39 protein-coding genes are annotated in these 43,714 nt (G+C 69.2%); 19 read left to right on the forward strand and 20 right to left on the reverse strand.

Annotated features, from left to right (window positions below):
- Positions 1–288 precede the first annotated feature (288 nt).
- Together guaA and D9V41_RS15385 are read left to right on the forward strand one after the other, a co-directional pair.
- Entirely contained in the window at positions 289–1,854 is a 1,566-nt protein-coding gene (guaA, locus tag D9V41_RS15380; RefSeq protein ID WP_121795474.1) for a glutamine-hydrolyzing GMP synthase, read from the forward strand.
- Positions 1,851–3,329, forward strand: a complete 1,479-nt coding sequence (locus D9V41_RS15385) for a gamma-glutamyltransferase (protein ID WP_121795475.1) — start codon at positions 1,851–1,853, stop codon at positions 3,327–3,329. Before guaA ends, D9V41_RS15385 begins: the two co-directional genes overlap by 4 nt.
- Here the strand turns inward: D9V41_RS15385 and D9V41_RS15390 are convergent.
- Genes D9V41_RS15390 through D9V41_RS15400 form a run of 3 tightly spaced genes read right to left on the reverse strand, consistent with a single transcriptional unit; the run spans position 3,323 to position 4,967 of the window.
- The gene (locus D9V41_RS15390; RefSeq protein ID WP_121795476.1) at positions 3,323–3,526 is read right to left on the reverse strand and encodes a PspC domain-containing protein; all 204 of its coding nucleotides are present in this window, start codon (positions 3,524–3,526) and stop codon (positions 3,323–3,325) included. The two genes, D9V41_RS15385 and D9V41_RS15390, sit on opposite strands and share 7 nt — an antisense overlap.
- Positions 3,523–3,708: a hypothetical protein gene (locus tag D9V41_RS15395; RefSeq protein ID WP_121795477.1), complete on the reverse strand. Its 186-nt coding sequence runs from the start codon at positions 3,706–3,708 to the stop codon at positions 3,523–3,525. The genes D9V41_RS15390 and D9V41_RS15395 overlap by 4 nt, the downstream gene beginning before the upstream one ends.
- The gene (locus D9V41_RS15400) at positions 3,705–4,967 is read right to left on the reverse strand and encodes a PspC domain-containing protein (RefSeq protein WP_166376069.1); all 1,263 of its coding nucleotides are present in this window, start codon (positions 4,965–4,967) and stop codon (positions 3,705–3,707) included. The genes D9V41_RS15395 and D9V41_RS15400 overlap by 4 nt, the downstream gene beginning before the upstream one ends.
- Positions 4,968–5,099: 132 nt before the next feature.
- Here D9V41_RS15400 and D9V41_RS15405 point away from each other — a divergent pair, with 132 nt between their 5' ends.
- Both D9V41_RS15405 and D9V41_RS15410 read left to right on the forward strand, forming a co-directional pair.
- Entirely contained in the window at positions 5,100–6,341 is a 1,242-nt protein-coding gene (locus D9V41_RS15405) for an ATP-binding protein (protein WP_121795511.1), read from the forward strand.
- Positions 6,338–6,979 (forward strand): LuxR C-terminal-related transcriptional regulator, encoded by a 642-nt coding sequence (locus tag D9V41_RS15410; RefSeq protein ID WP_121795479.1) that lies wholly within the window; start codon positions 6,338–6,340, stop codon positions 6,977–6,979. The genes D9V41_RS15405 and D9V41_RS15410 overlap by 4 nt, the downstream gene beginning before the upstream one ends.
- Positions 6,980–6,989: 10 nt before the next feature.
- Here the strand turns inward: D9V41_RS15410 and D9V41_RS15415 are convergent, their stop codons facing one another.
- Positions 6,990–7,340: a GntR family transcriptional regulator gene (locus D9V41_RS15415; protein WP_121795480.1), complete on the reverse strand. Its 351-nt coding sequence runs from the start codon at positions 7,338–7,340 to the stop codon at positions 6,990–6,992.
- A 63-nt stretch (positions 7,341–7,403) separates the two neighbouring features.
- On the opposite strand from D9V41_RS15415, the gene pcrA reads away from it, so the two are divergent.
- Both pcrA and D9V41_RS15425 read left to right on the forward strand, forming a co-directional pair.
- The gene (gene pcrA / locus D9V41_RS15420; RefSeq protein WP_121795481.1) at positions 7,404–9,740 is read left to right on the forward strand and encodes a DNA helicase PcrA; all 2,337 of its coding nucleotides are present in this window, start codon (positions 7,404–7,406) and stop codon (positions 9,738–9,740) included.
- A 75-nt stretch (positions 9,741–9,815) separates the two neighbouring features.
- Positions 9,816–11,036 carry an MFS transporter gene (locus D9V41_RS15425; protein WP_243697304.1) on the forward strand — a complete coding sequence of 407 codons (1,221 nt, stop codon included), beginning with the start codon at positions 9,816–9,818 and terminating at the stop codon, positions 11,034–11,036.
- Here D9V41_RS15425 and D9V41_RS15430 read toward each other — a convergent pair.
- The 5 genes from D9V41_RS15430 to D9V41_RS15450 form a co-directional block, all read right to left on the reverse strand.
- Positions 11,026–12,024, reverse strand: a complete 999-nt coding sequence (locus D9V41_RS15430) for an esterase/lipase family protein (protein WP_121795482.1) — start codon at positions 12,022–12,024, stop codon at positions 11,026–11,028. The two genes, D9V41_RS15425 and D9V41_RS15430, sit on opposite strands and share 11 nt — an antisense overlap.
- A gap of 90 nt (positions 12,025–12,114) precedes the next feature.
- On the reverse strand, positions 12,115–13,083 hold the full coding sequence (locus D9V41_RS15435; protein ID WP_121795483.1) for a sulfate/molybdate ABC transporter ATP-binding protein: 969 nt from the start codon (positions 13,081–13,083) through the stop codon (positions 12,115–12,117).
- Positions 13,083–13,913, reverse strand: coding sequence for a sulfate ABC transporter permease (locus D9V41_RS15440; protein ID WP_121795484.1), 831 nt, complete (start codon positions 13,911–13,913; stop codon positions 13,083–13,085). The genes D9V41_RS15435 and D9V41_RS15440 overlap by 1 nt, the downstream gene beginning before the upstream one ends.
- Positions 13,906–14,754 (reverse strand): sulfate ABC transporter permease subunit CysT, encoded by an 849-nt coding sequence (gene cysT, locus D9V41_RS15445; RefSeq protein WP_243697305.1) that lies wholly within the window; start codon positions 14,752–14,754, stop codon positions 13,906–13,908. The genes D9V41_RS15440 and cysT overlap by 8 nt, the downstream gene beginning before the upstream one ends.
- On the reverse strand, positions 14,751–15,767 hold the full coding sequence (locus D9V41_RS15450; protein WP_243697306.1) for a sulfate ABC transporter substrate-binding protein: 1,017 nt from the start codon (positions 15,765–15,767) through the stop codon (positions 14,751–14,753). Before D9V41_RS15450 ends, cysT begins: the two co-directional genes overlap by 4 nt.
- Before the next feature lie 188 nt (positions 15,768–15,955).
- On the opposite strand from D9V41_RS15450, the gene D9V41_RS15455 reads away from it, so the two are divergent.
- On the forward strand, positions 15,956–18,172 hold the full coding sequence (locus D9V41_RS15455; RefSeq protein ID WP_121795487.1) for an NADP-dependent isocitrate dehydrogenase: 2,217 nt from the start codon (positions 15,956–15,958) through the stop codon (positions 18,170–18,172).
- Positions 18,173–18,258: 86 nt separating this feature from the next.
- Here D9V41_RS15455 and D9V41_RS15460 read toward each other — a convergent pair whose 3' ends face one another.
- From D9V41_RS15460 to galK, 5 genes are all read right to left on the reverse strand, one after another.
- The gene (locus tag D9V41_RS15460) at positions 18,259–18,474 is read right to left on the reverse strand and encodes a hypothetical protein (RefSeq protein WP_133434212.1); all 216 of its coding nucleotides are present in this window, start codon (positions 18,472–18,474) and stop codon (positions 18,259–18,261) included.
- Positions 18,475–18,632: 158 nt separating this feature from the next.
- Complete coding sequence (locus D9V41_RS15465) at positions 18,633–20,120, reverse strand: DHA2 family efflux MFS transporter permease subunit (protein WP_341770333.1); 1,488 nt, start codon at positions 20,118–20,120, stop codon at positions 18,633–18,635.
- 45 nt (positions 20,121–20,165) lie between these two features.
- Positions 20,166–21,272, reverse strand: a complete 1,107-nt coding sequence (locus tag D9V41_RS15470; RefSeq protein ID WP_121795490.1) for a GNAT family N-acetyltransferase — start codon at positions 21,270–21,272, stop codon at positions 20,166–20,168.
- A complete protein-coding gene (locus tag D9V41_RS15475) occupies positions 21,269–22,114 on the reverse strand; it encodes a prephenate dehydratase (RefSeq protein WP_121795491.1) in 846 nt (281 codons plus the stop codon). The genes D9V41_RS15470 and D9V41_RS15475 overlap by 4 nt, the downstream gene beginning before the upstream one ends.
- 4 nt (positions 22,115–22,118) lie before the next feature.
- The gene (gene galK / locus D9V41_RS15480; RefSeq protein ID WP_121795492.1) at positions 22,119–23,210 is read right to left on the reverse strand and encodes a galactokinase; all 1,092 of its coding nucleotides are present in this window, start codon (positions 23,208–23,210) and stop codon (positions 22,119–22,121) included.
- Positions 23,211–23,259: 49 nt separating this feature from the next.
- On the opposite strand from galK, the gene trpS reads away from it, so the two are divergent.
- Both trpS and D9V41_RS15490 read left to right on the forward strand, forming a co-directional pair.
- Positions 23,260–24,273 carry a tryptophan--tRNA ligase gene (gene trpS, locus D9V41_RS15485; RefSeq protein WP_121795493.1) on the forward strand — a complete coding sequence of 338 codons (1,014 nt, stop codon included), beginning with the start codon at positions 23,260–23,262 and terminating at the stop codon, positions 24,271–24,273.
- Complete coding sequence (locus D9V41_RS15490; RefSeq protein ID WP_121795494.1) at positions 24,273–24,782, forward strand: 2'-5' RNA ligase family protein; 510 nt, start codon at positions 24,273–24,275, stop codon at positions 24,780–24,782. The genes trpS and D9V41_RS15490 overlap by 1 nt, the downstream gene beginning before the upstream one ends.
- Positions 24,783–24,785: 3 nt before the next feature.
- Here D9V41_RS15490 and D9V41_RS15495 read toward each other — a convergent pair whose 3' ends face one another.
- A complete protein-coding gene (locus tag D9V41_RS15495; protein WP_243697307.1) occupies positions 24,786–25,691 on the reverse strand; it encodes a LysR family transcriptional regulator in 906 nt (301 codons plus the stop codon).
- 65 nt (positions 25,692–25,756) lie between these two features.
- Between D9V41_RS15495 and D9V41_RS15500 the strand changes: the two genes are divergently transcribed.
- The 4 genes from D9V41_RS15500 to D9V41_RS15515 all read left to right on the forward strand — a co-directional run bounded on the left by D9V41_RS15500 (position 25,757) and on the right by D9V41_RS15515 (position 30,266).
- Entirely contained in the window at positions 25,757–26,479 is a 723-nt protein-coding gene (locus D9V41_RS15500) for a succinate dehydrogenase cytochrome b subunit (protein WP_121795496.1), read from the forward strand.
- Between the two features lie 11 nt (positions 26,480–26,490).
- Positions 26,491–28,440 carry a fumarate reductase/succinate dehydrogenase flavoprotein subunit gene (locus tag D9V41_RS15505; protein WP_121795497.1) on the forward strand — a complete coding sequence of 650 codons (1,950 nt, stop codon included), beginning with the start codon at positions 26,491–26,493 and terminating at the stop codon, positions 28,438–28,440.
- The gene (locus D9V41_RS15510; protein ID WP_121795498.1) at positions 28,437–29,177 is read left to right on the forward strand and encodes a succinate dehydrogenase/fumarate reductase iron-sulfur subunit; all 741 of its coding nucleotides are present in this window, start codon (positions 28,437–28,439) and stop codon (positions 29,175–29,177) included. The genes D9V41_RS15505 and D9V41_RS15510 overlap by 4 nt, the downstream gene beginning before the upstream one ends.
- A gap of 105 nt (positions 29,178–29,282) precedes the next feature.
- Positions 29,283–30,266: a hypothetical protein gene (locus D9V41_RS15515; protein WP_121795499.1), complete on the forward strand. Its 984-nt coding sequence runs from the start codon at positions 29,283–29,285 to the stop codon at positions 30,264–30,266.
- Positions 30,267–30,373: 107 nt separating this feature from the next.
- On the opposite strand, the gene mqo is transcribed toward D9V41_RS15515, so the two are convergent.
- Positions 30,374–31,915 carry a malate dehydrogenase (quinone) gene (gene mqo, locus D9V41_RS15520; RefSeq protein ID WP_121795500.1) on the reverse strand — a complete coding sequence of 514 codons (1,542 nt, stop codon included), beginning with the start codon at positions 31,913–31,915 and terminating at the stop codon, positions 30,374–30,376.
- Positions 31,916–32,075: 160 nt separating this feature from the next.
- On the opposite strand from mqo, the gene D9V41_RS15525 reads away from it, so the two are divergent.
- Positions 32,076–33,239: an acyl-CoA dehydrogenase family protein gene (locus D9V41_RS15525; protein ID WP_121795501.1), complete on the forward strand. Its 1,164-nt coding sequence runs from the start codon at positions 32,076–32,078 to the stop codon at positions 33,237–33,239.
- A gap of 21 nt (positions 33,240–33,260) precedes the next feature.
- On the opposite strand, the gene D9V41_RS15530 is transcribed toward D9V41_RS15525, so the two are convergent.
- On the reverse strand, positions 33,261–34,328 hold the full coding sequence (locus tag D9V41_RS15530; RefSeq protein ID WP_121795502.1) for an LCP family protein: 1,068 nt from the start codon (positions 34,326–34,328) through the stop codon (positions 33,261–33,263).
- A gap of 132 nt (positions 34,329–34,460) precedes the next feature.
- Between D9V41_RS15530 and D9V41_RS15535 the strand changes: the two genes are divergently transcribed.
- Positions 34,461–35,894, forward strand: coding sequence for an LCP family protein (locus D9V41_RS15535; protein ID WP_121795503.1), 1,434 nt, complete (start codon positions 34,461–34,463; stop codon positions 35,892–35,894).
- 22 nt (positions 35,895–35,916) lie between these two features.
- Positions 35,917–37,404, forward strand: a complete 1,488-nt coding sequence (locus D9V41_RS15540; protein WP_121795504.1) for an LCP family protein — start codon at positions 35,917–35,919, stop codon at positions 37,402–37,404.
- 15 nt (positions 37,405–37,419) lie between these two features.
- Here D9V41_RS15540 and D9V41_RS15545 read toward each other — a convergent pair whose 3' ends face one another.
- Complete coding sequence (locus D9V41_RS15545) at positions 37,420–38,070, reverse strand: TIGR03089 family protein (protein WP_208006895.1); 651 nt, start codon at positions 38,068–38,070, stop codon at positions 37,420–37,422.
- Between the two features lie 107 nt (positions 38,071–38,177).
- Here D9V41_RS15545 and D9V41_RS15550 point away from each other — a divergent pair, with 107 nt between their 5' ends.
- The 3 genes from D9V41_RS15550 to D9V41_RS15560 are packed head-to-tail and all read left to right on the forward strand — an operon-like array spanning position 38,178 to position 42,571.
- Positions 38,178–38,429: a WhiB family transcriptional regulator gene (locus D9V41_RS15550; protein ID WP_121795506.1), complete on the forward strand. Its 252-nt coding sequence runs from the start codon at positions 38,178–38,180 to the stop codon at positions 38,427–38,429.
- A gap of 42 nt (positions 38,430–38,471) precedes the next feature.
- On the forward strand, positions 38,472–41,237 hold the full coding sequence (locus tag D9V41_RS15555) for a glycosyltransferase family 2 protein (protein WP_121795507.1): 2,766 nt from the start codon (positions 38,472–38,474) through the stop codon (positions 41,235–41,237).
- Positions 41,237–42,571, forward strand: coding sequence for a DUF5719 family protein (locus tag D9V41_RS15560; RefSeq protein ID WP_121795508.1), 1,335 nt, complete (start codon positions 41,237–41,239; stop codon positions 42,569–42,571). The genes D9V41_RS15555 and D9V41_RS15560 overlap by 1 nt, the downstream gene beginning before the upstream one ends.
- A 242-nt stretch (positions 42,572–42,813) precedes the next feature.
- On the opposite strand, the gene D9V41_RS15565 is transcribed toward D9V41_RS15560, so the two are convergent.
- Together D9V41_RS15565 and D9V41_RS18685 are read right to left on the reverse strand one after the other, a co-directional pair.
- On the reverse strand, positions 42,814–43,215 hold the full coding sequence (locus D9V41_RS15565; RefSeq protein WP_133434213.1) for an HNH endonuclease signature motif containing protein: 402 nt from the start codon (positions 43,213–43,215) through the stop codon (positions 42,814–42,816).
- Positions 43,140–43,628, reverse strand: a complete 489-nt coding sequence (locus D9V41_RS18685; RefSeq protein WP_121795510.1) for a DUF222 domain-containing protein — start codon at positions 43,626–43,628, stop codon at positions 43,140–43,142. The genes D9V41_RS15565 and D9V41_RS18685 overlap by 76 nt, the downstream gene beginning before the upstream one ends.
- Positions 43,629–43,714 lie beyond the last annotated feature (86 nt).

Raw genomic sequence — 43,714 nt, forward strand, 5'->3', positions numbered from 1 at the left:
GAGACCACGCCAGGTGCGATGGTCTCGATACGCGGCTCGCAGAGCTCGCCGCTACTCGACCACCTACAACTTGGTGGTCGAGGGAGGTCGCTCAGCGTACGCCCTGAGTGCACAACTCCATCGCGGCTCGTCCCGGTTCCTGAGTAGCCGCGAGGAACGAGCGGCGTATCGAAGGGCGCCGCAACTCGACCACCTACGGGCCCGCTCGTTGCTTCGCTCGCTTCGCGACTACCCACATCTCGGTGGTCCGGGAACGGGGGAGGAGGACGGCGACTCTAGAATCGAACAGTGAGCCTCGACCATGACCTCGTCCTCGTCGTCGACTTCGGTGCCCAGTACGCCCAGCTGATCGCGCGACGCGTGCGTGAGGCGAACGTGTACTCCGAGATCGTGCCGCACACGATGCCACTGGAGGAGATGCTCGCCAAGCAGCCGAAGGCGATCATCCTGTCCGGCGGCCCCTCATCGGTGTACGAGCCGGGCGCCCCGCAGCTCGACCCGCAGATCGTCGAATCCGACGTGCCCTTGTTCGGCATCTGCTACGGGTTCATGGCCATGGCCCAGGCGCTCGGTGGCCAGGTCGCCCGCACGGGCCAGCGCGAGTACGGCCGCACGCGCGTCAGCGTGCTCGACCGCGGCACCCTCCTGCAGGGCCTCCCCGAGGAGCTCGTCTCCTGGATGTCGCATGGCGACGAGGTCGTGGCAGCCCCTGAGGGCTTCCGCGTCAACGCCAAGTCGCCGCGCGCCACGGTCGCCGCGTTCGAAGACACCGGCCGCCGCCTCGCCGGTGTGCAGTGGCACCCCGAGGTGCTGCACTCCGAACACGGCCAGCAGATCCTCGAGCGCTTCCTGGTCGACATCGCGGGATGCCGCCAGACCTGGACGAGCGTCAACATCGTCGACGAGCAGGTCGAGAAGATCCGCGCCGAGGTCGGCGACGCGCGCGTCATCTGCGGGCTGTCCGGCGGCGTCGACTCCGCCGTCGCTGCTGCCCTCGTGCAGCGTGCCATCGGCGACCAGCTCACCTGCGTATTCGTCGACCACGGGCTGCTCCGCGAAGGCGAGGCGGAGCAGGTCGAACAGGACTTCGTCGCCGCCACCGGCGTCGACCTCAAGGTCGTGGACGCCGCGGAGCGCTTCCTCGGTCACCTCGCCGGGGTCGCGGATCCGGAGGAGAAGCGCAAGATCATCGGCCGCGAGTTCATCCGCGTGTTCGAGCAGGCCGAGCGGGAGGTCGTCGAGGCTGCGCCGGAGGGTCAACCGGTGCGCTTCCTCGTTCAGGGCACGCTGTACCCCGACGTCGTCGAGTCCGGCGGCGGTGAGGGCGCGGCGAACATCAAGAGTCACCACAACGTGGGCGGGCTTCCCGAGGATCTCGAGTTCGGCCTGATCGAGCCGCTGCGGACCCTGTTCAAGGACGAGGTCCGCGAGGTCGGCCGCCAACTCGGCCTGCCGGCGGGCATCGTCAACCGTCACCCGTTCCCCGGTCCGGGCCTCGCGATCCGCATCGTCGGCGCCGTGGACGCCGACCGCCTGCGCATCCTTCGTGCTGCCGACGCGATCGTGCGCGAGGAGACGACCGCCGCCGGTCTCGACGCCGAGATCTGGCAGTTCCCGGTCGTGCTGCTCGCCGACGTCCGATCCGTGGGCGTGCAGGGCGACGGCCGAACGTACGGTCACCCGATCGTGCTCCGGCCCGTCACCAGCGAAGACGCCATGACCGCCGACTGGGGCCGTCTGCCTTACGACGTCCTCGAGCAGATCTCGACGCGCATCACCAACGAGGTCGACGAGGTCAACCGCGTCGTCCTCGACGTCACGAGCAAGCCGCCGGGAACCATCGAGTGGGAGTGACCCGCCGGGTCGCTGTCGCCGCCCCCAACGCCGCCGCGGCCGATGCCGCCGCCGCGATCGCCGGAGCGGGCGGCAACGCCGTCGACGCTGCGATCGCCGCGAGCCTCGTGACGATGGTCAACGAGGTCGGCATCGTGTCGCTCAGCTCGGGCGGGTTCGCCACCGTGCAGCCGGCGGGCGGTTCCGCTCCGGTCACCGTCGACGGCTGGATGGACATGCCCGGCCGGAGAACGGCGGACCAGCCTCGCATTCAGCCAGGTCAAGGCACGTGGGACGTCGAGACCGAGTACGGTGGCGGCGTCACGATCACGGTCGGCCCCGGATCCGTCGCCACGCACGGTGCGATCGCGGCCTTCGAGGAGACGCATCGGCGCTGGGGGAGCGTGCCGTGGCGCGAACTCGTCGGTCCGGCGATCGACGTGGCACGAGGGGGCTTCGTGCTCGGCTCGGCCTCGCGGTACTACCTCCAGTACGTGCGGGACAGCATCTTCGGGTGGGACGAGGGCAGCCGCACCGCGCTCCACGACCCCGAGACCGGCCTGCGGGACGGCTCACTGGTCGTTCCCGATCTCGCCGACACCCTCGAGCACGTGGCCGAGGCCGGCCCTCGCACCATGTACGAGGGCGATCTCGCTCGCGCGATCAGTGACGATGTGCTCGTCCGCGGGGGTCTGCTGAGTCGCGCCGACCTCGCTGGCTACGAGCCCGTGGTCCGACCGTCGTTGCGGGTCGAGGTGGGGCCGTGGACCTTGGGTACGAATCCGCCACCGGCAGTCGGCGGAGCTGTGGTCGCGGCGATGTTGCGCCTGATGAACGGTCGCGGGCTCGATGACCGCGGTCATCTCGTCGCCGTGCAGCGCCGGGTGCTCGGTGAGCGGTTGCGGGTCTTCGATCACAGCGACGATCTCGCCCGCGACGCCGCGGCGTTCCTCGACCTGATCGACCGCGACGGGCTGGCCGTCCTGGAATCCGGGTCCACCGCGCACGTCTCGGCCACCGACACCGACGGCAACGCGTGCGCGATCACCGTCTCGTCCGGATACGGCTCCGGCATGATCGCGGCGGGAACCGGCATCTGGCTCAACAACTGCCTCGGGGAGCCGGAACTCAACCCGCGCGGCCTCCACGGTCTCGAGCCAGGGACGCGATTGCTGTCCAACATGGCTCCGACCGTGGGTCACGACCGCGACGGCGCCTCGCTCGCGATCGGCTCACCGGGTGCTGACCGGATCACGACGGCGATCGCCCAGGTGATCGCCGGATTCCTCTCGGGGCTCGATCTGCAAGCGGCGACCGATCATCCGCGCCTTCATCTCCACCGGGCCGGCTGTCCGGACGAGGAACTGAAAGTCGAGCACGAGCCGACGATGTACTTCGGGGGCGTGGGGGCGACCCTGCGTGACCGCGAGGGACGGCTCCACGCAGCCGCCGATCCGCGTCGCGAAGGCGCGACGCGGATCGTGACGGCTCAGTAGGAGATCGTCTCCTCCGGCAGGAGGATCCAGGCGGCGATGTACGCGATGATCGCGGTGCCGGTGCTGAACACCGTCAGCAGGACCACGAGGAGCCGCACGAGGTTGACGTCCCAGCCCGTGTACGCCGCGATGCCGCCGCAGACGCCGCCGAGCCACTTGTCGCTGCGGCTGCGCTGGAGCTTCTTCTTGTCAGTCATTTCCTACTCCTGAAGGTCGCCGCCACACCGAGGAGTCCGAGCACGATGAGCGTGATCGGGCCGGCGAGGCGTAGTTCGTCTTGGGTCAAGAGGGCGCTGTCCACCATGAACCATCCTGCCGCGATCAGCAGGAAAAGCACTCCGGAGAGGAACGGCAGGAAGCGGAAGGGGTGTGTGGTCATGAACGGATCACCTCGATGACTCCTACGGTGCTCGTGATCTGGATGTCGAAGGGTTCGTCGCCGTCGGCGGGGAACGCGATGCGCGCGTCCCAGCCTTCGTCGCGCCGATCGAACACCATGACCTGGCCGCCCCAGCGGACCTGCGCGTCGACGTCGACGTCGAGTTCGCGCGGGACGATGACGCGCACGACGCCGGCGCCGTGCTCGATGCGCACGGACTCTCCCGCGAGATCGTCCAGATCCCGGATCTGGGTGAGGTCGTAGGTCACCTGTCCGGCTCCGGTCTCGAGCGTGCGGGTGGCCTGTTCGGCGTTCACCGGGACGAAGCGGTAGTCTCCGGCGCGGGCTGAGGGGAGTGCGGACGTCACGGCGAGGGCCACCGTCAGCACGAGGCCGACCGGGATGAGCAGTCCGGCATCGCCGACCACACTGCCGACGAGGAGGCCGAGGGCCGTGATGACCAGGCCGACGAAGACGTACACGGACGCGGCGACCGGCTCGGTCTGGAGGGACCAGATCCACAGGGCCCCCCAGGCGATGAACGTGAGGGAGATCGTGCCGAGGAACAACGCGGGGGACCAGCCGCGGCGAGGGGCCTGGGGCGGCGGCGGGGCTGCGCCGGTCGGTTCGCCGGGGCCCTCGCCCGGTGGCGGGCCGGCCGGCGGTTCGTAACGGACGGGGAGCGTCTGGTCGATGCTCACGGTGTCGTCCTCCTTCGCGGGAGTGGGATCGGACCCTGGCGCGGCGGGACCGGCAGGGGGCGTCGGGGGTGGCGGGACCTGGGCGCGCGCGTCGTGGCGACCCTTGACCAGCCAGTAGACGAACGCGATGGGCAGGCCGACCCAGATGGTGATCCAGACGACCGCCCAGCCCCAACCGTTGAAGCCCCAGGCGCTGTCGCCGAGGGCGGCGGCGCCGGCGAGGGCGGCGGCGACGATGAGCCCGATGGTTCGGACCTGCTCGTCGTTGTCACCGAGGCCGAACGTCTCGCCGACGACGCTGCGGTCCTTGCCCTCCTCGGGAAGCAGGAGCCAAGCGGCGGCGTAGAGAATCACGCCGGACAGTCCGATGAACGTCAACACGACGAAGCCGATGCGCACGATGACGGGGTCGATGTTCCACCATCGGCCGACCGCGGTCGAGACGCCTGCGATCATCCGATCGTCGCGCGGCCGGCGAACGGAACCGAAGTCCTGAAACCGACGCGGGGAGGCGGGGTCGCCTCCCGGCTGGCCGGTGGTCTGCTGCTGATCGTTCATGGTTCCATCCTCATCGCCGAACCGCCGGCGAACCATCGGGTGTTCCCCTGAGCTTTCCCCCGGCCGCCTCGGGGTCCGTCGGGGGCGGGTCCTGCTGGCGTGCGTCCACGCGCGCGTGTGACGATCGTTCTCGTGACCACGACGTCCCCCGCCTACCGCCGAGCCTCCCGGCCGGCCGACCGCCGTGTCGTCGGCGGTGTCGCGGCGGGCCTCGCGGACCATCTCGGGGTCCCGGTGCTCTGGGTGCGGGTCGGCTTCATCGTGGCCACCTGGCTCAACGGCGCCGGCATCCTGGCCTATCTGTTGCTGTGGCGTTTCCTGCCGCTCGCCACACCCGATGACGCCCCCGGCGTCGAGTCGGCGACCCGGGCCGGTATGCGCGGCAGAAACCGCCTCGGCCGTCGCGAGATCGCGCAGACGGTCGCCATCGGGGCGGTCGGACTCGGTGTCTTCACCCTGCTGTCGGTCGTGGGACGTGGACCCTCGTCGCATCTGCTCGTGCCCGTCCTCGTGGGCGTCGTCGGCATCGCGCTCGTGTGGCGCCAACTCGACGACGCGGCGTGGAACTCGTGGCTGCGGCAGACCTCCGGCCCCGGTCACATCGGACGGATCGCGGCCGGGCTCGCGCTCGTGAGTCTCGCGGCCGTGTTCGTCATCTCCGAAGGGCGCGGCTGGAGCGCGACGCTCGACCTCGTGGCGGCCGTCGCAGTGGCGATGATCGGGATCGCGCTCATCCTCGGTCCGTGGGTCTCCGGGCTGTGGCACGACCTCGGCGAGGAGCGCCGGCAGCGGATTCGCTCGCAGGAGCGAGCCGACGTCGCCGCCCACTTGCACGACTCGGTGCTCCAGACGCTCGCCCTGCTGCAGAAGAACGCTCAGGACCCTGCCGCGGTCGCGACGCTCGCACGGCGCCAGGAGCGTGAGCTCCGCGACTGGCTCTACGGCGACGACAGTCCGGCGGGCTCCACCCTGGTGGCGGGGCTCCGCGCCGAGGCTGCCGACGTCGAGACCGCGCACCGCATCCCCGTCGAGTTGGTCGCCGTGGGCGACGCCCCCATGTCATCGGACGTGGCGGCGTTGGTGCGCGCCGCGCGCGAGGCGATGGTCAACGCCGCCAAGCACGCGCAGGTGAGCCGTATCGACGTGTACGTCGAGGTGGCGGACGGCGGCGCGGAGATCTTCGTGCGGGACCGGGGCGTGGGCTTCGACGCCGACCAGATTCCCGACGACCGGCAGGGCATCCGCGGGTCCATGGTCGAACGGATGCAGCGGCACGGCGGCGACACCCGTATTCGGTCCACGCCCGGGGAGGGCACCGAGATCGTGCTCACGATGCCGCTGCGGGCGGCCCAGGAAGAGAGTCGAGAAGCATGAGCGAGCTGAGTGTCGTGGTCGTCGACGACCACGCGATGTTCCGCAGCGGAGTCCGCGCCGAGCTCGAGCGGCTCGGTGCCGGACGGGTGGAGATCGTCGCCGAGGCCGAGGACGTGCCCTCCGCGGTACGGGTGATCGCCGAGCGCCGACCCGATGTGGTGCTGCTGGACGTCCACATGCCCGGCGGGGGAGGGCCCGAGGTCATCCGGCAGTTGCCGGGAACCACGTACCTCGCGCTCTCGGTGAGCGACGCCGCCGAGGACGTCATCGGGGTCATCCGGGCAGGTGCGCGGGGCTACGTCACCAAGAACATCTCCGCGCCCGAGCTCATCGACGCGATCGAGCGCGTGGCGGGTGGTGACGCGGTGTTCTCCCCGCGGTTGGCGGGGTTCGTCCTCGACGCGTTCGCGGGGACGATCGACGTGGCGCAGGTCGATGAGGATCTCGATCGGCTCACCGAGCGCGAACGGGAGGTCATGCGGCTCATCGCGCGCGGCTACGCCTACAAGGAAGTGGCCAAGGAGTTGTTCATCTCGATCAAGACCGTCGAGACGCACGTCTCGAACGTGTTGCGGAAGCTGCAGTTGTCGAGCCGGCACGAGCTCACCCGCTGGGCCAACGACCGCCGGTTGATCTGACCGTTCGGGTCTACCAGTGGCGCTCGACGAGGTGCACGGCCTCGCTACGGCGCAGACCGAGTCGCTGTGCGGTCTTGACGAAATCGGCCGCGGCGGCCGCGGCATCGGCGTGGTCGTCGTCCTCGGGGGCGGAGACGAAGGAGCCGCGGCGGCCCTCGGTGCGGATCACGCCCATGGCCTCCAGCTCGCGATACGCACGAGCGACGGTGTTCACGGCCAGGCCCATCTCGGTGGCCAGCGCGCGCACCGTGGGCAGGCGCTCGCCCGGTGACAGCTCGCCGGCGGCGACGGCCGCAGCGATCTGCTGACGCAACTGCTCGAACGGTGGAGCGGATGCGTCGGCGTCGATCGTCCATTCCATGGCTCCATTGTGTCGCTTCGGTGGTGACCCTGCCTGTCGTCGCAGGAGACTAGGCTGGACGAGATGTCTCTTCCGTTCCCCGTGCCCTCGTCCCCGTCGTCGTCGCGATCGGGTCGAGAGCGGTCCGCGCCGCTCTCGGACCGGCTCCTCGAGGGGCTCAACGACGCCCAGCGCGAGGCGGTCAGCCACGTCGGCGGTCCGCTGCTGGTCGTGGCGGGTGCCGGCTCGGGCAAGACCCGGGTGCTGACCCGCCGGATCGCCTGGCTCATCGCCGCCCGAGGTGCGCATCCCGGCTCCATCCTCGCGATCACCTTCACCAACAAGGCGGCGGCCGAGATGCGCGAGCGCGTGGCGGAGCTGGTGGGCGGCCGCGCCCGGATGATGTGGGTGTCCACCTTCCACTCGGCGTGCGTGCGCATCCTGCGGCGGGAGGCCAACCGGTTCGGCTACACGTCGTCGTTCACCATCTACGATGCCGCCGACGCCCGCCGGCTCATGACGCTCGTGTGCCGCGATCTCGACCTCGATCCCAAGAAGGTCAACCCGCGCGGCGTGCTCCACCACGTCTCCAATCTCAAGAACGAACTCGTCGACCACGAGGAGGCCGCCCGCCGCGCGGCCACGCCCACCGAGCAGACGTACGCCGAGTGCTACGCGCTGTATCAGCAGCGGCTCAGAGCGGCCAACGCGATGGACTTCGACGACCTCATCATGAACACGGTCCACCTGCTCCAGGCGTGGCCGGACGTGCGGGAGGCGTACCGGCGGCGGTTCCGGCACGTGCTCGTCGACGAGTACCAGGACACCAACCACGCGCAGTACGCGCTCATCCGGGAGCTGTGCGACGCCGAGTCCGACCTCATGGTCGTGGGCGACTCCGACCAGTCGATCTACGCGTTCCGCGGCGCCAGCATCCGTAACATCCTGGAGTTCGAGAACGACTTCCCGCAGGCCCGCACGGTGCTGCTGGAGCAGAACTACCGCTCCACGCAGACCATCCTGTCCGCGGCCAATGCGTTGATCAGCCGTAACGAGGGTCGCAAGGACAAGAAGCTGTGGTCCGCCGAGGGTGACGGCGAGCTCGTGGTCGGCTACGTCGCCGACGACGAGCGCGACGAGGCCCAGTTCGTCGCCGACGAGATCGACCGGCTCAGCGACGACGGCGCGGCGCAGCCCAAGGACGTCGCGGTCTTCTACCGCACCAACGCCCAGTCGCGAGTCTTCGAGGAAGTGTTCATCCGCGTCGGTCTGCCCTACCGGGTCGTCGGCGGCGTGCGCTTCTATGAGCGCAAGGAGATCCGCGATGCGCTCGCGTACATCCGTGTGTTGGTCAACCCTCGCGACGACGTGTCATTGCGGCGCATCCTCAACGAGCCCAAGCGCGGTATCGGCGACCGAGCCGAGACCGCGCTCGAACAGTTCGCCTCGCGCAACGGCGTCAGTTTCTGGGAGGCCATGACCCGCGCCGGTGAGATCGGCGAGCTGGCCACCCGTTCGCGCTCGGCCATCACCGGCTTCGCCGAGGTCATGGCCGGGCTCATGGAACTCGCCGCGTCCGGTGCGCCGGCCGACGCCGTGCTGGAGGCCGCGCTGACCCGCTCGGGCTACCTCACGGTTCTGGAGGAGAGCCGCGACCCGCAGGACGAGACCCGCGTGGAGAACCTCGCCGAACTCGTGGCGGTCGCCCGCGAGTTCGTCGCCGGAGCGGCCACGCTTTCCGAGGACGACGAGGTCGGCGAGGGTGGCGTCGAGGAGGGCGATCTCACCCCGGGGTCGCTCGCGGCGTTCCTCGAGCAGGTGGCGCTGGTCGCCGACGCGGACGCGATCCCCGACGAGGGCGAGGGCGTCGTCACCCTGATGACCTTGCACACCGCCAAGGGGCTGGAGTTCCCGGTCGTCTTCCTCACCGGCATGGAGGACGGCGTGTTCCCGCACATGCGGTCGATGGGCGACACCAAGGAGCTCGAGGAGGAACGCCGGCTCGCCTATGTCGGCATCACCCGCGCCCGCGAGCGGCTCTACCTGACCCGCGCCACGGTGCGCTCGGCCTGGGGAGCGCCGTCGTACAACCCGGCATCGCGCTTCCTCGACGAGGTCCCCGACCACCTGCTCGACTGGCGCCGCATGGGCACCGCGCCGACACAGTGGACGCCCAGCACACCGTCGGCGACCGCGCGCCGCGAGTCCTTCCGATCCTCGACCGTGGCCGCCAAGTCCCGTCGGGCCACCCGCGACATCGTGGCGCTGCAGCCGGGCGACCGGGTCACGCACGACAGCTTCGGCATGGGCACTGTGGTCGCGTTGGAAGGGTCCGGCCAGAACTCCGTGGCGAGCGTCGACTTCGGGTCCGCCGGCGTCAAGCGGCTCCTCCTGCGCTACGCGCCCCTCGAGAAGATCTGAGCGATCGCCCTCGGGTGACAGGGTTCACGCACGGTGACCGGAACAGAAGCGGGGCGGGGCTCGTTGTCGACTCTCGTGACCACTTCCACCGTGACACCGCCGGCTGCTCCTGTCCGCACAGAGCCGCAGCGGTCCACCCACGTCTGGTGGGCGATCGTCGCGCTCGCCCTCGGCGGGTTCGCCATCGGCACGACCGAGTTCGTCACGATGGGTCTGCTGCCCGACATCGCCGCGAGCATCGATCGCTCCATCCCGACCACGGGCCACCTCATCACGGCGTACGCCTTCGGGGTCGTCGTGGGAGCACCGCTCATCGTGTCCCTTGGCGCCAAGCTGCCCAAGCGGGAGCTCGCGATCGTCCTCGTCCTCGGACTCGCCGTCGGCAACGGGCTGACCGCGCTCGCCTCGGGCTACCTGCCGGTCATGGTCTCGCGCTTCATCGCCGGCCTCCCGCACGGCGCCTACTTCGGGGTCGCCTCGCTGCTCGCCGCGGCGATGGTGCCCCCGTCGATGAAGGGCCGCGCGGTCAGCCGCGTGATGATGGGCCTCTCGGTCGGCACCGTTGCGGGGGTCCCGCTCAGCGCGTGGTTGGGGCAACAGCTCGGGTGGCGCGCGGCGTATGCCCTCGTGGTGGTGCTCGCGATCGCCACGGCCGTCATGATCCGGGCCTTCGTCGCTCGGGTGCCTGGCACTCCGGACGCGACCATCGGCCGCGAGCTCGCGGCCCTGCGCCGCCCGCAGGTGCTGCTCGCGGTCGCCGCGGGCATGATCGGCTTCGGTGGCGTGTTCGCGATGTACAGCTACATCGCTCCCATCGTCACCGACGTCTCCGAACTCTCCCGCGCGACCATCCCGTGGGTGCTGTTCGCCTTCGGGGTCGGCTCGGTGGCGGGGACGTGGCTCGGCGGGGTGCTGGCCGACTGGAACAACGTGCGCCAGCTCGTCGCTGGCTTCCTCGTGAGCGTCGCCGCCCTCATCGTCTTCTATTTCGCGGCGACCTCGGGACCGGTGATGATCGCGCTCGTGTTCCTCGTCGGAGCGCTCGGCAGCGTGCTGGCGATCGGGCTGCAACTACGCCTCATGCATGCCGCCGGCGACGCGCAGATGCTCGGCGCCGCGCTCAACCACTCTTCACTCAACGTGGCCAACGGCCTCGGTGCCTGGCTCGGCGGGCTCGTCATCGCCGCCGGCTACGGCTACGCGGCACCGAGCCTCGTCGGTGCGGCGCTCGCGGCCGTCGGGTTGGTCATCGTGCTGGCGGCGGTTGCCGCAGAGCGCCGCCAGCTCAGCCGATGAGCTGGGTGCTACCCGTGATCGGGGCCTGCGGGTAGCACCGGATACGGCGCTCGTCGTCGGGGTCCAGCGTGTTGAGCACGATCTGCGCGACGTTCTTGGAGAACGGCAGGCTCACGTGCTCTGACTGGTCGATGCGGCACACGTCCTGGATGACGATGTTCTCGACCTCGGCGCCGGGACCGGTCGCCAACTGTCCGCGCTGCCACGGCGTCACGACCTGGTCCCGCCGGGTCACGATCGTCGTGTAGGACATGCCCGGAATCGTCTCGCCGTCACCGTTCACCTGCTGGTAGAAGGGCGCCTGCGGGGCCGGGCTCTGGTCGGCCTGCTGAGCGGCGGCCGGCAGGTTCACCAGCTCAAGCACCGCCATGGCGGCGCCGAACAAGCGCACGAGTTTGCCGAATTCGGTGATGCCCGAGAGTGTCGTCGGGTGGTTGGAGGGCGCGAGGCCGATCACCTGGTTGACCTTCTGCGGCGCGATGAGGTTGGCGTAGTAGCGCGAGATCACTCCGCCCTGCGAGTGGCCGACGAGATCGATCTGAGCGGCGCCGGTGCTCGCGAGCACCCGGTCGACGAAGGGCCCGATCTCGTGGGCGTTCGCGATGAGGTCGCCGGTGCCGTTGAGGAAGGCGATACCCGTGGAGTTGCCGTAGTTCAGCGCGAACACGCAGTAGCCGCGGTCGGCGAGGATCGGCGCGAGGCCGTTCCAGTTGGCGTAGGCGTTCTCGAAGGTGCCGTGCACCAGGACGACCGGACGCGGATGGGCGGCGCTGGGCTGGCAGCCCCAGTCGTTGGCACCGAGCGGATCGCGGTCGGGATCGGTGATCGAGCGCGCGTAGGCGGCGGGGAACGAGGAATCCTCGCCCCACGGCGCGAAGCGGATCGGGTGCGGCACCGGGTTCGGGGCCGCCGCAGTGGCCGGAGCGGCGACGAGAGTGAGCAGGACGGACAACGCCGCGACGACCGCGGCAGACAGACGTGTCGACATGATTTCTCCCCGATGTGACGTAGCTCACGAAGCGAGCTGGGGCCACTGTAACGGGGAGTTGCACCCGCTGTCGAGAGTCCTCCGTCCGTTTCAGGTGCTGACCACCGATGGGGCGCCGACGGCCGGCCGCAGCCACACGTGGTCACCCGGGTGAAGGCCCAGCGCGTGCGCTTCGGTTCGGGTGACGCTCACCTGCACGGGGGCGTACCGGGTGTCGATCGGCGTCACCTCGAGCCGGATTTCGAAACCGACGCGCGTCCATCGGGTGATCGGGCCGTCCACGACCGCCGCCTGCTCGACCCGGGAGATCTCGATGTCATGCGGCCGGATGAGCCGATCGCCGAGCGTCGTCACCGGCCCGAGGAAGCCCAGCACGAAGTCGCTCGCTGGCTTGTCGTAGAGGTCGTCGGGCGTGCCGACCTGCTCGATCCGACCGTCGTTGATCACCACGATCGTGTCGGCGACCTCGAGGGCCTCCTCCTGATCGTGGGTCACGAAGACGGTCGTCACGTGCACGCCGTCGTGGAGCCGGCGCAGCCAGTCGCGCAGTTCCTTGCGGACCTTGGCGTCGAGTGCACCGAACGGCTCGTCGAGCAACAGGACACTCGGTTCGATCGCCAGGGCCCGGGCGAGGGCCATGCGCTGGCGCTGACCACCGGAGAGTTGGGCGGGGAGCCGATGCGCGAACTGCTCGAGATGGACGAGTTCGAGTAGTTCGGCGACGCGGCGCGCGATCTCGGCCTTGGGGCGCTTTCGGATCTCGAGGCCGAACGCCACGTTCTTGGCCACGGTCATGTGCTTGAACGCCGCATAGTGCTGGAACACGAAGCCCACGTTGCGGCGCTGGGCGGGCACGTTCGTCGTGTCCCGCCCCTCGATCTCGATCGTGCCGCTGTCGGCCGTCTCGAGCCCGGCGATGATCCGCAGCAACGTCGACTTGCCCCCACCGCTGGGCCCCAGCAGCGCGGTGAGTCCGCCGCCGGGGATGCTGAGGTCGATGTCGCTGAGCGCGACGAAGTCACCGAACGACTTGTTGACGCCGACGATCTCGATACCCATCAGACTCTCTCCTCCTTGGGCCGCAGCACGGTGACGATGACGAGCGCCGCCACGGCGATGAGGGTCAGCAGGAAGCTCGTGGCGTATGCAGCTCCCCGCTCGAACTCCAGGTACTTCTCCTCCACGACGAGGGTCGCGGTCTGGGTCTGCTGGCTGATGTTGCCCGAGACGATCTTCACGGCGCCGAACTCGCCGAGCGAGCGCGCGAGGCTCAGCACGACGCCGTATACGAGCGCCCAGCGGATCGAGGGCAGGGTGATGCGGCGGAAGGTCTGCCAGCCGCCAGCGCCCAAGGACCGCGCAGCTTGCTCCTGTTCGGTGCCGATCTCCTGCAGGACCGGCACGACCTCGCGGATCACGAGCGGCAGGCTCACGAACGCCGTCGCCATGATGATCCCGGGGACCGAGAAGATGACCTGAAGATCGATCGCGTCGAGCACGGGTGCGAAGTACCCGTCGCGCGGTCCGTAGGCGAGCAGGAGCGCGAGGCCGATGACGACCGGTGAGACCGACAGCGGCAGGTCCAGCAGCGTGTTGAGCACGCTCTTGCCCCAGAAGTCGTAGCGCACGATGAGCAGCGACATGCCGACGCCGAACACGGTGTTGATCACGACGGCCCAGAAGGCGACCACCACGGTCATCTGCACGGCGAACACCACGGCCGGGTCCTGCAACGCAGCGGCGAGGTGATTGCCGTCGCCGAACGTTCGCGTGACGACGAGCGAAACCGGCCAGACGACGAGGAAGAACAGGTAGCCGAGGACGAGGGCCCGCCGGGCGTGGGTCGCGGGGGTCGGGCGCTGGCCCCGCGCCGTGGGGTGGCTAGCCATGACGCGTGACTCTTTGCGAGATGAGGTTCAACGTGACGATCGCGGCCAGCGCGACCGTGAGCAGGATGACCGCCACCGCGGACGCGGCCGCCGGATTGTCGTTCTCGATGTAGGAGAAGATCCGCACCGAGGCCACTTCGGACTCGAACGGCAGATTGCCCGACAACAGCACGAGCGAGCCGTACTCGCTGATGCCGCGGGCGAAGGAGAGCGTCGCGCCGGAGGCGATCGAGGGTGCGAGGCTCGGCAGGATGATGCGGCGCCAGGTGGTGAACGTGCTCGCGCCGAGCGACGCCGCGGCCTCCTCGACTTCGGGCTCGAGTTCCATGAGGACCGGCTCCACCGCCCGGACGACGAACGGCAGGGTGACGAACAACAGCGCGAGGAACACCGAGTGCGACGTGTTGGCAACGTTGACGCCCAGCGGGCTCTCGGGTCCGTAGAGGCTCAGCAGCACCAGGCCCGCGACGATCGTCGGCAGCGCGAAGGGAATGTCGATGATGATCTCCAGGGCGCGCTTGCCCCAGAACCGGTCGCGGACGAGCACCCAGGCGATCAGGGTGCCCATGACGACGTTGACGAGGGTCACGAGCAGCGCTTGTCGCACGGTCAGCCCGATGGCCGAAGCCGTCTGCGCGTTGCCGAGCGTCTCGAGGAACACGCCCCAGCCGCCGCCCGCGGCCTGGAAGGAGATGAGAGCGAGCGGTATCAGCACCAGGATGCTGAACCACGTGACACCGACGCCGAGGCCGATCGCCGCCGGTCGGCTGAGCGTCGAGGCCTTCTGGCGGGGTCGGCGCCGGCGTGTCGTCCCCGTGGGTTCGGTCAGGACGGGGTTCACGACTGGAGTCCCGCGGCGGCCTGCAATCGGGTGATGATGCCGTCGGTCTCGTCGAAGAACTTGCGGTTTACGGCGTCCCATCCCCCGAGATCGTCGTCGATCGTGGAAAGCGTCTCGACCTCGGGGAAGGGATGCGCCGGGTCCATCGCTCCGTCGACCTCGGTGAGTTTGACGCCGTCGACCGTGCGCAGCGGACGGAACCCCTTCTCGACGTACGCCGCCTGGCCTTGCGGGGAGAGGACGAAGTCCAAGAACGCCTGCGCGGCCGGGTCGGCGTCCTTCAGCACCGCGGCGGGGTTCTCGATGAGCAGTGTGTCGCTCGGGACGACGTACTCGATCGGCTCGCCGCTCTGGCGGGCCAGGATCGCCTCGTTCTCGTAGGAGATGAGCACGTCACCGGTCCCGCTCTGGAACGCCTGGGTGGCGTCGCGGCCGCTGCCCGGGAACGCTTCGACGTTCGCCAGGACCGAGGCGAGGAACTCTTCGGCCTCAGCCTCGCTGCCCCCCTGGGCGATGACGTGCTGCCAGGCGCCGAGGATGTTCCAGCGCGCCGCGCCGGAGGAGCCCGGGTTGGGCGTCACGACTCCGACGTCGTGCCGAGCGAGGTCGTCCCAGCCGCGGATGTCCTTCGGGTTGCCCTCGCGCACCACGAGCACGACGACGGAGTCGGTCACGACGCCTTTGTTGGGTCCGTCGTCCCACGTCTGGTCGATGAGTCCGGCATCGACCAGACGCGTCACGTCCGGTGTCACCGAGAAGTGGACGTAGTCGGCGTCGAGGCCGGAGACCACGGCGCGGCTCTGGTCGCCCGAGGCCCCGTACGACTCCCGCCACGTCACCCCCGCGCCCTCCTCGGTCCCGGCGAACGCCTGCTGAACCGCGTTGTTGCCGGCTTTGGGGACCGCAAAACCCACGAGCGAGAGCGAGGGGCCGTCGCCACCGCTCCCCGCTCCGGACGGTGCACAGGCGGCCGTCGCCGAGAGCGCGGCGGCCAGGGCGAGTGCTGCCGTCACAGGGCGGCGTGGAGTCCTTCGGGTCACGGATCTGCCTTTCGGTCCGGTGGAACGCGACCAACGTACGGTCGGCGGCCGGCTTTGAGACGACGTTCCACAGACCGGACGCAGCGGTCCGAGCGGTATGACGCGTGGTATCCCCGACGGCAGCGCGTCAGGTCCGCGGGAGGCGCGGTAGGTTGGGCGTCGTGAGCGAATCGACGATCATCTACACGCACACGGACGAGGCGCCGGCCCTGGCGACGCACAGCTTCCTGCCGGTCATTCAGGCCTACGCGGCCACGGCGGGAGTCGATGTCGAGACCCGTGACATCTCGCTGGCCGGCCGTATCATCGCCGCCTTCTCGGACCGGCTCCCGGCCGAACAGCGCGTCGATGACGCGCTCGCCGAGCTCGGTGAGCTGGCCAAGCGTCCCGAGGCCAACATCATCAAGCTGCCGAACATCTCGGCCTCCATCCCGCAGCTGAAGGCGGCCATCACCGAGCTGCAGGCGCAGGGTTACGAGCTGCCGAACTACCCGGACGAGCCGAAGACCGACGACGAGCGCGACGTCCGCGCCCGGTACGACAAGGTCAAGGGCAGCGCGGTCAACCCCGTCCTGCGCGAGGGGAACTCCGACCGCCGTGCGCCGGCCTCGGTCAAGAACTACGCGCGCAAGCACCCCCACTCGATGGGCGCCTGGAGCGCGGACTCCAAGACCAACGTCGCCACGATGGCCGACCGCGACTTCAAGTCCAACGAGCAGTCCGTCGTCATCGAGAACGACGACACGCTGCGCATCGAACTCGTCACTTCCGACGGCCAGACGTCCGTCCTGCGCGAGTCGGTTCCCGTGCTGGCCGGCGAGGTCGTCGACGCCACCTACCTGGACGTGGCCGCGCTCCGCGCCTTCCTCCGTGACGCGATCGCGCGGGCGAAGGACGAGGGTGTGCTGTTCAGCGTCCACCTCAAGGCCACGATGATGAAGGTCTCCGACCCGATCATCTTCGGCCACGTCGTCAAGACGTTCCTCGAGCCCGTCTTCGCCCAGTACGGCGACCAGCTCGCCGCAGCCGGCCTGAGCCCCAACGACGGCCTCGGCGCGATCCTCTCGGGTCTCGACGCGCTTCCCAACGGCGACGAGATCAAGGCCGCCATCGACGCCGCCCTCAGCGACGGACCCGAGCTCGCGATGGTCGACTCCGACCGCGGCATCACCAACCTGCACGTGCCGAGCGACGTCATCGTCGACGCCTCGATGCCCGCGATGATCCGCACCTCCGGCCACATGTGGGGCCCGGACGGCGAGGAGCACGACACGATCGCCACGATCCCCGACAGCTCGTACGCCTCGGTGTACCAGACCGTCATCGACGACTGCCGTGCCAACGGCGCCTTCGATCCGGCCACCATGGGCACGGTGCCCAACGTGGGCCTCATGGCGCAGAAGGCCGAGGAGTACGGCAGCCACGACAAGACCTTCGAGATCCCGGCCGATGGCACCGTGCGCGTCGTCAACTCCGCCGGTGACGCGCTGATGGAGCACAGCGTCAAGGAGGGCGACATCTGGCGCGCCTGCCAGACCAAGGACGTCCCGATCCGCGACTGGGTCAAGCTCACCGTCTCCCGCGCTCGCGCGACCGGCGATCCGGCGGTGTTCTGGCTCGACGAGTCGCGCGCCCACGACGCCAACCTCATCGCCAAGGTCAAGCAGTACCTGCCCGAACACGACACCGAGGGCCTGCAGATCGAGATCATGAGCCCGGCCGAGGCCACGCAGTTCTCGCTGGACCGCCTCCGCAAGGGCGAGAACACCATCTCGGTCACCGGCAACGTCCTGCGTGACTACCTGACCGACCTGTTCCCGATCCTCGAGCTCGGTACGAGCGCCAAGATGCTGTCGATCGTTCCGCTGATCGCCGGCGGCGGCCTGTTCGAGACCGGTGCCGGTGGCTCCGCGCCAAAGCACGTGCAGCAGCTCGTCAAGGAGAACCACCTGCGCTGGGACAGCCTCGGTGAGTTCCTCGCCCTCGCGTCGAGCTTCGAGCACCTCGCGCAGTCGACGGGTAATGCGCGGGCGCAGGTCCTGGCCGACACCCTCGACCGGGCGACCGGCACGTTCCTCGATGAGAACAAGTCGCCCAGCCGCAAGGTCGGCGAGATCGACAACCGAGGCAGCCACTTCTATCTCGCGCTCTACTGGGCCGAGGAACTCGCGAAGCAGACCGACGACGCCGAACTCGCCGAGGCCTTCGGCCAGTTCGCCGCCTCGCTGCGCGAGAAGGAGGACCAGATCAACGCCGAGCTGCTCGGCGTGCAGGGCGAGCCCGTCGACCTCGGCGGCTACTACCAGCCCGAGGTGGAGAAGGCGACCGCCGTGATGCGGCCCAGCCCCACCCTCAACGAGGCCCTCGCCTCCCTCTAGGCCCTCCGGCCCGAGATGTGGTCGGTTTCGTGTCAGCTGAGCGTGCTCGCCTGACACGAAACCGACCACGACTGCGCTCAGGCCGGTCACTTGTCCTTGGCGAAGGGGATCGTTCGCGCGCCGTCACGAAGAACAACCTTCTTGGGTCCCAGGAACCCCGCCGTGGCGTCGACGACGAAGGAGCCAGGGCGCGGTGCTCGTAACCTCGTGGTGCCCCAGAAGACGCTGTTCTCGTCGACCACCTCGTCGTTGACAATGAGCCGGGCTCGGTACCAGAACACTGTCCCGTGGTCGAACTCCACGAGCAAACTTGCGCCTTCATGGTTCAGCGAGAACTGCTTCACTCGACATCGCTCCCTCGTGTGATCCTGTTGCTCATGTCTCCACGCTGTCACGTGCTGGCACCTGTCCAGCATGCTGGCCCTGCAACGGGACGTCCCTTCGCCGACCCGACCACGTCTCAGTCAGAACGGCTAGACGCGGGTGGGCGGGTGAAGAGCTGAACCACGAGGAGGCCGACGAGGAAGGCGGCGGCGGGGACGAGGACGGCTTCGGACATCGCGGTCGAGAAGGGCTCGTACGCCTCCGGTGGGAGTGTGGCCGCGCCGGCACCTTCGGAGCCGGCGCCCGCGGCCTGCGGGAGGTGCGTCGCGAGCCTGCTCTCGATGGCGGCCGCGATGGCGGCGCTGCCGAGCACCGCACCCACCTGACGGGTCGCGTTGTAGACCCCGGATCCGGCCCCCGCCGACGACATCGGCAGGTTGCGGGTCGCGGTGGCGGCCAGGGGCGCCCACAGGAACGCGTTGCCGAAGCCGATGAGCGCCATGACGACCAGCAGGACCCACACCGGGCTGTCGGGGGTGAGGGACCGGCTCATCAACACGAGACCGGCGGACGAGGCACCGAATCCGATCGACGTCAGGAACCGCGGAGCCACCCGGTCGGTGAAGCGCCCGACGACCGGCGCCATCACACCCGTCACGACCGCCATCGGAATGAGCAGCATTCCGGACTCGGTGGGCGACCACCCGCGGACCGACTGCGCCCACAACATGAACGGGAACGACATCGCCGTGACCGAGAAGGACACCGTGGAGATCGCCGCGTTGGACACCGAGTAGTTGCGGTCGCGAAACAGGCGTAGCGGTACGAGCGGCTCGCGCCGGATGCGCGACTGCCACCACAGGAACACCGCGCCGACGACGAGCCCGGCCCCGATCAGCAGCGGCACGGAGATGACGCCGCTGATGGTGCCCCAGTCGTAGCGCTCACCCTCCTGGATGCCGAACACGATGAGGAACATCGCGACCGCGCTCAGGCCCACGCCGAGCCAGTCGAAGGTGTGCGTGTGCGTCTCCAGTTGCGGCACGAGCCGCCAGGCCAGGACGAAGCCGATCATGCCCACGGGCACGTTGACGAAGAAGATCCACTCCCACCCGGCCACATCGACGAGCACGCCGCCGAGCACCGGTCCGACGAGCGTCGCGACGCCCGCGGTGGCACCCCACAGTGCCATGGCACGTCCGCGGCTCTGCGGGGGGAACGTACGGGTGATGACCGACATCGTCTGCGGCGTCATGAGGGACGCGCCGAAGCCTTGGAAGATGCGGGCCACGATTAGCATCTCGACCGTGGTGGTGAGCGCACACCACAGCGAGGCGAACGTGAAGATCGTGAGGCCGGTGAGGTACACCCGCTTCGGTCCGAGCCGGTCGCCCAGCCGGCCGGTGATCAACAGCGGCACCGCGTAGGCGAGCAGGTAGGCACTGGTGACCCAGATGACGGTGTTGTAGTCCGTGTCGAGCGCGTCGCGGATCGCCGGGGTGGCGACCGAGACGATGGTCGAGTCGACCAGGATCATGAAGAAGCCGATGACCATCGCCCACAGGGCAGGCCAGGGGCTCGCCGGGGCGACGGACGTCGTGTCCGAGGGCGAGGAGGCAGTCACTCTCGCCAGTGTGCCACTGAGTTCGGACAGTGCGCGCGGAGCGGCCTAGCGCAGCAGCTCGTACCCGACGAGGTCGTCGTAGCTGCCGTCGCCGAGGCGTTCGGCGGCTCGTTGGACGCCGAACTCGGTGAACCCCGCCGCCTCCGCAACGCGGCGGCTCGCGGTGTTCCCGGCGGCGGCGTAACAGCTGAGCCGGCGGCGATCGAGACCGGCGGCGTCGAGTGCGTACTCGACCGCAGCGCGCACCGCGACGGTCATGAGGCCGCGCCCGCGGGCGGAGGGGTGCAGCCAGTAGCCGAGCTCGCCCGCGTCGTTCCAGGGATTGCCCCGCAGGTCCATGATCGAGACGTTGCCGAGCAGTTCGTCGCTGTTCGGGTCGGCGACCACCCAGACGCAGGACTGACCGGTGGCCGCCTTCCAGATCGCATGGGCGATCGTCGCGCGAGCGTTCGCCAGCGTGTACGGGTTCGCGATGCCGTCGAGCCAGTGCCGCAGCAGCGGGTCGGCGAACGCCTCCGTCAGCCGTTCCGCATCGCTCTCGCGGTACGGGCGCAGCCGTACGGGACCGGCGTCCAGTTCCGCCGACGTCCAGGGTGTGCGAGGGACCGGCGGGTCGCCGAAGCGCCGCGAGCCGGTCCACGCGTCGAGGATGCGGCCGCGCTCGTGCAGGAGCGCTGGTTGGGTGCCGTGCAGGGTGAAGCCGCAGGCGTGGGCGACCCGCAGAGACGCCTCGTTGCCGACGTGCGCCTTCCAGTGGACGACCTCCTTGCCGCCCTCGGTGAACGCATGCTCGACGGCCAGGTCGACCGCGCGCCGCATGTACCCGCGGCCGCGGGCCCACGGGTGCAGCGCGAAGCCGATGTCGGTGATCGGCCCCTCGCCGCGCACGTCGACATTGCCGGCGTAGCGACCTTCGGCCTCGATCGCCCAGAACATCCCCTTGCCGGTGTTCCAGCCCTCGGGAATGACCTCGAGCGCGAAGCGGGCGCTGTCCTCCCGCGTGTTGGGGACCGGGATCGCGGTCCAGCGCCGCATGTCGGGGTCGTTCGCCATCTGGCACATCGGATCGACGTCGTCGGGTGTGTGGGCGCGCAGCGTCACGACGCCGTCGCTGAGGACCGGGACGTTGAACGGGAACAGCAGCGCGGTCACGAGGACGAGGCGCGGAACGGGTCGGCCGGGTAGACGCCCATGAGCTTGACCTCGGTGGTGTAGAAGCTGAGCTCCTCGAGGGCGCGGTCCAGCGCCGGGTCCTCGGGATGTCCTTCGACCTCGGCGAGGAACTGGGTCGCCGTGAACTCGCCGCCGACCATGTAGCTCTCGAGCTTGGTCATGTTGATGCCGTTCGTCGCGAATCCACCGAGAGCCTTGTACAGGGCCGCCGGAAGGTTGCGGACGTTGAACATGAAGGTCGTGACGACCGGGCCGCCGTCAGCGGGTGCGCGCCTCGGCTCCGGCGACAGCACGATGAAGCGCGTGGTGTTGTGCGCCTCGTCCTCGACGTCGTGCGCGAGGATCTGCAGGCCGTAGATCTCGGCGGCCAGCGGCGGGGCGATGGCCGCCTGCGTGACGTCACCCGCCTCGTGGATCTCCCGCGCAGCGCCGGCGGTGTCCCCGGCGATGACCGGCGTCCAACCGTGCATCCGAATGATCTTGCGGCACTGTCCCAGGGCATGAACGTGGCTGTGCACCGTCTTGATGGAGTCCAGCGTGGTCCCCGGGGTGGCCATCAGCGCGAACTGGATGCGCAGGAAGTGCTCGGCGACGATGTGGAGGTTCGTCGTGGGCAGGAAATGGTGGATGTCCGCGACGCGCCCGGCGAGCGAGTTGTCGATCGGGATCATCGCGAGCTCGGCGCCGTCGGCCTCCACCAGCGCGAAGGCGTCCTCGAAGGAGGCGCAGGCGATGGCTTCGGCATCGGGATAGTTCTGCTTGATGACCAGGTGCGAGTTCGCGCCCGGCTCACCCTGATAGGCGATGCGTACCGTGCTCACGGTCCTAGCGTCTCACGCGGTGCGCGCCGGCCGTGGGGGTGACGACGAAGACGTCCGGGGCCGGCCAGTCCAGAGCGGCGAATCGGGCGGCGGCGCGCGAGCGTAGGTCGTCGACCGACTCGGCGGGCAAGAGCGCGATCGCACTGCCGCCGAATCCGCCGCCGGTCATCCGGGCACCGAGCGCGCCTGCTTCCAGCGCCGTCTCCACCGCGACGTCCAGCTCCGGGCTGCTGACCTGGAAGTCCTCGCGCAGCGACTCGTGCGAGGCGGTCAGCATCGTGCCGAACTGTGTCCACTCGCCGGCGTTCAGCGCCTTGACCGCCCCACGGACGCGGGCGCTCTCGGTGACGACGTGGCGCGTGCGGCGCTTGAGCAGCTCGTCCTCGAGCTTCAGTACCGCGTCGACCTGGGCCTGCGCGAGCAGCGAGAGTCCGAGCTGCTCCGCCGCGCGGGTGCACTCGTCTCGGCGGGCGCCGTACTCGCCGGAGGCGAGTTCGTGGTGGGCGTGCGTGTCGATGACGGCCACGGCCAGCCCGGCTTCCGCCCACGTCGCCGGCACCGGGGTGAGCGCCGGAACGTCCGTCGCGAAGTCGATGTGCAGCGCGTGTTCCGGCTCGGAGCACAGCACCGCGAGTTGATCCATGAGCCCCACGGGAGCGCCGACGAAGTCGGATTCGGCCCGCTGACCGATCCGAGCCAGGTCGACCCGCGAGAGGCCGGTTCCAGCGAGTTCGTCGAACGCGGCGGCAATGCCGCAGGTCAGTGCTGCTGACGACGAGAGACCGGCACCAGTGGGAAGGGTCGACTCGATGACGATGTCGGCACCGGGCACCGCGATGTCGGCGTCGCGGCTCGCCCACACGGCCGCGGCCACGTAGGCCGACCAGTCCGTCACATCGCCGGGGGCGACGTCGGCGCTGAACGAGGCGCGCCGCCCGCCGCTCCAGACGTTCACCGCACCGTCGTCGCGGGCGCGGATCTTGATGGTGACCGCCCGGTCGATCGCGATCGGCAGCACCGCGCCCCCGTTGTAGTCCAGATGCTCCCCGATGAGGTTGACCCGACCCGGGACCGTCCACTCGCGTACCTCGTTCACCCTCCGAGCCTACGCAGGCGCGTTCACCGACGGCTGGCAGAATGCACCCATGCCCGCATCTGGACGACCCCGCGTGCTGTCCGGCGCCCAGCCGACCGCCGATTCGTACCATCTTGGCAACTACATCGGGGCGTTCCGGCAGTGGGTGGCGTTGCAGGACGAGTTCGAGGCGTTCTACTTCATCCCCGACATGCACGCCATCACCGTCGACTACGACCCCGTGCAGCTTCGCGAACGCACCTACGTGGCCGCGGCCCAGCTCATCGCGGCGGGCGTGGACCCCGAACGCAGCGCGCTGTTCGTCCAGAGCCACGTGCCCGAGCACGCGCAACTGGCCTGGGTGCTCAACGGGATCACCGGGTTCGGTGAGGCCAGCCGCATGACGCAGTTCAAGGACAAGAGCGCCAAGACCGGTGCGGAGTCGGCGAGCGTCGGCCTCTTCACCTACCCGATCCTCATGGCCGCGGACATCCTCGTCTACCAGGCCGATCGCGTGCCGGTGGGCGAGGACCAGCGCCAGCACGTCGAACTCACCCGCAACCTCGCGCAGCGCTTCAACCACCGCTTCGGCGAGACGTTCACCGTGCCGGAGCCGCATATCGTCAAGGACGTCGCGAAGATCTACGACTTGCAGGACCCCTCGGGGAAGATGAGCAAGTCCTTCTCGAGCCCGACGGGCGTCGTCAACCTCATGGACGATCCGAAGAAGGCGGCCAAGAAGATCCGCTCGGCGGTCACCGATTCGGGAACCGAGATCCGCTTCGACCCGGAGCAGAAGCCGGGCATCTCCAACCTGCTGACGATCTACTCGGCGCTGACGGACCGCCCGGTCGACGACCTCGTCGCCGAGTTCGCCGGCAAGCAGTACGGACACTTGAAGGTCGCGCTGGCCGACATCGTGGCCGACCTCGTCGCCGACTTCGGCTCCCGCACCCGCGAACTGCTCGGTGACCGGGCCGAGCTCGACCGGCTCCTGGCCCTCGGCGCGGAACGGGCCCGCGCGGTCGCGGCGCCGACGCTCGAGCTGGTCTACGAGCGGTCGGGCTTCGTCAAGGCGAAGTGATGCGGACCATCGGCGTCGCGATCGCCGTTCCCGAGCCCTTCGGCGAGCAGTTGCGCGCCAAGCGGCGGTCGTACGGCGACACCATGGCCGAGACCGTGCCCAGCCACGTGACGCTGGTTCCGCCGACGGAGGTGGACGACGCGCAGCTCGGCCGGCTGGTCGAGGCGCTCACGCAGGTCGCGGCCATCATCCCCTCGTTCCGGATGACACTGCAGGGAACCGGGACCTTCCGGCCGATCTCCCCGGTCGTGTTCGTCGCGGTCTCCGAGGGGATCTCGGTGACGGAGTTGCTCGCGCAGGCGATCCGGCACGCGGTCGACCTTCCCGAGCCGCAGTTCCCGTTCCATCCGCACGTCACCGTGGCGCATCACCTCGACGACGAGTCGCTCGACCGGGCGTTCGACGACCTCAGTGACTTCCGGTGCTCGTTCGAGGTGTCCCAGTTCAGCCTCTACTTCCACGACGACGAGCAGGGCTGGATGCCGGAGCGGTCCTTCCGGCTCAGCTGACGCTCAATCGGCGGAGCCCAGGCTGTCGAGCAGCAGGTCACGGAAGGCGCGCGCTGCGAGGGGCAGCGATCCGACGTCGCGGTGCGCGACGGCGACCTCGCGGGCCAGCGGCGGGTCCTCGATCCACGATCGGTGGAGGTCGCCACGGCTCGCCATGACGATCTCGGGCACGACCGCGTGGCCGAGTCCGGCTTCGACGAAGCGCAGCACCGCGCCCATCTCGCCGCCCTCCACCGCGAACCGCGGCTCGAAACCGGCGCGCGCGCACGCCCGAACGGTCACGTCGCGCAGGTCGTAGCCCTCTCGGAACATCACGAGCGGCAGGTCGCACAGTTCGGCGACGCTGATCCGCTCGGGACGCGGGTCGTCCGGCGGACTCGCCAGCACCAGGCGTTCGCGGAACACCAGATGCGTCTCGATGTCGGGGGAGCGGGTGGCCAGCGGGACGATCAGCACGGCGATGTCGAGACGGCCGGCGAGGAGCTGATCGGTCAGCACCCGCGATCCGGCCTCGTGGATCTCCAGCTCGATCTCGGGGTAGTCGCGGCGGAAGTCGCGCAGGACGTCGGGCAGCAACCCGTCGATGACCGAGGGAGTGGCGCCGAGTTTCACCCGGCCGCGACGCAGGTTCGCGACCTCGTGCACGGATCGCTCCGCATTGGCGACGTCGATGACGATGCGTCGAGCGTGGGGGAGGAGCGCCTCTCCGGCCGGCGTCAGGTCGACTCCCGACCGGGTGCGGACGAACAACGGCGTGCCGAGCGAGTTCTCCAGCGAACGGATCTGCTTGGACAACGTCGGCTGGGAAACGCCGGTGATGTCGGCGGCCCGGGTGAAATGTCGCGCCTCGGCCACGGCCACGAAGTAGGTGAGCTGCTGCAACTGCACCCGCCCAGTGTGCCATGCCATTTCTCTATGAAAGTCGGCCTTACTTGGACTTAGCCAGAATGGCAGATTCGCTTTAGTGTGGGCGGGTGGCCAGTACCCCAGTGATCAAGAAGCGCGTCCCGGCCTCGCGGTCGACGGTCGCGACGAAGTACGCCATGGCGGTATCGGGGCTCATCATGGTGAGCTACCTGATCCTGCACATGTACGGCAACCTCAAGGTGTTCGCCGGCCAGGAGAAGTTCGACGAATACTCGCACCACATCCGCACCTTCGGTGAGCCGATCCTGCCCTACGAGGGTCTGCTGTGGATCATCCGTGTCGCGCTCCTGGCGTCGATCGTCGTCCACACCTGGGCCGCGGTCACGCTGTGGCGCCGCAACCGGGTCGCCAGCGGCTACCAGGGCGGCAAGCGGTATCACACGTCCAAGGGCGCCCGCGGATTCCAGCGCAGCTACGCGTCGTTCACCCTGCGGTGGGGCGGCATCATCATCATCCTGTTCGTGATCTACCACCTGCTGCACCTGACGGCGAACGTCGTCGCACCCGGCGGCGCGTCCGACAGCCCGTACGAGCGGGTCGTCAACGGCTTCGAGATCTGGTGGGTGACGGTGGTGTACACCGTCGCGGTGCTCGCCGTGGGCCTGCACCTGTGGCACGGCATCTGGAGCGCCCTGACCACCCTCGGCCAGAACTACAGCTCGACGCGACTGCGCTCGCGCCTGACGCCGCTGTCGTGGTTCGTCGCGGCCGTCATCACCATCGGATTCCTGCTTCCCCCGTGGGCGATCCTGCTCGGGATCACCGGCTGAAGGGCTGACTCATGACTGAACAGATGATCGGCGACTACCACGTCGTCGGCAACGAGATCAAAGACACCGCGGCTTCTTCGGGACCGATCGAGAAGCGCTGGGACGAGCGCAAGTTCTCCGCGAAGCTCGTCAACCCGGCCAACCGCCGCAAGCTGCACGTCATCATCGTCGGCACCGGTCTGGCCGGCGCCTCGGCTGCGGCCACACTCGGCGAGGCCGGCTACAACGTGACGACGTTCTGCTACCAGGACAGCCCCCGTCGCGCGCACTCGATCGCGGCGCAGGGCGGCATCAACGCTGCGAAGAACTACCGCAACGACGGCGACAGCATCTACCGGCTGTTCTACGACACCGTGAAGGGCGGCGACTTCCGTGCCCGGGAATCGAACGTCTACCGGCTCGCCCAGGTGTCGGTGAACATCATCGACCAGTGCGTCGCGCAGGGCGTCCCGTTCGCTCGCGAGTACGGCGGCCTGCTGGACAACCGGTCCTTCGGCGGCGTGCAGGTGTCGCGCACCTTCTACGCGCGCGGCCAGACGGGTCAGCAGCTGCTGATCGGCGCCTACCAGGCGCTCGAGCGTCAGATCGCGGCCGGCACCGTCACGATGAACACGCGTCACGAGATGCTCGAGCTGATCATGGTCGACGGCCGGGCGCGCGGCGTCATCGTCCGCGACATGGTCACCGGCGAGATCGAGACGCACACGGCCGACGCGGTCGTCCTCGCCACGGGCGGTTACGGCAACGTCTTCTTCCTGTCCACGAACGCGATGGGCTCCAATGTCACGGCCACGTGGCGAGCACACCGCAAGGGCGCCTACTTCGCCAACCCGTGCTTCACGCAGATCCACCCCACCTGCATCCCGGTCTCCGGCGATTACCAGTCCAAGCTCACGTTGATGAGCGAGTCGCTGCGTAACGACGGTCGCATCTGGGTGCCGAAGAAGGCCGGCGACACCCGCGCGGCCAGCGAGATCCCCGAGGACGAGCGCGACTACTACCTCGAGCGCATCTACCCCTCGTTCGGCAACCTCGTGCCCCGCGACATCGCCTCGCGCGCCGCGAAGTACCAGTGCGATGCCGGCAAGGGCGTGGGCCCCGGGGGGCTGGGCGTGTACCTGGACTTCGCCGACGCGATCGAGCGCATGGGCCGTGACGCCGTCGAGGCCAAGTACGGCAACCTCTTCGACATGTACGCGCGGATCACCGGCGAAGATCCCTACTCCGAGCCGATGCGCATCTACCCGGCCGTGCACTACACGATGGGCGGCCTCTGGGTCGACTACGACCTGCAGAGCAACCTCACGGGCTTGTTCGTGGCCGGTGAGGCGAACTTCTCCGACCACGGTGCCAACCGGCTCGGTGCCTCGGCGCTCATGCAGGGCCTCGCGGACGGTTACTTCGTCCTGCCCTACACGATCGCCAACTACCTGGCCGACGGTCCGTTCGAGAAGGTCCCCGACGACCACCCGGCCGTCGTGGAGGCGCGCGAGGCCGTCAAGGAGCGCATCAACACGTTCCTCAGCATCAACGGCACCCGCACCGTCGACTCCTTCCACAAGGAGCTCGGCCAGATCATGTGGGACTACTGCGGCATGGAGCGCACGGAGGAGGGCCTCATGAAGGCCATCCAACTGATCCGTGACCTCAAGGCCGAGTTCTGGACCAACGTGAAGGTCACGGGTGAGAACGAGGAGCTCAACCAGACGCTCGAGCGGGCCGGCCGCGTGGCCGACTTCTTCGAGCTCGGTGAGCTCATGTGCATCGACGCGCTGGACCGCCGTGAGTCGTGCGGCGGCCACTTCCGCGCCGAGAGCCAGACCGAGGACGGTGAAGCGTTGCGCGACGACGCGAACTTCGCGTACGTCTCCGCATGGGAGTACAGCGACGACAAGCCGGTCCTGCACAAGGAACTGCTCGAGTACGAATACGTCGAGATGAAGGCCAGGAGCTACAAGTGAAGATCACCGTTCGAATCTGGCGTCAGAAGAACGCCGAGGCCAAGGGCACGATGGTCTCGTACGAACTCGACGAGGTCGACGAGAACATGTCGTTCCTCGAGATGCTCGACGTGCTCAACGAGAAGCTCACGCTCGAGGGCGAGGAGCCGGTGGCGTTCGACTCCGACTGCCGTGAGGGCATCTGCGGCACGTGTGGTGTCGTGATCAACGGGGAGGCGCATGGCCCGGAGGTCACCACGACCTGCCAGCTGCACATGCGGACGTTCAAGGACGGCGACGTCATCGACATCGAGCCGTGGCGGGCGGGAGCCTTCCCGGTCATCAAGGACCTCGTCGTCGACCGTGGAGCCTTCGACCGCATCATCGCGGCGGGCGGTTACATCACCGCCCCGACGGGCTCGGCCCCCGAGGCCAACAGCACCCCGGTGCCGAAGGAGGACGCGGACCGCGCCTTCGAGGCCGCCACGTGCATCAGCTGCGGCGCGTGCGTCGCGGCGTGCCCCAACGGCTCGGCGATGCTGTTCACCGCGGCCAAGGTCGCGCACCTGGGCCTGCTGCCGCAGGGCCAGCCCGAGCGCGACTCGCGCGTCATCAACATGATCGAGCAGCATGACGCCGAAGGCTTCGGCAGCTGCACGAACATCGGTGAGTGCACGGCGGCCTGCCCCAAGGGCATCCCGCTGGACGTCATCTCGCGGCTCAACCGCGATCTCATGGGTGCGCTCGCCAAGCCCTGATCGCGCACGTCGTGAAGGAGCCCCCGCCGGTCTATCCGGCGGGGGCTCCTCGCTTTCCGCGTGAAGCGCTGGCGGGTGCCGCAGCGGATGTGCCAGGGTGACGGTATGCGTATCGCTGGACTCGCCCTCGCCGTGACGGCGACGCTGGGACTCGCGGCATGCGGAACGGCGCCGGAGGAACCCCCGCCCTTGCCCGGTGCGTCCGTCTCGCCGAACGCGCCCGAGGTGAGCTTGCCCGAGGGTTGGCGTTGGGAGTCCTATCGCGGCGTCCAGGTGGGGGTGCCCGGCGACTGGGAATGGACCTCCGGCCCTCAGCGACTCGGCCAGTGGTGCGTCGGATACGACGGGGCCCGGCCAGCCGTAGGCCGGCCGGGCCCGGCCACGGAGGTGGGTTGCTTCGGCGAGGGGAGCCCGCCGCCGGACACGCTCGTCGCGAACACGGGGGAGGTGGTGGTCGTCGAGCCCGCGGCCGCCGAGGCCGTTCTCGATACCGACTCGGTGGGTGACCGAAGGGTCGTCACCGTCGGCGACGTGCGCGTCATCATCCAGACCGCCGATCCTGCGCTACGCGCGCAGATCGCGGCGACCGTGCATGCTGCCGAGGTCGATTTCGCGGGTTGTCCTTCGGATCATCCGGGCGCACGGGACGTCTCCTGGCGACCGAGCGACGCCGGGGCGTTACCAGCGGCGGCGGACGTCGAGTACGTCAGTGCATGCCGGTACATCATCACCGAGGGGTCGGCACCGGGGGCGACACTCGCCGGGTCGCAGTTGCTGTCCGGAGAGGCCGCCCAGCGGCTTGTCGAAGCGATGGCCGGCGCGCCCACCGGCAGCGGCCCCAACGCGCCCGACCAGTGTCTCCACGGCGATCCGGCGGAGATCATCGTGCTGTATCTCGGTACGGGTGAAGGGGCGCGTGAAGTGCTGCTCCGCTACGCCGATTGCGTGGACAACGGCTTCGACGACGGCACCGAGATCCGCGCACTCACCAAGGACGCGGCAACGGCGATCTTCCGCGGCCCGTTGCGACCGATGCTCTGGGGCGGTCACCTGTCGGAGGTGCTCGCGGACCTTCCATCCATGGAGTGACGGCCTCGAGTGGTGCACAAAGAACCGCGAGTGGTGCAGATTCGTCGTCGATCGGTTGATCTTGCGACGAGTTTGCACCACTCGCGGTGAGAACGGGGCGTGACGGCTCAGCGCTGGGCGGCCTGCTCGTCCTGGGGTGCGAGCTTGAGGGTGCGGTCGGTCCAGGACCGAAGATCGGCCAGCAGGCTCGGGTTCTCGGGCAGCGAGACCCCGTAGGACGGGACCATCTCCTTGAGCTTGGGCTTCCACGCCTCGAGCTGCGAGCCGAAGCAACGTTCGATGACGTCGAGCATCGCCGCGACCGAGGTGGACGCTCCCGGCGAGGCGCCGAGGAGGCCCGCGATCGAACCGTCACTGGCGCTGATGATCGACGTGCCGAACTCGAGGCTGCCGCCGCGGCCCTTCTTGCGGACGACCTGGACGCGCTGGCCCGCCGTGATGAGCTCCCAGTCCTCGGTCTGCGCGGTCGGCGCGAACGCGTGCAGGTCCTCGATCCGGCTGCGCTGCGACTTGAGCACCTCGAGCACGAGGTACTTCACCAGCGGCATCGACGTGATGCCGACGCCGAGCATCGGCATGAGGTTGTTGAACCGGATCGAGCGGGCGAGGTCGGTGAGCGAACCGTTCTTGAGGAACTTGGGCGACCAGCCGGCGTAGGGCCCGAACAGCAGGCTCGGTTGTCCGTCGATGACGCGGGTGTCCAGATGCGGGACCGACATCGGGGGAGCGCCCACGGGGGCGAGCCCGTACACCTTGGCGCGGTGCTGCGAGGCGATGTCGGTGTTGAGGCAGCGGACGAACTGGCCGCTCACCGGGAAACCGGCGAAGCCCTTGATCTCCTCGATCCCGGCCTTCTGCAGCAAGTGCAGGGCGCCGCCGCCGGCGCCGACGAACACGAAGCGGGAGCGCAGGGTCGTGACCGAGCCGGTCCGCAGGTCCTTGACCTTGACCGCCCAGGTGCCGTCCGTGTCCCGGCTGAGGTTCTTCACCTGGCGCCCGTACTGCACGTCAGCGCCACGCTGCTCGAGGTCTGACAGCAGCTGGCGGGTCAGGGCGCCGAAGTCGACGTCGGTGCCGCGCTCGCTCCAGTTGAGGGCGATCTTCTCGTCGGCATCGCGACCCTCGGTCATGAGCGGGAGGCGGCGGGCGAACTCGTCGCGGTCGTCGATGTATTCGATGCCCTCGAACAGCGGGTTGGCGGCGAGCGCGTCGTAGCGGGCCCGCAGGTAGTCGGCGTTCTCCTCGCCGCGCACGAAGCTGACGTGGGGGATCGGGTTGATGAACGTGGACGGGTCGCCGAGCTGGCCGTTCTCCACCGCGTACGACCACAGCTGGCGCGAGAGCTGGAACTGCTCGTTGATCTTGAGCGCCTTGGAGACGTCGACAGAGCCGTCGGGCAGACGCGGGGTGTAGTTGAGCTCGCACAGCGCGGAGTGACCCGTGCCGGCGTTGTTCCACGGGTCGCTGCTCTCGCGGGCGGGGCCGTCGAGACGTTCCAGGAGCGTCACGGACCAGTCCGGCTCCAGGGACTTGATCAGCGATCCGAGGGTTGCGCTCATGATCCCCGCGCCGATCAGCAGGACGTCCGTGGTCTGGCGCGCCGGCTGCTGGGTGCTGCGGGGTTCCGGGAGGTTGGCTTGGGTGGACAAGCGAGAATCACTCCTGCGTCACAGTGGTCGACCCACGGCTGGTGGGCCATCTGCCATTCTCGCCCGGCGACACGCCGGACCCCACCGGGAGAGGGCGTGATCTTCACCTCATTGCGGACCGGTGGGCCGGAGAGAAGCTTGGACGTCCTAGGATTGAGCGGTGACCGATTTCTACGCACTGAGCGACGAGCACCAGGCGATCCGCGAGACGGTACGGGCGCTCGCCGACGCCAAGATCGCCCCCTTCGCCGCCGCAGTCGACGAGGAGGCCCGCTATCCGCGCGAGGCCCACGACGCGCTGGTGGCCGGCGGCTTCCACGCCCCGCACGTTCCCGAGGAGTACGGCGGCCCCGGAGCTGACGCACTCGCCACGGTCCTGGTCATCGAGGAGGTGGCCCGGGCCTGCGTCTCCAGCTCGCTGATTCCGGCGGTCAACAAGCTCGGATCGCTGCCGGTGCAGATCGGCGGCAGCGAGGAACTCAAGCACACGTACCTCGGCAAGCTCGCCGCCGGCGAGGGCGGGTTCTCCTACTGCCTGTCCGAGCCCGAGGCCGGCTCCGACGCGGCCAACCAGAAGACCCGCGCCGTCCGCGACGGCGACCACTGGGTCATCAACGGCACCAAACGCTGGATCACCAACGCCGGCGAATCGGAGTACTACACCGTGCTGACGATGACCGATCCGCAGAAGCGCAGTAAGGGCATCACCGCGTTCGTGGTCGAGAAGTCCGACGAGGGTGTGTCCTTCGGTGCTCCCGAGCGCAAGCTCGGCATCAAGGGCTCGCCGACGCGCGAGGTGTACTTCGACGACGTCCGCATCCCCGAGGACCGGATGATCGGTCACGAGGGCGAGGGCTTCGCGATCGCGATGCAGACGCTCGACCACACCCGCGTGACGATCGCGGCTCAGGCCGTCGGCGTGGCCCAGGGCGCGCTGGACTACGCCCTCGGTTATGTCCAGGAGCGCCAGCAGTTCGGCAAGCCGATCAGTGACTTCCAGGGTCTGCAGTTCATGGTCGCCGACATGGGCATGAAGATCGAGGCCGCTCGCCAACTCACCTATGCGGCCGCGGGCCGCTCCGAGCGCGGCGACCAGGATCTGACCTTCTTCGGCGCCGCCGCGAAGGCCTTCGCCTCCGATGTCGCGATGCAGGTGACCACCGATGCCGTGCAGCTGCTCGGCGGCTACGGCTTCACCCGCGACTATCCGGTCGAGCGGATGATGCGCGACGCCAAGATCACCCAGATCTACGAAGGCACCAACCAGGTGCAGCGCATCGTCATGGCCCGGCAGCTGCTCGCGGGCATCCAGTCCGAACTCTGAGCCCGAGCCGGCGGCCTTCCCTCACGACGGGGGGAGGCCGTTGGCCGTGCAGAGATCGCCGAGCTGGTCGGTGGTGTCATTGGCGAGGTGCTCGAAGAAGGCCGGCGCCCGGGTCGAGTCCCAGTTGACCTGCATGTCGGCGATCGGCACCGTGCAGTTGAGGCCGTTGCCGCTCATCGCGCCCGAGAGCGACCACGCGAAGCGCGCGAACGAGAACAGCGAGACGTCCTCACCCACGGTGAGCGATTCGCCGGTCTGTACGGCTGCCCGGTAGTAGCGGACCGGATTGAGCACCGTCCACGGCGAACGCGCCGACGACCCGATGGCGCCGATGACCTCGCGCTGCGCCGCGCCGCGGGCGATGTCGCCCTCGGCATGGGACTTGCGGTTGCGCGAGTAGGCGAGGGCGGTCTCGCCGTCCACCGACTGGCATCCGGCGTCGATGTCGAGTCCGGAGTCGGCGTCCTGCATGGCGACTTCCGGGCACACTTCGATGCCGCCGAGGGCATCGACCACATCGACCAGGCCGGTGAAGCCGATCTCCACGTAGCCGTCGATGTGCAGGCCGGTGTTCTGCTCGATCGTCTGGACCAGCAGCGGGGGGCCGCCGTAGGCGTAGGCGGCGTTGATCTTGGTGCGGCCGTAACCGGGGATGTCCACCTGGGAGTCGCGAGGAAGCGAGGTCAGCACGCTCGGACCGCTGCCGGTGTGCAGCAGCAGGATCGAGTCCGTGCGCCCTCGACCGGTGTCGTCGGGGCGGGCGTCGGACCCGACGATGACGAAGGTGCGACCGGGCTGGCGGGCGGGACGTTCGCCCTCGGGAGCGGCATCCACCTTCGTGACCTGACCCCATGCGATGAACGGCACCGCGACGAGGAACGCGATCCAGGCGATGAGGATCAACCAGAGGAAACGGGCCTTGCCTCGGCGCTTGCGCGGACGCGACGGGCCGTCCGCGCGGCTGCCCGGCGGCGGAAGCTGTGGGGGAGGGAGATCGTTGGACGGACGCGATGGCCGCGGTGGGGACGAACGCGGACGGCGTTCGTCCTCGTAGAGCCAGTCGAAGTCGTCGCGACCGTCGGAGGACATGCGATGAAGGTACCCGAGGGCGGGGAGCGCCGGAGAAAACGGTGAGCCGGTCGGCGCGTCACGATGACGCCCGCAGGCGCGGCGTCGATACTGAGACGGACCTACGGACCCTTCCCCACCGTAAGGACAACGATGTCGAACGTGCGCTATAGCGTCATGGGAGGCAGCTACGGCGATCCTGCCGGCGCCTCCGCCCGTATCCAGTTCCGGCGCGCCCTCACGCTGGCGCTCATGACGATCGTCATGCCCGGTTCCGCGCAGCTGGTGCACGGTAACCGGACGGTCGGGCGCATCGCGGTACGGGTGTGGCTCGGCGTCCTGGGCGTCGTCGTCGTGCTGCTGTTCGTATCGCTCACCTCCCGTTCGCTGCTGTTCGAGATCGGCACCAACGGGCTCCTGCTGACCCTCGGCCGCTGGCTGCTCATCGCCGGGGCCGTGGCGTGGGCGGCTCTGCTCGTCGACGCTTGGCGGCTGGGCCGGCCTCGGGAACTGCGCCGCGGCCATCTGGCGGTGTCGGCCGGTCTCAACGGGGTGCTGTGTTTCGCGGTCGCCGGCGCGCTGTTCTTCGCCGCGCACGCGGTCTCGGTGGTGGACGGTTTCGCCGGAGCCGTCTTCGCGTCAACGGCTGCCAGCGGCCCGCACGAGGGGCGCTACAACGTCCTGCTCCTCGGCTCGGACTCGGGGGACGATCGCGAGGGGATGCGCCCCGACTCCATCAACGTCGCCAGCATCGACGCCGAGACCGGGCGGGCGGTGCTCATCGGCCTGCCGCGCAATCTCGAGGACGTGCCGTTCCCCGAGGGCTCGGTCATGGACCAGGAGTTTCCCGACGGGTTCGACTGCGAGGGCTGCTATCTCAACGCGGTCAACACGTGGGCGGAGGACCACGCCGACCTGTTCGGTGAGGAGGACCCGGGCATCGACGCGACGATGGACGCCGTCGAGGAGATCACCGGCCTGAAGCTGAACTACTACGCGATGATCAACATGGCCGGCTTCGAGCACCTCATCGACGCCGTGGGCGGCGTGACGGTGAACGTGCGCGAGCGCACCGCGATCGACGGCATCGGCAGCCCGATCAGTGGCTATATCGAGCCGGGAGAGCGCACACTGAACGGATACGAGGCGCTCTGGTACGCCCGCAGCCGGGTGCTGAACGACGACTGGTCCCGGATGGGTCGCCAGAAATGCGTCCTCAACGCCATGGTGCAGCAGCTCAGCCCGCAGAAGGTCGTCATGAACATGCAGAAGATCGCCGACTCCAGCCAAGCGATGATCGAGACCGACATCCCGCGCCAGGACCTCAACGTGTTCATGGACCTCGCGCTCAAGACCCGCAACGAGCCTCTGTCGTCGGTCTCCCTCGTGCCGCCGGAGATCCACACCGGCAACCCCGACTACGACAAGGTGCGACGGATGATCAGTGACGCCATCGCGGTCGCCGAGGGACGACCTGAGGCGACGGCCGTCATGGTCTCGACGAGCCTGGGCATGGCCGATCCGAATCCGGAGGTCAAGGACCCGCGCAAGGCCAACCAGGCCGAGAACCTCGACGAGACCTGCTGACATCCGGCGAAGCAGGCCTGACGTGTCGTTCATACCGGCCCCCGCGAACGCCGCGGAGGAAAAGGACAAGACTCCGGGCGAGGACGGCCGGGTCTCCCGGCGGCGGCTCTCACCGGCTCGCGCACTGCGTCGTGCGCTGGCGCTCATGGTCGCCACCATCGTGTGGCCGGGTAGTGCCCAGCTGCTCGCCGGTCGCCGTCGTCTCGGTCTGATCGTCATGGCGCTGTGGGGCGTCCTCGTGATCGCGGCGATCGTCGTGCTGCTGTGGTTCCGCCCCGAGCGCGAGACGATCTTCGGCTGGGTCACCGATGCGGAGACGCTCTACATCGCCCGGTTGGTCGTGGTCGGCGTCGTGCTTGGCTGGCTCGCGCTCTTCGTCGACGCCTGGCGCCTCGCGACGTTTCCCGGCCTCGACCGGCCGCGGTGGCTGCTCGTCGCGGTCCTCAACATGACGGTCATCGCGCTCGTGAGCGGCATGCTGACCATCGGCTGGAGTACCGTCTCGGCCTCGCGCCAGGTCGTCACGGAGGTGTTCGCGGCGACCGAGACGGCGCCGCCGCTGCAGGGCCGCTACAACATCCTGCTGATCGGGGCCGATTCCGCCGACGGCCGCGAGGGTCTGCGCCCGGACTCGCTCAACGTGCTGAGTGTCGACGCGCGAACCGCCGACACCGTCATGGTCTCGCTCCCGCGCAACCTCCAAGGCGTCCCCTTCCCCGAGGACTCGCCGATGCACGCGCTGTATCCCAACGGCTTCAACTGCGGTAGCGAGTGCCTGTTGAACGCGGTGCACACCGCCGCACAGGAGCGCGCTGACCTCTATCCGGACAGCGACGACCCCGGGCTGGACGCCACCATCGAGGCGGTCGAGGGCGCCACCGGCCTGTCGATCAACTACTACGTCATGATCAACATGCAGGGATTCGCGTCGCTGGTCGACGCGGTCGGCGGGGTGACGGTCACGGTGACCACACCGATCGCCATGTTCGGGGAGACGGACCGGCGGCGGGACCAGTTCATCCCCGAAGGACGCCAGAGGCTGGACGGCAACGAGGCGCTGTGGTTCGCGCGGAGTCGCATCCAGTCCGACGACTTCACCCGCATGGCCCGGCAGAAGTGCCTCATGGTGGCGATGCTCGACCAGCTCAGCCCGCAGACGGTGCTGCTCAACGCCGGTCGGATCGCCGACTCCAGCTCACAGATGCTGCGGACCGACCTGCCGGCCTCCGAGCTCGCTGCGTTCGCCGATCTCGCCCTCGATGCGCGCACCCAGCAGATCGCGACCCTGTCGGTCGTGCCGCCGGAGTACAACACCGTGAACCCCGACTTCGCCCGAATCCACGCCGACATCGCCGCGTTGATCGCGCGCTCGAGCCAGCCGGCCTCGTCCGCGTCGCCGTCCGCACCCGCGCCGACCACCGCCCCGGGACCCACCACTGCCCCGCAGCCCACGGAACCGACCGCAACGCCGGACGCCAACATCACCGACGATCTGGCCGCCGCCTGCTGAACCCTCGGGCGGTGCTCAGCGGCGGGTGGCGTGCTCCTGCTCGGCGAGGCGGGAGAGGTCGTCCTGACTGCCGTTCACGGCGATGACGAGGGAGCCGCCGCCGAGGCACGCCGCGACGAGCAACCGGGCTTCGGTAGCCAGGTCGAGTTCGGTGACGAGCAGCCGTTCCGCGCTCGGGGCGGTCCCGCGCAGCTCGGCGTGCGTGCTTCGCGTTCCGGCGAGGTCGAGGGCGAGGTCGTCCGGCTCAGGAGGATCGACGCTCAGCAGCACGTCCGGCTGCGGCGGGACGACGGCCCCGATATCGGTGAAACCCGTGGGGGCTTCGGCGAACCGCCCGCCCAAGGGGCGCAGAGAGGCGGCGAGCCTGATCGGCTCGTCCGCGTGAAGATCGGGCCCGCTGAGTCCCACGTCGGCGTCCTCGTCGGCCACGACGCACCGTGCCGTCCAGGCCGCGACCAACCAGACCGGGCGCAGCCAGTGCGGCGGCACACCGATACGGAGCCGCGTGCCGGGATCGACCTCCAGGTCCTCGGTCAGGAAGTTCGTGGTCTTGGCCACCCAGTTGCCCAGCGTGATGCCGCTGAGCTCGACGCGTTCGCCGGTGGCGAGGTCGTAGAACGTCACGAGTGGTTGCGGGGTGAGCGGGACGAGGTCGACCAAAGTCATCACGAGCACGACGGTAGCGGCGCTCGCTTGTGGACGACACGCCGAGGTCATCCACAAATTTGCTTTTCAGCTTGACGTTTGGCAGCGCCACGGCTGTAATTTCATGTATGTCATTCGAAGGTTGGCCGCAGGACAGCGATCCGGAGCTGATGTGGCAAGAGCGTGCCTTGTGCGCTCAGACCGACCCGGAGTCGTTCTTCCCCGAGAAGGGCGGTTCCACCCGCGAGGCCAAGCGCGTCTGCACGACGTGCGAGGTCCGCGCCGAATGCCTGGAGTACGCGCTCGCGCACGATGAGCGCTTCGGCATTTGGGGCGGTCTGTCCGAACGCGAACGGCGCAAGCTCAAGAAGCGCGCCTGACCACCACGGCGCTGCTGCACCTCGTCCACTAGCCTCAAGCGAGTGGACGAGGAGGAGCAGCTGCCCGCGTGGCGATCGGCGCCGCCATCGGTGCTCGCGGTCATCGTGAGTCGCCGTGGCGAGCGCTGGTTGCCGCAGACCCTGGCGTCGTTGGCACGCCTCGATCATCTCCCGACCGGCTGGATCGCCGTGGACGTCGAGTCCGACGACGCCACGCGCGAGTTGCTGAGCGACGCGCTCGGCGCCGAGCACGTCATCTCCTCCGGATCTCCCGACGCCGGCTTCGGCGAGAGCATCCGGCGCGCCGTCGAGGCCGCGCCGCGCACGGACTGGATCTGGCTGCTGCACGACGACGCGATCGTCGATCCCGGAGCGCTCACCGCGCTGCTCGACGAGGCCACCAGCGCCGACGACATCGCCGTCGTCGGTCCCAAGGTGCGCGAATGGCCGTCGCTGCGCCGCCTCCTCGAGGTCGGCCGCACGATCACCGGCACAGGGGCGCTGGAGACGGGACTGGAGCCCGGAGAGCCGGACGCCGGCCAGCACGACTGGCCGCGGGACGTCCTCGCCGTGTCGACCGCCGGCATGCTGGTGCGCCGGGACGTGTGGGACGAACTCGACGGTCTCGATCCCGCGCTGCCGTTGTTCTTCGACGACATCGACTTCGGCTGGCGGGTGGCTCGAGCCGGCTACCGCACCCGCACCGCTCCTGCCGCGGTGATTTTTCACGCGGAGGCCTCGAGCCGCCGCACGCGTCGCCGCCGCCCGGTCGCCGGCGAGCACCGCCGGGCCGCCGTGTACACGATCCTCGCCAATGCCAGGGGGCCACGATTCTGGTGGCAGTCAGTGCGCCTGTTCGTCGGCACGATCTTGCGCATGCTCGGCTTCCTCGTCGTCAAGGACACCCGTGCGGCCTCCGCTGAACTTGCCGCGCTGCGCGAGGTCTTCGCCAAACCCGGTCTCATGCGCCGGGCGCGTGCCCGGCGAGCCGCCACGGCACGAGCGGCGAGCCGAGACATCGCCCCCCTGTTCCCCTCGGTCTGGTTGCCCTACCAGCACGGGTGGGACGTCGTGGTGGAGAGTGTGCGCGCGGCGGTCCGCCCTGAGGCCGTGCAGACGCTCGGCCGACGCTCGTCCACGATCGACCTGATCGACGAGGAGATCGTGGTCGAGGACGGCGATCCCTGGTGGCGGCGCTACCCGTGGGCGACGACCGTCCTCGTGCTGACGCTGCTCGCGCTGATCGCTGGGCGGGGACTGTGGACCGGATCGGTGGCCTCACCCGTGCTGCCGCCTTCGCCGGAATCCGTCGCGGACTGGTGGCGCGACCTGTTCGCCCGGACCGCTGACGCGACAGGACTGGGTTCAGCCGCGTGGCCCGCGCCGTACCTGCCGGTCCTCGCAGTGGTCGGGCTCCTCGTGGCCTTCGCCCCGGGCTTGCTCACGTGGGCTCTCATCGTCTTCGCCGTTCCCCTCGCCGCGGTCACGGCCCACCGCTTCGGCCGCACGATCACCGAGCGGCGCGGCCCGCGCATCGTGTGGGCCGTGGGTTACGGACTGCTCACCGCCGCGTCGGGCGCGGCAGCCCAGGGCCGGTTCGGCACGGTCGTCGCGCTCATCCTCGCGCCGGTGCTGGCAAACGTCGTCGCGCAGCTCATCGTGCTGCCGACGTGGACCCGAGCGGCGCAGGTCGGGCTGTGGCTCGCGGTGGTCTCCGTCTTCGCCCCCGCGGCGTTCCTCATCGCCGCCCTGGCCATTGCGGGTCTGCTGGTGGTCGCGCGGCTGCGCCCATCATGGGAGCTGCTGATCGGCGTGGGCGCCGCGATCGTCGTGGCGGGGCCCTCGTGGTGGCGGCGCATCATCGACCCGGCCGACTGGTGGTGGGAGGCCGGCATCCCGCGCGGCGTCGAGACCTCCGCGCTCGACATCGTGACCGGTTCCGGTGGTGGTCCTGGCGGTGCGCCGTGGTGGCTCGCGGTCGGACTCCTGATCCTCGGCGTGCTGGCCCTGATACCGCGCGCCACGCGTTTCGAGGTGTCGCTCGCGTGGTGGATCGCGCTGAGTGGGCTGCTGGTCGCCGCCATCGGCACCGCCGTGCCCGCCGTCGCCGGACCCGACGGCTCCTCGTCGTGGTCGGGACTGGGCGCAGCGGTCTGGCTCGCCGGCTTGGGCACCGCGGTGTTACTCGCCGCCGGCGAGGTCGGTCGCTGGGGTCGGCGAGCGGTCATCGCAGGCGTCGTCGTCGCCGTGATCTTCCCGGTCGGTGTGAGCGCATGGTGGGTTCTGCGCGGCACCGCGGAGCCGGTGAGCGGTTCGGTCGAGCCGACCATCCCGGCATACCTCGCCGATCAGGGGCACACCACGCTCGTCATCGACGGTTCGCTGGCCGACGGTGTCACGATCGATGTCGTGGAGGGTGCCGGCCCGCACCTGGGTCAGGAAGCCGTGGAACCGTCTCCGCAGCGGCGGGAGCGATTCGCCTCCACCGTCACCAGCCTGCTCGCCACCTCCTCGGGCAGCGATGTCGAAGAGCTGGCTCGCTACGGGGTCGACGCGATCTACCTGCCCGATGCCGACACCTCGATCGCGCAGGGGATCAGCGCCGCTCCCGGCCTGCTGCCGGCCGGTAGCGACCGGCCCGGATCGCGGGTCTGGACCCTGGACGCGGTCGAGGCGTCCGCGGGCGAGCCTCCGGAGGCCGGCGCATGGCGTCCCTACGCCGTGGGCGGATGGCTCGTCGCCTGGGCCGCTCTCGCGATCGCGGCGGTGCCGGGACGGCGCAGCCCCGATGAGGAGGAGGCCTCCTGATGCGCGCGATCTCCCCACGTTTCGCCTTGCCGGTGCTCGCGGCCGCACTCGTCGTGCTCGTCGCGGTGCTGCCGGGGGTCTCCACGCCGCAGCCGGAGCCCACGACCGCCGACGTCACCACGACGTCGTACACCTGCCCGTCGTGGGACGGCCTCACGGTCACTGCCGGGCAAGTCGTCGCCGGCGACGAGGCGACGGCTGTCGCGCTTCCGGACGGCGCCGACGTGCCCGAGCTCGCCGACGCCTCCGTCTGGCGCAGTGCCGCGCCGCGCGGTGACGCCATCACGGTGACCCAGACGGGCGAGAGCAGCGGGGCGGTGGGGTTCTTGGCCGGCAACGCGACCAATCGCGGGGAGGGATTGGCGGTCGCGTCGTGCCCGCAGATCGTGCACGACGCGTGGTTCAGTGGTCTCGGTGCGGTCGAGGGACACGACGCGGAACTCGTGCTCGTCAACCCCGGACGCGACGAGGCCGTCGTCAACCTTCGAGCCTGGTCCCCTGTCGGCGAGGTCGATGTACCCGACGGGGACGCGCTCACCCTCGCTCCCGGTGAGTCCCGGCGCATCGCCGGCTCCGACCTGGCGGCAGGCGAGTCGCTCCTGACCGTCCGCGTTGCGCGACAGCGCGGTGTCGTCGTCGCCGCGGTCCTCGAGTCGGGCTCCGGACCGGTACGGGGCAGCGACGTCCAGACCGCCGGGCCCGCGCCGAGCCGGCAGGCCGTCCTGTCGGGCATCCCCGCCGGAGCCGAGCGTCGGCTGATCCTCACCAACCCGGGTGGCGAAACGGCGAATGTCGAGGTCTCAGTGGTGAGCGCCGACAGCGGTACCTTCGTGGCCGAAGGTCTCGACGACGTGACGGTCGAACCGGGTTCGGTCCGCGAGATCGCGATCCCCGGGGAAGCGCCGGCCGGAGCCGCGCTCAGGCTCGACGCGACGGAGCCCGTCGCCGCCATCGTGCGGTCGCAGAGCCCCGAGGACGTCGCCGACAGCGCCGCCCTCTCAGCGTTGCGGTCTGGCCCGGCCGTTGTGCCGGTCGTCGGGGACACCCAGGTGACCGTCGTCGCCGCAGACTCCGACCTCGACGCGCAGCTCGAGGTGTTCGACGCGCAGATGCAGTCCCTCGGTACCCGGGAACTGTCCGTCCCGCAGGGGACGAGCTCCTCGATCGCCATCGGCGAGGTTGCCGAAGGAGGTGCGTACGCGGTGGTGCGGGCCGAGGGAGGGTATGCGGCCGCGCGATACGCGGACGGCGCGAGGATCGCGTCGCTGCCGCTCACCGTCGCGCCGGTCGACGCCGTGGCCCCCGCCGTCTCCTGGGGCGGGCGCTGGCACTGACACGCCTGGCGGTCGACCCAGGCACAGAATCCGCCGTAGGTGGTCGAGTAGCGACCGCCCTTCGATACGCCGCTCGTTCCTCGCGGCTACTCAGGAACCGCAGCGAGGGGCGACGTCATAGGTGGTCGAGTAGCGACCGCCCTTCGATACGCTCGGCCGCGGCCGGCCTCCCTACTCGACCACCCAGTCGGTAGGTGGTCGAGTAGCCCGGAGCTCTGCGGAGGGCGCATCGAGACCGTGCGCTATTCCCTCAGCTGGGTGGCGCGGATTCTCCATACCCAGCGGTTGCCGAGGCGGATGGGTTCGGCGTGGCCGAAGGTCTTGAGTTTGTGGTGGTGCCTGCACAACGCCCAGAGGTTTTCACCGCTGGTGGGGCCGTCTGGGAGTGGTTGTCGGTGGTCGAGGTCGCAGTTGGCGGCCTTCTTGGTGCAACCGGGGTATCGGCAGGTGCCGTCGCGGAAGCGGATCGCGTTCCGCAGATGATCGGGTGGGTACCGGCCTTCGTAGGTGGTGGCGAGGATGTTGTCTTTCTCGTCGACGAGGAGTCGGTACCAGAACGGGTTCCCACTCAAAGCCAGATCACGGACCGCGTTGGCGGGGAGGATCCAGTCGCGGTCGGCGCTGATCGCCGGCTGATCGTCCACGCCCGCGAGCGTGGACGCCGGAACCATGACCCCGATCGCGAGATTCGGCGTCCGTGCGGGTTCGTTGTCGGGTCGATGTGGTCGAGGGCGTCCACGAAGAAGTCCGCCCGACGCTGGGCGATGGTCCGGTCGTCGTCGGTCACGGCCTTGGCGGCGTGGTCGAGCCGCTGATCGATCCCCGCCAACACGTAGGACGGGAGGTTCTCGGCATACAGGCTGCCGGTGCCGTCCTCATCATGAACGATGGTGACGGACCGTTCGGCGACGATGTCCTCGTAGCGTTTCTCGACTTCGTCGGGTTCGACCCGGGCGATGAACCGCCGCATCCACTGGCGTAGTTCGCCGGTGGTGTGCGTGGCCGCGTAGGAGACGACCTGGCGGTCGAGCTTCTCGACCGACCGTTCCTCGGTCAGCTTCCGGGCGTGTCAGATGGTTTGTGTAAGTGGTTCGTCTCCTGATTGAAGGACGACACTGATGACCATGACAGATGAGGATGCTC

Source organism: Aeromicrobium phragmitis (assembly GCF_003674095.1).
GTDB classification, from domain to species: Bacteria; Actinomycetota; Actinomycetes; order Propionibacteriales; family Nocardioidaceae; genus Aeromicrobium; species Aeromicrobium phragmitis.

Bases quoted from the DNA above. Each gene is read 5' to 3' on its own strand.
- D9V41_RS15390 (WP_121795476.1), bottom strand. From the start codon at position 3,526: ATGACTGACAAGAAGAAGCTCCAGCGCAGCCGCAGCGACAAGTGGCTC.
- D9V41_RS15395 (WP_121795477.1), bottom strand. From the start codon at position 3,708: ATGACCACACACCCCTTCCGCTTCCTGCCGTTCCTCTCCGGAGTGCTT.
- D9V41_RS15400 (WP_166376069.1), bottom strand. From the start codon at position 4,967: ATGAACGATCAGCAGCAGACCACCGGCCAGCCGGGAGGCGACCCCGCC.
- D9V41_RS15410 (WP_121795479.1), top strand. From the start codon at position 6,338: ATGAGCGAGCTGAGTGTCGTGGTCGTCGACGACCACGCGATGTTCCGC.
- D9V41_RS15415 (WP_121795480.1), bottom strand. From the start codon at position 7,340: ATGGAATGGACGATCGACGCCGACGCATCCGCTCCACCGTTCGAGCAG.
- pcrA (WP_121795481.1), top strand. From the start codon at position 7,404: ATGTCTCTTCCGTTCCCCGTGCCCTCGTCCCCGTCGTCGTCGCGATCG.
- D9V41_RS15430 (WP_121795482.1), bottom strand. From the start codon at position 12,024: ATGTCGACACGTCTGTCTGCCGCGGTCGTCGCGGCGTTGTCCGTCCTG.
- D9V41_RS15435 (WP_121795483.1), bottom strand. From the start codon at position 13,083: ATGGGTATCGAGATCGTCGGCGTCAACAAGTCGTTCGGTGACTTCGTC.
- D9V41_RS15440 (WP_121795484.1), bottom strand. From the start codon at position 13,913: ATGGCTAGCCACCCCACGGCGCGGGGCCAGCGCCCGACCCCCGCGACC.
- trpS (WP_121795493.1), top strand. From the start codon at position 23,260: ATGCCCGCATCTGGACGACCCCGCGTGCTGTCCGGCGCCCAGCCGACC.
- D9V41_RS15490 (WP_121795494.1), top strand. From the start codon at position 24,273: ATGCGGACCATCGGCGTCGCGATCGCCGTTCCCGAGCCCTTCGGCGAG.
- D9V41_RS15495 (WP_243697307.1), bottom strand. From the start codon at position 25,691: ATGGCATGGCACACTGGGCGGGTGCAGTTGCAGCAGCTCACCTACTTC.
- D9V41_RS15505 (WP_121795497.1), top strand. From the start codon at position 26,491: ATGACTGAACAGATGATCGGCGACTACCACGTCGTCGGCAACGAGATC.
- D9V41_RS15515 (WP_121795499.1), top strand. From the start codon at position 29,283: ATGCGTATCGCTGGACTCGCCCTCGCCGTGACGGCGACGCTGGGACTC.
- D9V41_RS15530 (WP_121795502.1), bottom strand. From the start codon at position 34,328: ATGTCCTCCGACGGTCGCGACGACTTCGACTGGCTCTACGAGGACGAA.
- D9V41_RS15535 (WP_121795503.1), top strand. From the start codon at position 34,461: ATGTCGAACGTGCGCTATAGCGTCATGGGAGGCAGCTACGGCGATCCT.
- D9V41_RS15545 (WP_208006895.1), bottom strand. From the start codon at position 38,070: ATGACTTTGGTCGACCTCGTCCCGCTCACCCCGCAACCACTCGTGACG.
- D9V41_RS15550 (WP_121795506.1), top strand. From the start codon at position 38,178: ATGTCATTCGAAGGTTGGCCGCAGGACAGCGATCCGGAGCTGATGTGG.
- D9V41_RS15560 (WP_121795508.1), top strand. From the start codon at position 41,237: ATGCGCGCGATCTCCCCACGTTTCGCCTTGCCGGTGCTCGCGGCCGCA.